The sequence below is a fragment of the Chitiniphilus shinanonensis DSM 23277 genome, from assembly GCF_000374805.1.
Classification (GTDB): Bacteria; Pseudomonadota; Gammaproteobacteria; order Burkholderiales; family Chitinibacteraceae; genus Chitiniphilus; species Chitiniphilus shinanonensis.
Map to the genome: position 1 here is coordinate 57,672 of NZ_KB895350.1, position 43,827 is coordinate 101,498.

Genomic DNA, 43,827 nt, shown 5'->3' on the forward strand with positions numbered 1-43,827 from the left:
CTGCCCGTCGCGCAACGCGATGCGGCCATCCAGGCTGGCGGCCAGCTTGAGCCGCGTCCATGGCCGGCCGCGCACCATGCGCGACAGGAAACCCTTGTGATGCGCCTGTGCCGCATCGCGCAGCACGCCGGCCGCGACGTCGATGCCCGCCGCACGCAGCCGCGCCAGCCCCTGCCCCGCCACCAGCGGGTTGGGATCGGTCAGCGCCACCACCACCCGCGCCACACCGGCGGCGACCAGCGCGTCGGCGCATGGCGGGGTGCGCCCGTGGTGGCTGCATGGTTCCAGCGTGACGTAGGCGGTGGCGCCACGCGCCGCGTCGCCGGCCTGGCGCAATGCCATCACCTCGGCGTGCGGACCGCCCGCCTGCTGGCTGTGGCCGGCGCCGACGATGACGCCGTCGCGCACCAGCACGCAGCCGACGCTGGGGTTGGGCGAGGTGATACAGGCGCCGCGCGCGGCCTGGGCCAGCGCGCGCTGCATCATCGCGGCATCGTTCACGGCCTGGGTCATTTGTCCTTGCTCACCTCGCGGATCACGTCGCGGAAATCCTCGACGTCCGAGAAACTGCGATAGACCGAGGCGAAGCGGATGTAGGCCACCTTGTCCAGCTTGGCCAGTTCGCTGATCACCATCTCGCCGATCTGGCGCGACATGATTTCGCGGTCGCCCACGGTCAGTACCTTCTGGATGATGCGGGCGATGGCCTCGTCCACCAACTGGGTGGGCACCGGCCGCTTGTGCAGCGCCCGATGAAAGGAGGTGCGGATCTTCTCGCGGTCGAAATCCACCCGCTGGCCGTTCTGCTTGACCACCTGCGGCAGCCGCACCTCGGCGGTCTCGTAGGTGGTGAAGCGCTTGTCGCACACCGCGCAGCGGCGGCGGCGGCGCACGGTGTCGCCTTCCTCGGAGACGCGCGAATCGACGACCTGGGTGTCGGGGGAACCGCAGAACGGACATTTCATGGGCAGGCAGCCTGGCTGGCGGAACGAACCACAACTTAGCAATCGCGCCCGACGAACACAATCGGGCGCACAAATGACGCGGGGCATGGCCAAGCGCCATGCCCCGTGTCGCAACCGGCACCGTCGGCGGCCGTCAGGCCACCGCGCGGCGCGCCCGGTGTCAGGCGCCGTAGACCGGGAAGCGCGCGGTCAGCGCCTTCACCTTCTCGGCCACCGCGGCCAGGTTGGCTTCGTCGGCCGGGTTGTCCAGCACGTCGGCGATCAGGTGCGCCACCTGGATGGCTTCTTCTTCCTTGAAGCCGCGGGTGGTGATGGCCGGCGCGCCGATGCGGATGCCCGAGGTGACGAAGGGGCTTTCCGGGTCGTTGGGGATGGCGTTCTTGTTGACGGTGATGTGCGCCTTGCCCAGCGCGGCGTCGGCCGCCTTGCCGGTCAGGCCCTTGGGACGCAGGTCCACCAGGAACACGTGGCTCTCGGTGCGGCCGGAGATGATGCGCAGGCCGCGCTCGGCCAGGGTCTTGGCCATGGCCTGGGCGTTCTTGATCACCTGTTCGGCGTAGACCTTGAACTCGGGGCTGGCCGCTTCCTTGAAGGCGATGGCCTTGGCGGCGATCACGTGCATCAGCGGGCCGCCTTGCAGCGTGGGGAACACGTTGGAGTTGAGGCTCTTCTCGAACTCGGCCTTGGCCAGGATCAGGCCGCCGCGCGGGCCGCGCAGGGTCTTGTGGGTGGTCGAGGTGACGAAGTGCGCGTGCGGCACCGGGTTCGGGTAGACGCCGGCGGCGATCAGGCCGGCGTAGTGGGCCATGTCCACCATGAAGTAGGCGCCGACCTTGTCGGCGATCTCGCGCATGCGCGCCCAGTCGAAGCGCAGCGCGAAGGCGGAGGCGCCGCCGATGATCAGCTTGGGCTTGGTCTCGACCGCGATGCGTTCCATCTCGTCGTAATCGATCTCTTCGTTCTCGTTCAGGCCGTAGGGCACGATGTTGAACAGCTTGCCCGACAGGTTGGCCGGCGAGCCGTGGGTCAGGTGGCCGCCGTGGCCCAGGTTCATGCCCATCACGGTGTCGCCCGGCTTGAGGATCGAGAAGTACACCGCCTGGTTGGCCTGGCTGCCCGAGTGCGGCTGCACGTTGGCGTATTCGGCGCCGAACAGCGCCTTCACGCGGTCGATGGCCAGCTGTTCCACCACGTCCACGTGCTCGCAACCGCCGTAGAAGCGCTTGCCGGGGTAACCCTCGGCGTACTTGTTGGTGAGCTGTGAACCCTGTGCTTCCATGACTGCGGGGCTGGTGTAGTTTTCCGACGCGATCAGCTCGAGGTGTTCGTGCTGGCGCACGACCTCGCCCTGGATGGCTTTGGCGAGATCAGGATCGAATTGGGAGATGGTGATGGACTTGGAGAACATGGGCCCGATTCCGTAGGCGATTGAAAAAACTGGCGCAATTCTAACACGAGGCACCGTGAGGCGCGGCGGTGGAATCCGGCACGCCATCATGAAAGCGGCTCATGTCCGGGGCGGCCGGGCGGCAACGAAAAAGGCGGCCGAAGCCGCCCTTTTGCCGTGCCCGGCCCCGGGTTACAGACCCTTGACCGCGTAGATCGCCAGCGTGTTGCGCCAGTAGCCCTGGTAATCCATGCCGCAGCCGAACAGGAAGCGATCCTGCACCTTGAGGCCGACGAAATCGGCGCTCACGCCCGGCGCCTTGCGGTCGTGGTCCTTGTCCACCAGCACCGCCACCAGCACTTCCTTGGCGCCCTGGCGCTTGCAGTATTCGATCACCGCCGCCAGCGTGTGGCCTTCGTCCAGGATGTCGTCGATGATCACCACGCTGCGGCCGCGCAGGTCCTCGGTGGGGGCGACCTTCCAGTTGAGCGCGCCGCCGCTGGTTTCCTGGCGATAGCGCGTGGCATGCAGGTAGGAGCACTCCAGCGGGAAGCGCAGCCGCGGCAGCAGGTGGCCGGCGACGATCAGGCCGCCGTTCATGATCGTGTAGACGATGGGGTTGGCGCTGGCCAGCCGTGCGGTCATCGCCTCGGCCATGGCATCCAGCGCGGCCACGACTTCGGCCTCGCTGTGCAGGCAATCGGCGTTGTCGATGATGGTATGGGCTTCTGGCAGTTCCAGCGTCATGCTCTTGTCCTGTTGAATGCAGCGGATAACGTCGGGCGCCCGGTCGTTGGATGCGATCCGGGCACCGATAAAGCGCCGGCCACCGGGTCAGTGGCCGGCAAAATCGCAAATGGTATACAGCTCGATGCCCTGCCCGGCGATCAGGCGCGAGCCGCCCAGTTCGGGCAGGTCAACGATGGCCGCGGCCTCCACCACCGTGGCGCCCAGCCGTTGCAGCAGGCGGGCGGCGGCGATCATGGTGCCGCCGGTGGCCACGAGGTCGTCCACCAGCAACACGCGATCACCCGGCTTGCAGGCATCGGCGTGGATTTCCACCGTGGCCGAGCCGTATTCCAGCTCGTATTCCTCGGCCTCGGTCAGATACGGCAACTTGCCCTTCTTGCGGATCGGCACGAAGCCCAGGTTCAGCTCGTAGGCGACCACCGAGCCCAGGATGAAACCGCGCGCGTCCACCCCGGCCACCAGGTCGATCTGCATGTCCATATAGCGGTGCACGAAGGTATCGACCAGCAGCCGGAAGGTCTTCGGGTCCTGCAACAGCGGCGTGATGTCGCGGAACTGCACCCCGGGCTGGGGCCAATCCGGCACGGTGCGGATGCGTTGCTGGATGTAGTCGGCGTACAGCGGCTTGGGTATGGACATGCGGATCTCAACGCCAGAGGTGCAAGACCCTCTCGCCGCGACCGCGACGAGAGGATTCGAAGCCAACCCGGCAGGCGCCGCGCCGGATTTCCACCTGCCGCAACGCTCCCGGCAAGGTCGGGATTGGGCGGCACGGCGATCCGGGAGCGGCAGCTTGCAGGGTCATGGTCGGGCTCAGTGGAAGAACGCGAACTTCATCAGCCACAGCGCGGCGATGATGACGACGGCCGGGCGCAGGTCGCTGAAACGGCCGGCCAGCAACTTGATCACCACGAAGCTGATGAAGCCGAAGGCGATGCCGTCGGCGATCGAGAAGGTGAACGGCATGGCGATGGCGGTGACCACGGCCGGCGCGGCCTCGGTCAGGTCGTCCCAGGCGATCTCGGCCAGGCCGCGCGCCATCAGCACCGCCACGTAGCACAGCGCCGGCGCGGTGGCATACGGCGGAATGCTGTTGGCCAGCGGCGCCAGGAACAACGCGACCAGGAACAGGATGGCTACCACGGTGGCGGTCAGGCCGGTACGGCCGCCGACGGCGGTGCCGGCGGCGGATTCGACATAGGCGGTGGTGGACGAGGTACCCATTGCAGCGCCGGCGACGATGGCCACCGAGTCGGCCATCAGCGCGCGCTTCAGGCGCGGCAGCTTGCCGTCCTTGTCCAGCAGGCCGGCGCGGTGCGACACGCCGACCAGGGTGCCGGTGGTGTCGAACAGGTCGACGAAGAAGAACACGAACACCACGCCCAGCAGGCCGACGTTGAGCGCGCCGCCCAGGTCCATCTGCATGAAGGTGGGCGCCAGCGACGGCGGCGCGGAGAACACGCCCTTGAACTCGGACAGGCCCAGCACCACCGACAGCACGGTCACCGCCAGGATGCCGATGATGATGGAGCCGTGCACGCGGCGGTATTCCAGCGCCACGATCAGGAAGAAGCCGAAGATCGCCAGCAGCGTGCTCGGCGCATGGATGTCGCCCAGGGTGACCAGGGTGGCCGGGCTGCCGGTGATCAAGCCGGCGCTCTTGAGCGAGATGATGCCGAGAAACAGGCCCACGCCCGCCGAGATGGCGAACTTGAGCGATTGCGGAATCGCGTTGACGATGGCTTCACGCACCTTGAACAGGCTGACCGCCAGGAAAATGATCCCCGAGAGGAACACCGCCCCCAGCGCCACCTGCCAAGTCACACCCGGGCTTCCCAGGACCACGCTATAAGTGAAATAGGCATTCAGGCCCATGCCCGGCGCCAGCGCCATCGGATAGTTGGCCACCAGCCCCATGATGGCGCAGCCCAGCGCGGCGGCCAGACAGGTGGCGACGAACACCGCGTTGAAGTCCATGCCTGTTTTGGACAGGATCAATGGGTTGACGAAAATGATGTAGGCCATCGTCAGGAAGGTGGTGAAGCCCGCGAGCACTTCGGTCCTGACGTCCGTCCCGTGCTCCTTCAGTTTGAAAAACGATTCCAGCATGATCAGCCCCTGATTCGAAAGTTGGATTATGTGTCTGAATTTATTGATTGTCTGGAACGCTAGACGCCCACCTTCAACAGCGCAAGAACGCCCAGCAGGGCGAATGCGGCAGCCGCGGCGAAACGCACGTAGCGCAACAGGTGCAGACGGTCGGACATCCACTTGCCCAGCCAGATGGCCGGCGCGTTGGCGATGAGCATGCCCACGGTGGTCCCCACCACCACCATCCACAGCGGCGAGTATTTCACAGCCAATGCCACCGTGGCGACTTGGGTCTTATCCCCTATTTCGGCCAGGAAAAACGCGATGGTGGTGGCGATGAAGGCGCCGTAGGGCTTCACCTCGGCCTCGCCTTCCTCCATCTGGTCAGGGATACAGGCCCAGGCCGCGATCGCCAGGAAACCCAGGCCCACCGTCCAGCGCAGCGCATCGGGCGTGAAGAAGCCCGCCAGCCATTGGCCGAGCCAGCCGGCGGCGAAGTGGTTCAGCAAGGTGGCGACGAAGACGCCGATCAGGATCGGCCAGGGACGACGGAAGCGCGCGGCGAGGATCAGCGACAGCAGCTGGGTCTTGTCGCCGATTTCGGCGACGGCAACGACTGCGGCGGAAACGAGGAAGGCATCCATGCGGGGGGAACTCCAGGGGCGGGCGACATGAGGCCATGCCACACGGCCCACCCCTGGGTGCGTGCGACATGAACCTCAGGTCTTGTCGGGCCTGCGGCAAGGCAGGCTGGCTACGCCATGGGCTGCGGCCCAAGTGTGTTGACGTATCCCCCGGCGGCAGGACCGCGCGGTCGACTACTCCCCTGAAGGGCAAAGCGGCAAGTTTAGCGATGGGTCCTTACAAGAGCAATCGCCGGTTGTCCGGGTTTACCTTGGGGGGAAATCGGGCATTGCGGAGCCCCCGGCGGAGCCGGGGGCGTGAATTGAGTGGGATGCGGGGAACCGGCGATCCCTGATTCATTCCGACTCCCCCCGCCCTCGCCGCCGCGAGGGAGCCTCGCTGCGCTCGAGGGTGGTTCGGGGATGCGTTGTTGTAGGCGCTTGCTTTGCTCGCGCTGTGCTGCCAAGGGGCTTTCGCCTAACCCAGCTCGGTGCGGATGTGGGTCAGCAGGCCTTCGCAGCCGTCTTCGACCAGGTCGAGCACGTGTTCGAAGCCTTGCGGGCCGCCGTAGTAGGGATCGGGCACTTCGCGTTCGTTGAAGTGGGTGGCGAAGTCGAGGAACAGTTTGAGGCGGTTCTGGTATGGCTCGGGGCAGCGGCGGCGCAGCAGAGCCAGGTGGCCTTCGTCCATCGCCAGGATCAGGTCGAAGCGGGCGAAATCGGCGGAGGTCACTTCGCGGGCGCGCAGTGACCGCAGGTCGTAGCCGCGCTTGGACGCATGCGCCTGGGCGCGGCGGTCGGGCGCTTCGCCGACGTGGTAGTCGTGGGTACCGGCCGAATCGACCTCCACCCGGTCGGCAAGGCCGGCCTCGCGCACCAGGTGGCGCATAACGCCGTCGGCGGTGGGGCTGCGGCAGATGTTGCCGGTACAGACGAACAAAACAGAAAATTTATCCATATTTATCATTCACTTAGGCGACGAACAAGCCGGGCCGGGCCGGTTAAAAAGCGTTAAATCACGCCCATACGAATCAATACGTTACAGGCTCGTGCGTGACATGGCCTGCGGAAACCAAAGCATAAGTATGCGGCCCTGATGGCGCATTGCTGAAGCGCAGGGACATCAGCCCCGCGCGCCAGCATTTGGCGGCGTCGTAGCGTGCGGTGGCCGCGACGTCCCCCAAGTTTGAGTAGCAATACGATTTAGACCTCCCAGGGTCTCGCACTAAGGTCACCGAGAGGTCATCGGCCGGAGCGGCGCGCAGTAGTGTAAGTGCGCTTTACGCTGGGAATGGCTTAACCCGGTGTCCCTTGAGGCAGGGCCAGACCACTGCGCTTCCATTGGTCCGCGTGTTCACCGATGGCTCGCCATAGCCGCTCCGCCACAGGCCCGTGTGGTCGATCGCGCCGGCGTGCCGCGACCAGCTCTACAACGCTCCCCGGCAAGTAGCGCCCTGCAATAGACCGCAGTTGCCCGTCGCGTAACTCCTGGTCGATCAAAAAGCCTGGCAGGTGGCCCCATCCCATTCCGTGGACAATGAGCTCTTTTTTCATCAACTGATCGGCGACCGTGCATTGGTGCGCCCCTTCGATGATGAAGTAGTTGCTGGGTGCCGAATGCCGGGCCGTATCGCGGATTACGCATTGGGTAAAGCCGCGCATCTGATCTGGCCTGATGTCGTCCGAAACAGGAAAGGGCAGAAAGCCGGCAGCAACCACCGGCACGAACGGCGTTGTGCCCAGCGCGATCCACTCCAGTCGCGGGTCGCTTTTGTCCACGTGATGCAGGATGAGATCGGCCTCATTGTCGAAAAGGCGTTCCTGCGGGCCGTCAATCGCTTCGAAATGCAGATCCAGCTGCGTTACCGGGCAATTCGAGAAAAAGCGGCTGAGCAATGCCAGTATCGGCGGCCTTGGGCACACGTCGCCGATCACCACGCGTAACGTACTTTCCTCGCCCATCGCCAATTGAACGGCATGCGCTTGCAGGTTTTCTGCTTCCCGCAGCAAAGTTTGTGCACGCTGCAGAAATGACAGACCCGCATCGGTCGCCTGCACCCGGTATCCACTGCGATCGAGCAAGCTCAGATTGAGCTGCCGCTCCAATTTGGCGACCGCCGCAAATACAGAGGGGTGAGATCGGTGCAGCGCTGCTGCCGCCGCCTGGAAACCGCCAGTTCTGACCACCGCATTGAAGCATTGAAGCTCGCGAAGCGTGAATTCACTCATGTCCGTTTTATCTACAAAGATATTCTGATCTTTGTAATATATCTCGGACGCCCCCGCCACTAAGCTTCGTTCGACTGAGTACGCCGAAACGCATTCCGCGGCATCGAGCGCTACCGGGCTCATAACCCCAAACGATGACTTGGAAAGGGTGTACTCACATGGAAAATCGTTCCTTCTTCACCACCGGCGATGGCTGCAAGATTGCTTACCGCTTCGACGGCCCCGCAGACAAACCAGTGCTGATGCTGGCGAACTCCATCGCGACGACATTGGAGATGTGGGATGCGCAAATCGCCAGCTTGACCCGGTATTTCCGGGTCCTGCGTTATGACATGCGCGGTCATGGGCAATCCGCGGCGCCGGCCGGTGCCTATTCGCTTGATCGCCTCGGCCGGGATGTCGTGGAGTTACTGGATGCGGTGGGTATCGAACAGGTGCATTTCTGCGGGCTATCCCTGGGCGGCATGGTTGGACAATGGCTCGGCATTTATGCTGCGGATCGGGTGGACCGCCTGATCCTGTGCAACACCTCGCCTTACCTCAGCCCGGCTGGTTATTTTGACGAAATGATTCGCGAGCTGGCACGCACCAAGGACATGGTGGGCATGGCGGATATGTTCATTGGCAACTGGTTCCCTGCGTCCATGCGTGAGAACAGGCGCGACGTGGTTGATGGCTTTCACAAGATGGTGCAAACCATCTCGCCGCAAGGGCTTGCCGGTAGCTTCGCCGCGGTACGTGACATGGATTTACGCCGCACTGGCGCCCTCATCGAGCGGCCGACGCTCATCATCGCCGGGCAATACGATACGGTTACGCTGGCCAGCCATAGCGACCAGATCGCGACCGCCATCCACGGTTCCAAGCTCGTGGTTCTGCCAGCGGTTCACTTGTCGAACGTCGAATTTCCCGAAGAGTTTGTGGGCGAGGTACTGACGTTTTTGCGATTCGCCGCCTGACTGGCCGGGGACCGTACGAATACGGATGCAACGGGTGCGGCAGCGCTCTTGTGGGGACGAAGTATCGATGCAAAGCCGGAGCGCCGGATCGGTGGCGCCGAGCCGCATCGCCTCAATCCATCTGCGGGGTGGCGTAGTAGACGCCGAAGGTGAAGCCGTCGATGCGCGCCAGCCGGCCGCGCCACAGCGTGCCGGAATCGGTGGGCACGCGGCTGCCGTCGCTGGCGAGGAAGTAGGCATCCTTCAGGTGGATGAAGCCCGGCGTCGGCTCGGGCGTGGCGCCGTGACGCACCAGCGCGTCCAGCCAGTTATCCAGCCGCTCGTGCTGTGGCCCGACCGTGCGCGGCAACCAGGCCGACAGCAGTCGCATGTATTCCTGGCGCGGAATCACCCGCCCGCAGACCAGCGCACCGCCGACGCTGAGCGTGACCGGCAACGAGGTGCCTTCGACGGCCAGTTTGACCAGTTCGCGCAGCAGCGGGTCACCCGCACCGTATTCGTCCCATTCGGTCGACATGACGTGCTCCAGAGAAAGCGGCACCGGCTGGCTGGCCGGCGCCGCTATTCGATATAGGCGATGGCGAAGGGGGGCGATGCCCAGCGCGCCAGCCGGCGCGTGGCGCTCAGGCGCGCGGATGCAGCAGCCCGCGCTCGAGGGCGGCCTGGTGCGCCACCGGCCGCTGGCCGGCGACCCGCGCGCGGCGCAGTCGGCGTGGATGCCACGCGGCGCTCAGTGGGGGACGAGGCCGCCCCGTACGCCGCCCGGTGTGCTTGGTATCGCCGGCCTGTAACAGCCGCCGCTTGTACCAGTAGATGCCCTGCCCCAGCAGCGCGGTGGTCAGCCCCATCACGTTGATGAAGATGAACACGGTATCGCCGATCAGCCAGCTGTAGCAGAGAAAGCCCGCCGAGGCGCACATCTGCCCGGCGAACAGCCAGCCGGACACGCCCTCCACGTCGCGACTGGTCCACTGCACCCGGATCTGCCGCAGCAGGGTGATCAGCAGCACCAACGCGCTGACGATGCCGATCCACTGCACCGCGTCGGGATCAGCCATTGATCACCTCGCCACCGTTGGGATGCAGCACCTGGCCGGACATGTAGCTCGAATCGTCGGACGCCAGGAACACGTAGCACGGTGCCACTTCATCGGGCTGGCCGGGGCGCTGCATCGGCACGCTGCTGCCGTGCTGGCTGGTGCGCTCGTCGTCGAACGAGGCGGGGATCAGCGGCGTCCAGATCGGGCCGGGGGCGACGGCGTTGACACGGATGCCGTCCTTGAGCGCGGCCTGCGACAGCGAGCGGGTGAAAGCGACGATGGCGCCCTTGGTGGCCGAGTAGTCCAGCAATTGCGGGCTGCCGCGATAGGCGGTGATCGAGGTGGTGTTGACGATGCGCCCGCCGTCCTTCAGGTGCGGATACGCCGCCTGCACCAGGTAGAACATCGCGAAGATGTTGGTGGCGAAGGTCTTTTCCAGCTGCTGGCGACTGATGTCGACGATGCTGGGCTGCGGGTATTGCTGCGCCGCGTTGTTCACCAGCACGTCCAGCCGGCCGAACGCGGCCACCGCGTGCTCCACCGCCTTGCGGCAGAAGGCGGGGTCGGCCACGTCGCCCGCCAGCGCCAGGCAACGCCGGCCCTCGGCCTCGACCAGCCGCTGTGTCTCCTGCGCATCCTGCGTTTCGTCGAGGTAGACGATGACCACGTCGGCGCCTTCCTTGGCGAACGCCACGGACACGGCACGGCCGATGCCGCTGTCGCCACCGGTGATCAGCGCCACCTGGTCGTGCAGCTTACCGGCGGCGCGGTAGTCGCGCATCGCCGATTCGGGCCTTGGATGCATGGTGGCTTCGCTGCCGGGCTGGTGGGTCTGGTGCTGCGGGGGCCGGGTCTGTTCGGGCATGGGGGCTCCTTGGCGACGCGAGGGCGAGACGGAAACCCCGGCCGCGGACGGCCGGGGCGCGGGATCAGAACCCGTCCTGCTCCCAGTACGGGCGCACGCGGTACGCGGCGTGCAGTTGGGCGGCCCACGACTGGTCGGCCATGCTGGGCCAGTGGTCCTTGTCGAAGCCGTCGCTTTCCTTGAATTGCTGGCGATCGGCTTCGAGGATCAGGCGCTCGTTGTCGGCGTCGAGGGTGAAAGCGCCCCACGGCACGGCGAACAACTTGTCGCCGAGGCCGAGGAGACCGCCCACCGACAACACGGCGTAGGCGATGCGGCCGCGCTGCACGTCGAGCATGATGCCCTTGATGTCGCCGAGCTTTTCGCCCTGGCTGTTGACCACGTCGTCGCCGCGCAGCGACTCGGCCAGCATCAGGAACGGCCCGGGGCCGTCGCCTTGCAGGTTCTCGGTGCGGCCGACCACGCGGGCGCCCTGGGTGGCGCCGACGGCGCGCGGTTCGGGCGTGGTCAGGCCGCCCTCGTCGTATTCGTCGGACACCCCGCCCGGCACGCCGCCATAACGGCGGCCGCCATCGGGTTGAACGGTTTGCGGGCCGGCAGCGTTGCGCGGAAGATCGTTGAAGGGTTGGCTCATGGCTTGCTCCTTGGTGTGGGAAAGCGCCGTGCGGCGTTATCCCGAGTGCAGCAAGCCGCGTGCCATCGCCGCGGGCGCCCGTTCGGCGCCATCCGCGCCCATGGCGGCGCAAATCCTGCGCCCCGCCGTGTAATTCGTGCAGCCGGCCACCCGAGCCCGACCGATGCCCCGGTCGCCATGCTCGGTATGCAATTTGCTCGCCGTGGGGAACCCATTTCCGGAGAACCGCCATGCCCCATCCGCTCCGCCCCCCTGCCTGGGCGCACTCGCGCAAGGACACCGATGTCGCGGTGGAAAAGCCCACCAATCCGGCTTCGATCAACGAGGCCATCATCGAGCAGTTCAACGAGGACGAAATGACCAACCCGGACGAGGAGCAGCCGACCACCTCGGTGCCGCCGCACCTGCCCGGCCATCATGGCCAGCGCGGCATCCATCGCTGGTCGCGGCCAACGCTTCACTAAGAGCGGCCAGCAAAACCCTTCTGGCGGCGGCGCGCGAGGGCGCCGGCCTCACTTGCCGTACTACACGTACTGCCTGCGTTTCGCGCTTCTTGCCGGAACCGCTTCGCGGGTTTTTGTCTGCCGCTCCAAAGCGGTGGCAGGAGATGAAAACGGCGGCCCGAAGGCCGCCGTTTTCGTGCCGTGGCGCCAGCGATCCGGTTCGCCGCGCCATCGGCTTCGTCGCCGGCCGGGTCCACGACGGCCGACGACGTTGCGAGCCGCTACTTCCGCCCCTGGCGGCTCTGGCTCTGGCTCTGCTGGTTGACGCTCTTGCCGCTGTCGGCGGCGCCGCGTTTGGATTGCTGAGTCTGTTGCTTGCTGGTTTGACGTTGGTTCGGCATCACGTTGCTCCTTGTGAAGTCAGACATGTGCGATCGAACGAGCCGACCACGCCCCACACATCGCAAGATGCGTGCCACGCTGGATGGGGGGCGGGGCGGAAACCCCCAAGTCTTGAACCACAGAGGACACGGAGAACACGGAGATTCACGGAGAAAACCACAGTCGAACGCAGGGCTTGATGCCTTCTCTGTCGTCCTCCGTGTGCTCACTGTTCCTTGTGGTTCAAGATTTGGGGTTTCCCTACCCGTGCAGCATTTCCAAACCTACAGGTAAAGCTGCGCATCGGGTCGTTCCGTGCATCGACAAAAAACCCGCCCAGGGGGCGGGTTTCGAGCGGGCGAGGCAGCGCTTATTCGACGTTGCGGCGCTGTTCGATGTTGGCGGTACCGCCGGCATCGGTATCGGCAGCCTTCTTGCTCACGTCGGTGGCGCCGGCCGCAGTGTTGCTGGAATCGGCGTCCGGCAGGTAGGCGCCGTCGCTGTTGGCCTGGCTTTGCGGCTGGTAGTTGGGATCGGTCTCGTCGACCGTGGCCGCCATGGTGGACACCGAGGCGACGAGCAGCAGGCCGGTCAACAGCTTGGAAGCGATATGGGTCTTCATGATGCGTCTCCAGAGGTTGAGTGCCGCGATGGCACGAGCAACCGCCACGCAGCAACTTGCGTGCCACCGCGCCGGCCCGACGGCGTCATGCGGGTTGGCGCGGCAGGACTGCAAATCTTTCATTCGTAAGGAAAAAATGCGCCGCTTCATCGATGCGGGCCCGGCGGCGCCCTCCCCTCGCGCCGGGCACGAAGCCTGCTACGGAAGACCGATCCATCCACCAGGGAGTGCATCCATGGCGACCCACCATCACGATGACCAGTACGGCGCCGCGCCGCCGCGCGACCAGATCCGCCCGCCCGGCCCCAAGCTGGATACCGCCGAAGTGCCCACCTCGGTGGCCGCTCGCCCCGAAGGGCAGGACTACGTGCGCTATCACAGCACCGACGCCAGCTACGCCAACTGGATGCGCCGGGCGCGCCACGAGCTGCCTTCGCCGGTGCCCGGCCTGGGCGATGAGCCCGACCCGCGCCACTGATCCATACCACCCAGCGCGCCGACCGGGGCCGGCTGAAGCGCGGCGGCTTGGCCGCCGATAGAAGCCCGGCGCGCGCGGCGCCATCAGGATTCCCCGCAGGTTCAAAAACCCCAATAGGTGCGTTGTGCCCGACGCGCTATGGTGAGCCCCCATATGCGGTCGCGATGGAACCGCGGGAGCAAGCGCGCGATGGACGAAGAGCTGAAACGGCAGGCGCTGGAGTATCACCGCCATCCCCACCCCGGCAAGATCCAGGTGTCCCCCACCAAGGGTTTGTCCAGCCAGCGCGATCTGGCGCTGGCGTATTCGCCGGGCGTCGCCGCCGCCTGCATGGCCATCGTCGAAGACCCGGCCGAGGCGCGCAACCTCACCGCGCGCGGCAACCTGGTCGCCGTGGTCTCCAACGGCACCGCCGTGCTCGGCCTGGGCGACATCGGTCCGCTCGCCGGCAAGCCGGTGATGGAAGGCAAGGGCGTGCTGTTCAAGAAGTTCGCCGGTATCGACGTGTTCGACCTGGAGATCGAACAGAAGGACCCGGCGATGCTGGTCGAGATCATCGCCAGCCTGGAACCGACCTTCGGCGGCATCAACCTGGAGGACATCAAGGCGCCCGAATGCTTCTACGTGGAGGAACAACTGCGGCAGCGCATGAAGATTCCGGTGTTCCACGACGACCAGCACGGCACCGCCATCATCGTCGCAGCGGCGATCAAGAACGGCCTGCGGCTGGTGGGCAAGGACATCGCCACGGTGAAGCTGGTGGCCAGCGGCGCCGGCGCCGCGGCGCTGGCCTGCCTGAACCTGCTGGTCGACCTGGGCCTGCCGCGCGAGCACATCTGGGTGACCGATCTGGCCGGTGTGGTCCACGAAGGCCGCACCGAACTGATGGACCCGCTGAAGGCGCGCTTCGCCCAGCCGACCGACGCCCGCACGCTGGCCGAGGTGATCGACGAGGCCGATGTGTTCCTCGGCCTGTCGGCCGGCAACGTGCTCAAGCCCGAGATGGTGGCGCGGATGGCGCGGCAGCCGCTGATCCTGGCGCTGGCCAACCCGGCGCCGGAAATCCTGCCCGAGGAGGCACTGGCGGTTCGGCCCGACGCGATCCTGGCCACCGGCCGCTCCGACTATCCCAACCAGGTGAACAACGTGCTGTGCTTCCCGTACATCTTCCGGGGAGCGCTGGACGTGGGGGCCACCACCATCACCGAGAGCATGAAACGCGCCGCCGTGGACGCCATCGCCGACCTGGCGATGGCCGAGCAGTCGGACGTGGTGGCCGACGCCTACCTCGGCCAGGACCTGAAGTTCGGCCGCGACTACCTGATCCCCAAGCCGTTCGATCCACGGCTGATCGTCAAGATCGCCCCCGCCGTGGCCCGCGCGGCGATGGACGCCGGCGTGGCGACGCGGCCGATCGAGGATTTCGACGGCTATATCGATCACCTGACCGAGTTCGTCTACAAATCCAACCTGTTCATGCGCCCGGTGTTCGTCGCCGCGCGCGCCACGCAGAAGCGCGTGGTGTTCTGCGAAGGCGAGGACCAGCGGGTGCTGCACGCGGTGCAGGAGGTGGTGGACCACAAGCTGGCCTACCCGATCCTGATCGGCCGGCCGCGGGTGATCGAGCTGCGCATCGAGCAATTGGGGCTGCGCATCCGCCCCGGCGTCGATTTCGAGCTGTGCAACCAGGAAGACGACCCGCGCTACCGCGAGTACTGGGTGCTCTACCACCAGTTGATGATGCGTCGCGGCGTGTCGGAGGAACTGGCGCAATCGGAGGTCCGCGCCAAGGCCACGCTGATCGGTGCGCTGATGGTGAAGCGCGGCGAAGCCAACGCGCTGATCTGCGGCACCCATGGCCAGTACCACCGCCATCACTGGTATCTGCACAACGTGCTGGGCCGCGAGCCCGGCCGCAGCGTCACGGCGGCGATGAATGCGCTGCTGCTGCCTGAAGGCAACATCTTCATCGCCGACACTTACGTCAACGCCGACCCCACGCCGCAACAACTGGCCGAGATCACGCTGATGGCCGCGGCGACGGTGCGCAAGTTCGGCATCCAGCCACGCGTGGCGCTGCTCAGCCATTCCAGCTTCGGCACGCTGGACTGCGTCTCGGGGCACAAGATGCAGGACACGCTGGCGCTGATCCGCGAGCAGGCGCCCGAGCTGGAGATCGACGGCGAGATGCACGGCGATGCCGCGCTCTCCCCCGACATCCGCCAGCGGGTGTTCCCGCAATCGACGCTGAAGGGGGCGGCCAATCTGCTGATCATGCCCAACCTGGACGCGGCCAATATCTCGTTCAACCTGCTCAAGACCAGCGCGGCCGGCGGCGTCACCATCGGCCCCATCCTGCTGGGCCTGGCCGCGCCGGCGCATGTGCTGACGCCGACGGCCACGGTGCGGCGCCTGATCAACATGGCGGCGCTGGCAGCGGCCAGTACGATGGAATAAAGGAACGGGATCGGGCGGCCAGCGCAACGGCCGCCCACTGGCCCCGGCGACGGGCAAAAGAAAATCGGCCGCATCAGCGGCCGATTGGTATTGGTGGAGCTAAGCGGGATCGAACCGCTGACCTCTTGCATGCCATGCAAGCGCTCTCCCAGCTGAGCTATAGCCCCGTATCGACGACCTGGGAATCGCGCGATCCGTTAAATCTGGAATCGACGCGCTGTCGTTGAAAGACCGGCATTCTATGCGAAGGCCCGCCACTTTGCCAGCCCGTCATTGAAGTTTTTTTGAAAAAAACCCAGCGCGGGAATCGGTACACGGAAACGGTACACGGAAATTGACCCAATAAAAAAGCCGACAATATGTCGGCTTCATTTTTATTGTTCGCGCAAGCTGTTTTTAGCTTTGAAACCTGGCGTCCCCACGGGGATTCGAACCCCGGTAGTCACCGTGAAAGGGTGGTGTCCTAGGCCTCTAGACGATGGGGACGAGGCGCGTTGTCCAACCAACGACAACGTGACTTGAAAGTGGCGCACCCGGAGCGATTCGAACGCCCGACCCTCTGGTTCGTAGCCAGATACTCTATCCAACTGAGCTACGGGTGCGCGGTGAAGCGGTTGATCCGATTCGGCAATGCCGATATCGAATCCGATACTGGCGTCCCCACGGGGATTCGAACCCCGGTAGTCACCGTGAAAGGGTGGTGTCCTAGGCCTCTAGACGATGGGGACATCTAAAACTGCTACTGCTGAAACTAAGATCGGCCGCCTAAGCGGCCGACTGGGATCTTGGTGGAGCTAAGCGGGATCGAACCGCTGACCTCTTGCATGCCATGCAAGCGCTCTCCCAGCTGAGCTATAGCCCCGAAAGAGAGACGCATTATAGGAAGCGACTTTTACCTTGTAAACCCCCGCCTCCAACTTTTTTTGCGTCCCTCGGATTGGCTCTACCAGGGTGCCCACCACGCGCGATCGTCGAGGAAGTTCTTGTCCAGCACCGTGGTCTGCGGATAGTTCTTCAACAGCACGCGCTTGGTGTCGTCGCGCAGCTCGTTCATCCCCAGCTTGTCGTAGGCCAGCACCATCATGCCCATCGCCGGCTCCACCTGCTTGGTGTTGCCGTAGACCTCGAGCAGGTACTTGCCGCGGTTGGCCGCCGCCAGGTAGGCGCCGCGCTTGTAGTAATAGCGGGCGACGTGCAGTTCGTAGTTGGACAGCGCGCCGATCAGGTAACCCATGCGGACCTGCGCGTCACCGGCGTAGCGGCTCTCGGGGAAGCGCGTCACCAATTGCTTGAAGCTGTCGAACGAATCGCGCGCGGCCTTGGGGTCGCGCTCGGACATGTCCTGCTTGGCCAGGAACGACATGAAGCCCTGCGATTCGTTGAAGAACACCAGCCCGCGCAGGTAGAGCGCGTAATCCATGCTCGGATGCGCCGGATACTGCTTGATGAAGCGGTCGATGGCCGACAGCGCCAGCAACGGCTCCTGATCCTTGTAGTGGTTGTACGCGGTTTCCAGGATGGCCTGCTGCGCATAGCGGCCATAGGGATAGCGGGCTTCCAGCTTTTCCAGCAGCTTGTTCGAGTTCTCGTAGTTCTTGCTGGACTGCTCGGCCTTGGCTTCGGAGTAGATCTTTTCGGCCGACCAGCCCCGGGTCTCATCCTGTTCCTGCGGGGTGGAGGAGCAGCCCGCGATCAAGGCTGCGGCAATCGAGGCCGCGAGGATTCGCGGTAGAATCTTGTTCATGATGCATCCCGAATTGGAATCCGACGATTATAGCGACTTCGCCGAGCGCCGTGTCCTGGCGGCACCGGTCGAGCTGGCGGGCGAACGGCTCGACGCCGCGCTGGCGAAATTGCTCCCTGAATACTCGCGCAGCAGGCTTGCCGGCTGGATCAAGGAAGGCAAGGTCAGCGTCGACGACGCGCCGGCCAGCCCCAAGACCCGGCTGTGGGGCGGCGAGCGCCTCGCCGTCGACATCCAGCCCGATCCGGCCGAAGTGGCGTTCGCCCCCGAGCCGGTGCCGCTGGAGGTCATCCACCAGGACGCCGCCATCCTGGTGCTGAACAAGCCGGCGGGCCTGGTGGTCCACCCCGGCAGCGGCAACTGGTCCGGCACCGTGCTCAACGGCCTGTTGCACCGCTTTCCCGAACTGAAGGGCGTGCCGCGCGCCGGCATCGTACACCGCCTGGACAAGGACACCAGCGGCCTGATGGTGGTGGCGCGCACGCTGGCGGCGCAGAACCACCTGGTGCAGCAGTTGCAGGCGCGCACCGTCAAGCGCCATTACCTCGCCATCGCGCAGGGACTGGTGCCGGGCGACGGCCGCGTCGACGCCCCCATCGGCCGCCACCCGCGCGACCGCATCCGCATGGCGGTCACCGGCACCGGCAAGCCGGCGGTCACCCACTACCGCGTGCTGGAACGCTTCACCGGCCACACCCTGGTCGAATGCCGCCTGGAAACCGGCCGTACCCATCAGATCCGCGTGCATATGGCGCACATCGGCTTTCCGCTCGCCGCCGACCCGGTCTACGGCGGTCGCCCCCGGCTGTTCTCGCCCGAGATCAACCTGGCGTTGCAGGATTTCGCGCGCCAGGCGCTGCACGCCAAGAAGCTGTCCCTGGTCCACCCGGAAACCGGCAAGACGATGACCTGGAAGGCGCCGTTGCCGGAGGACTTCGAACTGCTGCTGGCCGCGTTGCGCGCCGAGCACGGTCTGGACGCCGACTGGGACGACGACGATTGGGACGACGGCGACGACGACGGCGTGGAGGTGACGTATGTCCGCGACTGATCTGCCGCTGCTGCACCCCGACTGGCCTGTGCCGGAGCGAGTACGCGCCCTGGTCACCACCCGCATCGGCGGCGTCAGCGCCGCACCCTACGCCAGCCTCAACCTGGGCGACCACGTCGGCGACGCCCCCGACGCGGTGGCGGAGAACCGCCGTCGCGTGGGCGCGCTGCTGCCGGCCGAGCCGCTGTGGCTGCAACAGGTGCACGGCACGGTAGTGGCGCGGCTGGACGACGATCAGCCGCTGCGCATCGCCGATGCCGCCGTCGCCCGCGGCGCGGGCCGCGTCTGCGTGGTGATGACCGCCGACTGCCTGCCGGTGTTGTTCTGCGACCGCGCGGGCAGCGTGGTCGGCGCGGCGCACGCCGGCTGGCGCGGTCTGGCCGATGGCGTGCTCGAAGCCACGGTGGCCGCGATGGGCGTGGCGCCGCGCGACGTGCTGGCGTGGTTCGGCCCGGCCATCGGCCCCGATGCCTTCGAGGTCGGCGACGAGGTGCGCGCGGTGTTCGTCGCCCACGATGCAGCCGCGACCGCGGCCTTCCGCCCTGGGCGCGCGCCCGGCAAATGGTGGGCCGACCTGTACCTGCTGGCGCGACAGCGCCTCGTCGCGCTGGGCGTGACGGCGATCCACGGCGGCGAGCACTGCACCGTCGGCGACGCGGCGCGCTTCTTCTCCTATCGCCGCGACGGCGTCACCGGCCGCATGGCCTCGTTGATCTGGCTCGACGAAACGCCCGCCCGCCCCGGCCGATGACGCTATACTTGCCGGTTTTCCGCCCCGCCCCCTTCCCATGAGCACCCTGAGCTGGATCATCGCCGCAAGCCTGTTGGGCAGCCTGCTGAGCGTCGGCGCCGCCGGCCTCGTCGCCTACCTTGCCCGCCCGCACTGGGTGCCGCGGCTGGTGAGCTTCGCGGTGGGCGCGCTGCTGGCGGCGGTGTTCCTGGAGATCCTGCCGCACGCGCTGGGCGGGCATGAGCACGCCATCGCGGCCGGCGCCGCGCACGCGGCACACGCCGAGGTCGATGTGGCCACGGTGTCGCTGACGCTGCTAGCCGGCATCCTGCTGTTCTTCGTGCTGGAAAAGCTGGTGATCTGGCGGCATTGCCACCACGACGACTGCGAGGCGCACGACGCCCAGCCGCACGCCCACGAGCACCACGACGGGCACGGCCACCATCGCCACGGCCATGCGCACGATCACGGTCACGACCACGGCCGCGCCGGCGCGATGATCATGATCGGTGACACCTTCCACAACTTCCTCGACGGCGCGGTGATCGCCGCCGCCTTCATGGCCGACACCAGCGTCGGCATCGCCACCGCGCTGGCGATCATCGCCCACGAGATTCCGCAGGAGGTCGGCGATTTCATCGTCCTGCTGCACTCGGGCTACAGCAAGACCAGCGCGCTGGTGTTCAACCTGGTGTCGTCGCTGGCCGCGCTGGTGGGCGGGCTGGTGGCCTATTACTCGTTGCAGACGATCGAGTCGCTGCAACCGTACATCCTGGCGCTGGGCGCCTCCAGCCTGATCTACGTGGCCATCGCCGACCTGATTCCCGGCCTGCACCGCCGCACGCGCCTGTCCGACACGGTGCAGCAGGTGGCGCTGATCGGCGCCGGTGTATTGTTGATCGCCATGCCGCACGTGCTTTTCCCGCACTGATCTGGCCTGGCGCAAATGCGCCACGCCGGCTTTCGACTACCTTGGCGGGCTATCCGGGCGCTGTTAATCTGGCCCGCGTCGCTCCAGGACCCGCCCCATGTACGCCAAGCCACGCCGCCTGCTTCCCGCTACCCTGCGCGCCCTGCTGCTGCGCTTCAATCCGCCGCAAAGCTGGCCCTCGTCGGTGCCGACGCTGGTGTTCCTGCTGCTGCTGACGCTGGGGGTGGAAGTCCTGTTCAGCATGTGGTGGGACGGTTATCCCGGCCTGTTCGACTACTCCGCGCTGCCGGCCTGGCTGTGTCCGGTGATGATCCTGCTGCTGCTGGGCCAGGCGCTCGGCCCGCGCCAGCAGAGCTGGGCGGTGCGGCTGGCGATCATGTGGTACGCGCTGGGGCTGGCGCTGACGCCGCTGGTGATCGGCGCGCTGGCGCTGACCCGTGCGCCATGGTGGGAGGGCCCCATCGTGCGGCAATGGGGCGCCGCCTACGGCTGGGCGGTGTTCCTGGTGCCGTACGCGTGGTCCATGCTGGCGACGATCCGCCAGCTCTGGCCGATCGGCCGCCGCCGCGCAGTGGCGATGGGCCTGTGCAGCGCCGCGGCGCTGCTGGCCTACGAGTGGTATTTCCCTCGCGCCGAGCTGTGGCTACCGGCCCCCAAGGAGGTTGCCGCACCGGCGCAGCAGGCGCGCCGGCCGCTGCCGGAAACCGCTCTCTTCTTCCAGCAACCCGAGCTGCTGCGCCAGTCGCTGGAGCAGCTGGCGCCGGAGCGTCCCGGCGTGGCGGACACCTACCTGATCTCGATCGCCGGCTACGCCGGGCAGAGCGTGTTCCTGCGGGAAGCCGAAGCGGTGCAGCAGTTGTTCGACCGCCGCTACGGCACGCGCCATCGCTCGGTGCTGCTGGCCAATTCCAGCGAAGCGGCGCAGCGCATCCCGATGGCCAATCGCGACTCGGTGGGCGCAACCATCCGTGAAATGGCGTCGCTGATGAACCGCGACGAAGACCTGCTGGTGGTCTACCTCACCTCGCACGGCGGCCGGAACTTCGACCTCAGCCTCGACTTCCCCGACCTGTCGCTGCAACCGATCACGCCGCAATGGCTGGCGGCGCAGTTCAAGGCCGCCGGCATCCGCTGGAAGCTGGTGGCGGTGTCGGCCTGCTTCTCGGGCGGCTATGTCTCCGCGCTCGCCGATGCCGACAGCGCCGTGGTCACCGCCGCGGACAGCACGCATACCTCGTTCGGCTGCTCCGACGACGAGGAATACACCTACTTCGGCAAGGCGCTGTTCGTCGATGCGCTGGCGCACGACAACCGGCTGGCCCAGGCCTTCGCCACGGCGCGCACCGCCATCCGCCAGCGCGAGCAGAACGAAGGCTACGAGCACTCCAACCCGCAGCTGGCCATCGGCAAGGCGTTCGCCGCGCGCTTTGGCACGCTGCCGCTCACCCGGCCGGAGCCGGCGGCCAGCGCGGCTTCGGCGGCGGGTGGCTGAACTCCGCACCATGAAAAAAGCCGCCCTTGAGGGCGGCTTTTTTATTCCGAGGCGGCGGCTTCTGCTTCGGCGCGCTTGGCCGCGCGCTTGATCTGTCCCTGTCGTTTCAACCAGAACCACAGCCAGCTCGGCAGGAAGCCCAGGAACAGGAACAACAGCCCGCCCTTGACCACGTCGCCGGTACCGGCCGCCAGCATCACGATCACGTACAGGTAGCCGATCAGGACGATGTACATGCTCAGCCGCGCTTGTCGTGTTCGATCAGGGCGTAGGCCGAGTGGTTGTGGATCGACTCGAAGTTCTCGGATTCCACCACGTAGGCCACCACGCGCGGGTCGGCGTTCAGGCGGGCCGCCACGTCGCGCACCATGTCCTCGACGAACTTTGGGTTCTCGTACGCGCGCTCGGTCACGTACTTCTCGTCCGGGCGCTTGAGCAAGCCGTACAGCTCGCACGACGCTTCGGATTCAGCGATCTCCACCAGCTCTTCGATCCAGACGTGCTCGCCCAGCGTGGCGGTGATGGTGACGTGGCTGCGCTGGTTGTGCGCGCCGTACTGCGAGATCTTCTTCGAGCACGGGCACAGGCTGGTCACCGGCACCAGCACCTTCAGCTGCTGTACGAACTGGCCGTCCTTGATCTCGCCGATCAGGCTGACTTCGTAATCGAGCAGGCTGCGCACGCCGGAGACCGGCGCCGCCTTGTTGATGAAGTACGGGAAGCGCATCTCCACGTAGCCCGACTCGGCCTCCAGCCGCTCGCACATCTGGCGCAGGATGGTCTCGAACGACTCCACCGAGATTTCCTTCTGGTGGCTGTTCAGGATCTCCAGGAAGCGGCTCATGTGCGTTCCCTTGAAGTGCTGCGGCAGGAAGACGTACATGTCGAAGGTGGCGATGGTGTGCTGCTTGCCGTCGGCGCGGTCGGCGACGACCACAGGGTGGCGGATCGATTTGACGCCGACCTTGTTGATCGCGATGTTGCGGTGATCGGGGCTGCTTTGCACATCCGCCATGCTCGTCGGGGCTTGGGGTGCGTTCATATCGTGCTCCAGGGTCGCCGGCCTGGCGGCGGGCGATAATAAGACAGGCCCGGATTATAACCGCGACGAATACCCGAGTAAACTTCTCGGGAATTTCAGCGGGCGCCGCTCGTCGCGGGCTGCGAGAACAGCGTGAGCAGCGACTCGGCCAGCCGGGTCAGCCCCCCTACCAACACTTCGATGTGCGGCGCCACGAACGGCAGGCTGAAGTACAGCGCGGCAAAGCCCAGTGCCAGCATCAGCGGAAAGCCGATGGCGAACACGTTCAGCTGCGGCGCGGCACGGGTCATCACGCCGATGGCCAGGTTGGTCACCAGCAGCGCGCCCACCACCGGCAATGCCAGCAACAGCCCGACGCGGAAGATCTGCCCTCCCTGCTCTGCCACCATCCTGAAGCCCTCCGCCCCCAGCGGCTGCGCCAGCGGCGGCACCACGGTGAAGCTCTCGACCATCACCCGGATCATGATGAGGTGGCCGTTGAGCGCGAGGAACACCAGGATGTTCAAAAAGCTGAAGAACTGCGCCACCACCGGCGTGTTGGCGGCGTTCTGCGGGTCGAAGAACATGGCGAAGCCCATGCCCATCTGCAGGCCGGCGATGTTGCCCGCCATCTCCACCGAGGTGAAGAACAGCCGCACCACGAAGCCGATGGCGGCGCCGATCAGCAACTGGTTCAGGGCGATGAGGAAACCTTGCGGCGACACCACCGGATAAGGTGGCGGGGGCGGCAGCAGCGGCGCGATCAGCACCGCCAGCAGGATGCACAGCGAGATCCGCACCTGCGCGCTGATCGCCCGGCTGGAATAGAACGGATCGACCAGCATGAAGCCGAACAGGCGCAGGAAAGGCCACCAGAACAGGGCGAGGCCCAGGTCGATCTGCGCCTGCGTGATGGTCAGCATGGCAGGCGTCAGCCGATCATCTGCGGGATGCTCTGGTACAGCCGCACGGTGAAGTCGACCACGGTCTGCACCATCCAGGAGCCGGCGAAGACGAAAATGGCGAAGGCGATCAGCAGCTTGGGGATGAACGACAGCGTGGCTTCGTTGATCTGGGTGGCGGCCTGGAACACGCTCACCAGCAGGCCGGTGGCAAGGATCGCCAGCAGGATCGGCCCACCGACCAGCACCATGACCTCCATGCCCCGCTGCACCAGCGATACGACCGTTTCGGGCGTCATCGTCGTCTCCCGCTATCCGATGTAAAAGCTCTGCACCAACGATCCCATCAGCAGCGTCCAGCCATCCACCAGCACGAACAGCATCAGCTTGAACGGCAGCGAGATCATCACCGGGGACACCATCATCATCCCCATCGCCATCAGGATACTCGCCACCACGAAGTCGATGATGAGGAAGGGAATGAACACCATGAAGCCGATCTGGAACGCCGTCTTCAATTCGCTGGTGACGAAGGCCGGCACCAGCACCTTGAGGCTGACGTCCTCCGGACCGGCGGGCCGGGCGTCGCCGGACAGCTCGATGAAGAAGGCGAGCTCTTTCTCTCGCGTCTGCTTGATCATGAAGTCCTTCAACGGCACCGACCCGGCGTCCACCGCCTGCATGAAGGTCATGCGCGCTTCGCTGTAGGGCTTGTACGCCTCGTTGTAGATGCGGTCGAGCACCGGCGACATCACGAACAGGGTGAGGAACAGCGACAGGCCGATGATCACCTGGTTGGGCGGCGTCTGCATGGTGCCCATCGCCTGGCGCAGCAGCGACAGCACGATCACGATGCGGGTGAACGCCGTCATCATCAGCAGCATCGCCGGCAGGAAGGTGAGCGCCGTGAGGAACAGCAGCGTCTCGATGGTCAGGCTGTACGAGGTACCGCCCGCCGCCGGGGTGGCGGTCATGAACGGCACGCCCGGATCGGCGGCCAGCGCGGGCAGCGCCGTCAGCGCCAGCCCGGCGAGCAGGACAAACGATTTACGCACCGGGGCGCTCCCGTCGTTGCTTGAGGATCTGCGCCAGTTTCTCGGCGAAGGCCGGCACCGCGGGCACCGGCGGCGGCGGCGCGTCGGCCGGCCTGGGCAGCGTGTGCAGCAGGTTGACCGACTGCGACGTGACGCCCAGCACCAGCCAGGAATCCTCCACCTCGACGATCACCACCCGCTCCTTGCCGCCGACCAGCACGCCGGAGATGACGCGCAGGCGACCGCCCACCGCGTTGGGCAGCAGGGAGAACCGTCGCAGGAACAGCGCCGCGCAGACGATCAGGCCCAGCACCAGCAACAGCGCGAGCAGGGTCTGACCGAAATCGGCGAGGCCCGGCCCGGCCGGCGCGGCGGAGCCCGCGGCATGGACCAACACGGGCTGGAGCGCGGCGAGCGCGACCAGCCGGCATGACCACGACAGCATGATGGGGATTTACTTGTGCAGGCGGCGGATACGTTCCGCCGGGGTGATGATGTCGGTCAGGCGAATGCCGAACTTGTCGTTGACCACCACCACTTCGCCCTGGGCGATCAGGCAGCCGTTGACCAGTACGTCCATCGGCTCGCCGGCGAGGCCGTCCAGCTCCACCACGGAGCCCTGGGCCAGTTGCAGCAGGCTGCGGATGGCGATCTTGGTACGACCCAGTTCCACGGTCAGGGTGACCGGGATGTCCAGGATCATGTCGATGTTGTTGGGGGCGCCCGAACCGCCGGGGCTGGCGTCGAAGCGTTCGAAGATGTCCGCGGCCTGGACCTGCTGCGGCGGCGCGGACGAGGTCTGGGTGGCGGCTTCCTCCTGGGCCTGCTCGGCCATCGCGGCCGCCCAGTCGTCCATCACGTCGCCATCTTGCTGCGGCGTGTCATCCGCCATGTCGCTCTCCCTGTCCTTCGTCTTCAGCCACGTTGATGCCTTCAGAAGAACTGAGGACCTTGTTCACACGCAGCGCATATTGGCCGTTGAGAATACCATACTTGCATTCCAGCACCGGCACGCCATCGACCTCGGCCACGATGGCCTGCGGGATCTCCAGCGAGATCACGTCGCCCGTCTTGAGGTTGAGGATGTCGCCCAGGGTGACCCGGGTGTTTCCGAGCGTGGCCACGAGGTCTACCTCCGCGTTCTGCACCTGCTTTTGCAACAGCTTGAGCCAGCGATTGTCCGCCTCGATGCGGTCCGCCTGCATCGAGCTGTACAGCAGTTCGCGGATCGGTTCGATCATCGAGTACGGGAAGCAGACGTGGAAATCGCCGCCCCCGGCGCCCAACTCGATCTTGAAGGTGTACGACACCACCACTTCGGTGGGTGTGGCGATGTTGGCGAACTGGGTGTTCATTTCCGAGCGCACATAGCCGAACTCGCACTCGAACACCGGCGCCCACGCCTTCTGGTATTCCTCGAACACCACATCCAGCAGGCGCTGGATGATGCGCTGCTCGGTGGTGGTGAAGTCGCGCCCTTCCACCCGCACGTGGTAGCGACCGTCCGAGCCGAACAGGTTGTCCACCACCAGGAACACGAAATCCGGGTCGAAGATGAACAAGCCGGTGCCGCGCAGCGGCTTCATGTGGATCAGGTTGAGGTTGGTGGGCACCACCAGGTTGCGGATGAACTCGCTGTACTTCTGCACCTTGACCGGGCCGACGCTGATCTCGGCATTGCGGCGCATGAAGTTGAACAGGGCGATGCGCAGGTAGCGAGCAAAACGGTCGTTGATGATTTCCAGCGTGGGCATGCGCCCGCGCACGATCCGCTCCTGGCGACCGATGTCATAGGCGCGCACGGACGAGGCGTCGCGCTGCTCTTCGCCTTGGTCCTCCTCGCCGGTCACCCCGCGCAGAAGCGCGTCGACCTCTTCCTGGGAAAGGATATCGTCAGCCATGTGTGCCGCTCGTTGCCGTACTGCCTGTAGTTATCGGCCTACTGCATGATAAATGTAGTGAAATTCACGGACTGCACGCCCTCATCCTTGTCGCTGGCGCCAAGCAGCCGGTTCACGGTGCCCTGGATCTCGGTGGCCAGCTTGTCCGTACCGGCGACAGTGCGCAGGTCGGCAGGGGATTTGGAGCGGATCAACTTGATCACTTCAGCCTGCACGCGCGGCATGATGTTCTTCAGTTGGGTCTGGGTTTCCGCATCGGCCAGTTCCAGCACGACGTCGGTCTGCACCACCGCCTCTTCTTCTTCGCTGTTGACGTTGGCGGTGATGGTCTGCAATTTCTCGAAGACCGGCGGATGCTCGGCATCGGCCTTCTTCTTCTCTTTCTTCTTCGGTGCTTCCTCGACCTGGGCCGCGACATCGCCGCCACTGTCGGCCGGGGAGGAGCGCAACAACAGGTAGCCGACCACGCCGAGCGCCACCAGGACCAGCACCAGCACGATGCCGACTATCGCCACGATCAACAGCGTCTTCTTGCCCTTCGGTGCTGCTTCTACGGCTTTCGCCTCGGCCATGGTCCAACCCTCGTCTGGAATTGAAAACGCCCCGGCGCATCCGGGGCCGTCCTTCGCTTACCGCGCGACGTGGTTATAACCCAAAACTGTAAGCAAAACAATCGCTAAGCAAAACGATTTCAGGTAATTCCTTGAGGATATCGGCAACTTGCATCCCCGGGGGAAAAGCGCTCGGACGGCGACTTTCACCCCCGCCTCCCTGGCATTCGGGCCTCAGCCGGCTCGCAAGCCTGGCAGGGCTCAGGCATACGCACTCAGCCCGGAACGCGCCACCTGCAGCGCCACCCCGTTGAGCACCTGGGTTTCCACCTGGGCCTGGCCTTCGACGCCGTCGTAGCTCACCCGCTCGTCACCCGGAGCACGGCCGTTGCCCGACTGCTGTTGTTGAGCGAACGCCTGCTGCTGGGCCTGCTGGTTCAGCGAGTCGGACGCCACCTTCACATCGACCAGTTGGATACCCTGGTCGGCCAGCAGCGCGGTCAGACGCGGCGTGGCGGCGGCCAGCGCCTCACGCACGCCGGCATGCTGGCTGGCGAACACCACGCTGGCGTTCTCGGCGGATAGCGACAACCGCACTTCCATCGGCCCCAGGTGCGGCGGATTCAGCTGCATCTCGATCTGCTGCTCCTGGCGGCCCAGCATCATCGCCACGCGCTGCGCCACCGCATCGCCCCAGCGGTTGCTGCCGACCGGCTCGGGTACGTAGTGGCTGGGCTTCACCGCGTTCGCGGCCTGGGTCTCGCCATGGCGCTGCGTGGTGGGCGTCGGTGCCTCCAGCGGACGCGCCAGCGTTTCCGGCGCGGTGTCCTGCGGCGCCTCCTCGGCCTCCAGCCCTTCCACCTGCGGCAAGCCCTTGCCGGTCGCGGCAAGATCTGCCTGCGACGTCGCCGTGTCGGCCTTGGTCTCGGTCGCCTGCTGCGGATCGGTCGCCTCGCCCTTGGCGACGGCGCCGGCCAGCCAGGCCTTCATCGCGGTGACCGGATCGGTCTCGCCCTGTGCGGTGGCGACCACCGGCACCTGGATCTGCGCGGCCGCGGTCTGCTCCGGCCCGAATTGCAGCATGGCCAGCCAGGCCTCCGCCGCCTCGCGCCCCGCGCCGCCGCTGTCCTGCGGCATCTCGCCATCGTCCTGGCGCTGGCGACCTTCCACCTTGGCGATGGCCCGGGATACCTTGTCCTGGCCCATCTCCCGGGCCAGCGTATTACCGAAATCGACGTTATCGGCCTTGCCGGCGTTGTTGGCATTGCCGCTGGCGGCCTTGCCGGCATTGGCTTGCGAAAACATCAGTGGCGTGACACTGGACATGATCTGTTCCTCGTTCGGGTGCTGCACCCGCGACCAGGGATAAGCAAATCCAGTGCCAGCCCGCCCACGCCCCCTCCTGCGTACGCGATGATCGGCGGGGTTCGACGCTAGGGCGAATCGGCATTCGAACGTAAGATGCGCGAAGCCGGCCGCGCGCGCCGGCCCCCTGCCCCGAGGTGTCGTCGACGCCGGCGGGCATCGATCAATCCAGGAGACCGGCCGTGGCGGAAGATTCCGGCGAGGACAAAACAGAACCAGCGTCACCGCGAAAACTGGAAGAGGCCCGCAAGAAGGGCCAGATCCCGCGTTCGCACGAGCTGTCGACGTTCTCCATCCTGCTGACCGGCCTGGTGGCGCTGCTGATCATGGGGCCGGACGTATTCAAAGCGCTGGAACAGTTGTTCAACAAGGAACTGCGCTTCGATCACGCCACGGTCAGCAACCCCAAGCTGATGTTGGAGCACTTCATCGCGGCGGCCGGCATCGCGCTGCGCGCCTGCCTGCCGATCTTCGCCGCCTGCGCCGTCGCGGCGCTGGTCACGCCGGTGGCCATCGGCGGGCTGTTGTTCACCTTCGAGACCGTCACCCCCAACTTCACCCGCATGAACCCGATGAACGGGCTGAAGCGGATGTTCTCGATGCGCGCGGTGGTCGAGGCGATCAAGGCCATCCTCAAATCGGGCCTGATCGGCGGCGTGGCGGCCTACGCGCTGTGGAACGAAAAGGAACAGTTCATCCAACTGGTGGTGATGCCGCAGGACGTGGGCTTCAGCTACCTGTGGGGCATGGTCAAGCACACGCTGCTGATGGTGGTCGGCGCCATGGCGGCGATTCCGCTGCTCGACGTGCCCTATCAGCTGTGGGAGTACTACAAGGGCCTGCGCATGACCAAGGAAGAGGTCAAGCGCGAGTACAAGGAATCCGAAGGCGATCCGCACATCAAGGGGCGCATCCGCCAGCTCCAGCGCGAAGCGGCGCGCAAGCGGATGATGGCCAACATCCCCAAGGCCGACGTCATCGTCACCAACCCGACCCACTACGCGGTGGCGTTGCAATACACCGAGAAGATGCGCGCGCCGGTCGTGGTGGCCAAGGGCGCATTCCTGCTGGCCGAGCGCATCATCGAGCTGGGGCGCGAGCACAAGGTGGCGGTGATCCGCACCCCGCCGTTCGCGCGCGCGTTGTATCACCACGCCGAGCTGGGCGAGGAAATCCCCGCCGCGCTCTACACCGCGGCAGCCGAAGTGCTGGCCTACATCTACCAGTTGCAGCACTACCGCAAGCACGGCGGCCTGGAGCCCGCGTTGAGCGAGGAGCTGCCGGTGCCGCCGGAGCTGGACCCGGAAGCGCCCAGGCCTTAGGGTGATTCGACATTCAAACGCGGGATGCGTTGGTTCGTGGGCCGGATGGCTGAGCGACAAAGCAGACGCCGGCCCACGGACCAACCCGCGGGGAAGGACGAATGACGACGCGCCATGGCCGGCCGGCAACCCCGCCGCCCCGACGACGCCACGCCGGGGCATTCCGGTACAATCGCCCGCTACGCGGTGCGCACGGCCGCGCGGAACACCTGAAGAGATGAACGATGTGGCGTAATTTCAACTACACCAAGCTGGCCGGGCCGGTCTTGGTGCTGATGGTGCTCGGCATGATGATCCTGCCGCTGCCGCCGCTCGTGCTCGACCTGTTCTTCACCTTCAACATCGCGCTGTCGGTCGTGGTGCTGATGGTCAGTCTGTATACCCGCGAACCGCTGGAATTCTCCTCCTTCCCCACGGTACTGCTGTTCACCACGCTGCTGCGGCTGTCGCTGAACGTGGCCTCCACCAAGCTGGTGCTGACCAACGGCCACACGGGCGGCGACGCGGCCGGCAAGGTGATCGAGGCCTTCGGCCACGTGCTGATCGGCGCCAACCTCACCGTCGGCGTGGTGGCGTTCATCATCCTCACCATCATCAACTTCGTCGTCATCACCAAGGGCGCCGGCCGGATCGCCGAAGTAAGCGCGCGCTTCGCCCTGGACGCGATGCCCGGCAAGCAGATGGCCATCGACGCCGACCTGAACGCCGGCCTGATCGGCGAAGAGGACGCCCGCAAGCGGCGCGCCGTGGTAGCACAGGAGGCGGACTTCTTCGGCTCGATGGACGGTGCGTCCAAGTTCGTGCGCGGCGACGCGGTCGCCGGCATCCTGATCATGGTGATCAACATCGTCGGCGGCCTGATCGTCGGCATCGTGCAGCACGACCTGGCGTTCGGCGACGCGGCGCGCACCTATACCCTGCTGACCATCGGCGACGGTCTGGTGGCGCAGATCCCCGGCCTGGTGATCTCGGTGGCGGCCGGTATCGTGGTATCGCGCGTCGGCACCGACAACGACGTCTCCGAGCAGATTCTCGACCAGATGTTCTCGCGCCCGCAGGTGCTGTACATCTCGGCCTCGGTGATGGCGATCCTGGGCCTGATCCCGGGCATGCCGCACTTCGCCTTCCTGCTGATCGCCAGCATCGCCGCCGGGCTGGCGTGGTACCTGGAACGCCGGACCCGGACGCAACAACAGAAGCCGACGCCGGGCGCGCCCGGCATGCCGCCGGGGGCCATCCCGCCCGGTGGACTGCCGCCGGGCATGGCGCCACCACCGGGCGAGCAGCCGTTGCAGGAAGTCAGTTGGGCCGACGTGCAGCCGGTCGATCCGGTGGGCCTGGAGGTGGGCTACCGGCTGATCCCGCTGGTCGATCGCAACCAGGACGGCGAACTGCTGCGGCGCATCCGCGGCATCCGCAAGAAGCTGGCGCAGGAGTTGGGTTTCCTGATGCCGGCGGTGCATATCCGCGACAATCTCGAACTCAAGCCCAACCAGTACCGCATCCTGCTCAAGGGGGTGGACGTCGGCGTGGGCGAGGCCTACGCCGGGCAGTGGCTGGCGATCAACCCCGGCAACGCCGCCGGCTCGCTGGCCGGCACCCCGACCACCGATCCCACCTTCGGCCTGCCCGCCACCTGGATCGACGCCAGCCTGCGCGACCAGGCGCAGGCGATGGGCTACACCGTGGTCGACACCTCGACCGTGGTCGGCACCCATATCTCGAACACCCTACAAAGCCACGCCGCCGAACTGCTGGGCCGCGAAGAGGTGCAACAGTTGCTGGAGCACTTCGCCAAGGAATCGCCCAAGCTGGTCGAGGACCTGGTGCCCAAGGTGGTGCCGGTGGGCACCTTGCAGAAGGTGTTGCAGAACCTGCTCGACGAGGGCATGCACATCCGCGACCTGCGCACCATCCTGGAGACGCTGAGCGAGCACCACGGCCGCACCCAGGATGTCGACGAACTGACCGCCGCGGTGCGCGTGGCGCTGGGCCGCGCCATCATCCACCAGCTGTTCCCCGGCGAAAACGAACTGCCGGTGGTGGCGCTGGAGCCGCAGCTGGAACACATCCTGCTCAACGCCGCCAGCGGCAAGACCCCCGGCGGGCTGGAACCCGGCCTGGCCGAGCGCCTGCTGAAGCAGGCGTCGCAACTGACCGAGAACCTGGAATCGCAAGGGCTGAACACCGTGCTGATCACCCCGGCGCAGTTGCGCCCCATGCTCAGCCGCTTCCTGCGCCGCTCCATTCCCGGCCTGCGCGTGATCTCGCACACCGAGATTCCCGACAGCAAGACCATCCGCATCGTTGGCGTCCTCGGCGCCGCCTGAGTGCGGCCAGCCCCTTGGCTGTGGCGCGCGTGGGCGCCGAGCCTCATCGGCCGGACGTCTTGTACTCACCTCCGCGCTTGAAGGTCGATTTGCCCTAGAACGGCGCCGGGCAATGCCAGTGCAGGGCGCGGCCACCGGCCGGATGCGACAGCGCCAGGGTATCGGCGTGCAGCAGCAGGCGGGGCGCCTTGGCCAGCGCGGCCGGCGTAGCGTAGAACGGATCGCCGAGGATGGGGTGGCCGATGGCCTGCAAGTGCACACGCAACTGGTGCGAGCGCCCGGTCACCGGCACCAGGGCCACGCGGGTGGCGTCCAGCGCGGCATCGTAGTCCAGCGCGCAATAGCGGGTCAGCGACGGCTTGCCCAGTTCGACATCCACCTTCTGCCGCGGCCGGTTGGGCCAGTCGGCGATCAATGGCAGCGCCACCTCGCCCTCGCCATCCAGGCACCCGTCGACCAGCGCGACGTAGCGCTTGTCCACCCGCCGCGCCTCGAACGCCATGCTCAGCGCACGCTGCATCGCCGCGCCGCGACCGAACACCATCAGCCCGGAAGTGTCCATGTCCAGGCGGTGCACGATCAGCGCGTCGGGATAGCGCGCCTGCACCCGGGACGTCATCGAATCGGCGTGCGCCGCGCCGCGGCCGGGCACCGACAGCAGGCCGTGTGGTTTATCCACAACGAGCAGGCAATCGTCGACGAAAACCGGAATCAGCCCGAGATCGGGCGGCGGAAGGTATTGGAACACCGGAAAACCTGATGAATGCGGTCAACGAGCGGGCAAAACACCCGGTGCGAACACTTGGCTGCCCGGGCAGCCGTCCTGGCGTGCAACGCCAGAGTCATGGCCGGTTCGCGGCATGCGCACGATAGTTTGTGCAATGCTGACGAGCTGAGGATAATACGCGGGTTTACACGTCAGACTGGACCAATGGTCGTCAAGAAATTCTACGGAGCCACCACACGGGATGCGCTGCGCCAGGTTCGCGACGAACTCGGCCCGGACGCGCTGATCCTGTCCAACCGCCAGATTGCCGGTGGCGGCGTGGAAATCATGGCCGTCGCCGACGCCGACGTCGCCGCCCTCACCAGCATCCCCAGCTCGCCGATCACCGCCACCGTCGGCCCGCGCGCCGCCCAGAACGGCGCCCGGTTGATCCACAGCGCCCAGCAGCCGCGCGTGGAGCCGTCCGCCGCGCCGCTCAACCGCGCGCTGGCGCGCTCCTACGCCATCGCCGACGAAGACCAGGAACCGACGCTGGACGACGTGCCCGCCGAGGACACGCCGCAAGTGGTGCGCAGCAACCGCCCCGCGCGCCAGCCGGCCGCCGCCGCGCCGGCCCCGCAGGCGCCTGCTCCCGCGCCACGCGCCGTGCCGGAGGCCGCGCGCCGGCCGCTGCCCAATTTCAGCTTCGACGATGAAGAAGCCGAGCCGTCGCTGGCATCGGCCCCGGTCAGCGGCGAGGCGATGGAAGACATCGCGCGCGAGATCCGCCTGCTGCGCGGCCTGCTGGAAAGCCAGATCGCCGGCATGGCGTGGGGCGAGCTCTCCAAGCACGCGCCGGAGAAACTCGAAGCGCTGCGCCAGTTGCTGGCCGCCGGCTTCTGCCCGGCGCTGTCGCGCCAGTTGATCGACAAGATGCCCGGCGGGCTGACGCTGGATGCCGGCATGCGCTGGGTGAAGGCCGCGCTGGCGCACAACCTGCCCGCCGTGCGCCAGCAGGACGATCTGATCGAGCGCGGCGGCATCGTCGCCCTGATCGGCCCCACCGGCGTCGGCAAGACCACCACCGTGGCCAAGCTGGCGGCGCGTTGCGCGCTGACCCACGGCCCGCAATCGGTGGCGCTGCTGACCACCGACAGCTACCGGATCGGCGCGCAGGACCAACTGCGCATCTACGGCCGCATCATCGGCATCCCGGTCCACGACGTGAAGGACGACACCGACCTGGAACTGACGCTGGCCGACCTGGCCGACCGTCACCTGGTACTGATCGACACCGTCGGCATGGGCCAGCGCGACCAGCGCATCGTCGAGCAGTTGCGCCTGTTCGACGTGGACGCGGTGCAGACCGTGCTGCTGCTGGCCGCCAACGCCGCGCCCGCCACGCTGGACGACGTGGCGCGCCGCTACAAGAACACGCACCTGACCGGCTGCATCCTCACCAAGCTGGACGAGGCGATGAGCCTGGGCGGCTGCCTGGACGTCGCCATCCGCCACAAGCTGGCGCTGCATTTCGTCACCAACGGCCAGCGCGTGCCCGAGGACCTGCACGTCGCCCGCGTCGACTACCTGGTCGATCGCGCCTTCCGCCACCAGCACGACAGCGGCGTATTCCAGTTGCAGCGCGACGAGTACCCCGTCTACATGGGCAGCCAGGACGCGCCGCTCGACTTCACCCTCAACGTCGGGGGCGTGCGTGGATAGCGTGCGAGCCTTGGTCGCTTGCAATTCCCGGTTGCGCATCAACCGGCATCCCGCCCCCGACCAAGCCGGGCGCTCACCACTTCCTGTTTGCCAGGAGCGGCGCTCCCTGATCGACTCCACTCCCCCCGCGCGCGCCTTGATCACCTGCATATCCCGGTTGCCAATCAACCGGCACCGGGCACCCGGCCAAGCCGGGCGCGCACCGCTTCCTGTTTGCCAGGAGCGGCGCTCCCTGATCGACTCCACTCCCCCCGCGCGCGCCTTGATCACCTGCATATCCCGGCTGCCAATCAACCGGCACCGGACCCCCGGCGAAGCCGGGCGCTCACCACTTCCTGTTTGCCAGGAGCGGCGCTCCCTGATCGACTCCACTCCCCCCGCCCTCGCCGCCGCGAGGGAGCCTCGCTGTGTTCGGGAAGCGGTGTTTACCGATGCGTGCCGATCGCTTGGCTGAACCGCCTCGTCGCGGCGCGGCCCCGCGGTTGATCCGGGGCGGCGCGTGAGCCGAGGCCCCTGGTCCGACCAGGCCGCGGGGTTGCGCAAGCTGGTGGCGCGGCCGGGTTGCCGCAGCGTCGGCTTCAACGGCGGACGCGGCGGCTGCGGCAGCACCACGCTGGCGATCAACCTCGCCGCCGCCCTGGCCGAGCGCCAGCGCAGCGTGATCCTGCTCGACGAATTCGACGGCATGAGCAACGCCGCGCACCGCCTGCGACTGGCGCCGCGCTACCGGCTGGAGCACGCGCTGCGGCGCGAGGTCTCGCTGGCCGACACCCTGATCCCCGCTCCCGCCGGCTTCGGCATCCTGCCAGTGGCCGCGCGCCCGCAACAATTGGCCGCGTTGAACGAGCGCGAGCTGGAATGGCTGGCCGCCGAGTTCGACGCACTGACCGGCGACGCCGACTTCCTGCTGCTCGACACCCGCCCGGCGATGGGCGCCGCGGTGCCCAGCCTGTCGCTGGCCGCCGACGACGTGCTGGTGATCGTCACCAACCGCGCCGAATCGATCACCGACGCCTACGCCACCATCAAGCTGCTCTACACCGAATACGCCCGGCGCGAGTTCCGGGTGCTGGCTAACCGCGTCAAGACGCTGACGGAAGCGGAATTGTTGTACGGCCGGATCCGCGAAGTGGCCCGACAATACCTGGGCAGCGCCGTCAAGATGCGGCTGTGCGGCTACGTGCCCGAGGACGAAAAACTCAAGCGCGCCACCCGGCTGGGCCGGACCGTGCTCGACGCCTTCCCCGACACCGAGGCCAGCCACGCCTTCCGCCAGCTCGCCGACAGCATGCTGCGCTGGAAGCGCCCCAGCCAGGGCGGCGACAGCGCCGGAGGCTTCGTCTACCGCCTGGTGGAATCGAGCCGCATCTTCAGCGACCAACTGGGACAACCATGACCATCGACCGCCCCGCCGGCCTGGACATCGACAGCACCGCGACGCCCGCGCGACTGACCTTGTCGGGGCGGCTGGACGCCGAGCATTGCGCCGCGCTGTGGCCGCGCGCCCGCGCCGCGCTGGCGCAGGGCTCGGTGGTCGATGCCAGCGCCGTCGATTACTGCGACGGCACCGGCGCCGCGCTGCTGTTCGACCTGATCCAGCGCGGCGGCCAGGTGCAAGGGCTGCCCGAGCGCTTCGCGCCGCTGTTGGCGGAACTGGAACCCGAACGTCCGCTGACCGTGCCGCGCCGGCCGACGCCGCCCCGCCTGATCGCGCGGGTGGGCCTGTTCGCGGCCGAGGTCGGGCGCGAAGCGCACGCGGCGATCTCGTTCATCGGCGAAGCCACGGCGGCCGGCTTCGCCGTGTTGCGCCAGCCCGGCCAGCTGCGGCTGGGCGAGACACTGCGCGTCGCCACCAGCGCCGGCGCCGACGCGCTGCCCATCGTGGCGCTGATCGCCTTCCTGCTGGGGGTGATCCTGGCGTTCCAGTCGGCGGTGCCGATGCGCCAGTTCGGCGCCGAGCTGTTCGTCGCCAACCTGGTCGGACTGTCGCTGGTGCGCGAGCTGGCGCCGCTGATGACCGCGGTGCTGCTGGCCGGCCGCACCGGCGCCGCCTTCGCCGCCGAGATCGGCACCATGAAGGTCAACCAGGAGATCGACGCCCTGGTCACCATGGGGCTGGACCCGATGCGCTTCCTGGTGCTGCCGCGCCTGGTCGCGGTGGCGTGCACCGTGCCGCTGCTGACGCTGTTCGCCGAGCTGATCGGCATGTTCGGCGCCGCGCTGGTGCTGATCGGCTTCGGCATCCCGATGGCCACCTCGGCCTCGCAGATCATGGATTTCGTCGACATGAGCGACTACCTGACCGGCCTGTTCAAATCGTTCGTGTTCGGGCTGGGCATCGCCGGCATCGGCTGCATGCGTGGCTTGCAGACCGGCAGCGGCGCGCGCGCGGTCGGCGCCTCGGCCACCAGCGCCGACGTGCGCGCCATCGTGATGCTGGTGGTCGCCGACGGCCTGTTCGCCGTGGCCTTCTACTACCTGGATTGGTAAATGATGGACAGCGCGCCCCTTCCCGACGATCCGGCCGCCGCCGCCGACCCGCTGGTGCGGGTGGAGAACCTGACCTGCGCCTACGGCCGCAACGTGGTGCTGCGCAATGTCAGCTTCGAGGTGCCGCGCGGCGAAGTGCTCACCATCCTGGGCGGCTCGGGCTGCGGCAAATCCACGCTGCTCAAGCACATGATCGGGCTGGAGCAGCCCGCCAAGGGGCGGATCTGGCTGGGCGGGCAGGAACTGACCGCCGCCACCGGCTCGGCGCGGCGCCGCATCCTGGCGTCGTTCGGCGTGGCCTATCAGGCCGGCGCGTTGTTCGGCTCGATGAGCGTGCTGGAGAACGTGATGCTGCCGCTGGCCGAACACAGCGAGCTGGACCCGCCGGCGCGCGAGCTGGTGGCGCGGCTCAAGCTGCGCGAGGTGGGGCTGGAGCAATACGCCGACTACGCAACGGCCGAGTTGTCCGGCGGCATGCAGAAACGCGCCGCCATCGCCCGCGCGCTGGCGCTCGACCCGGCGATCCTGTTCCTGGACGAACCCTCGGCCGGCCTGGACCCGGTGACCTCGGCCGAGCTGGACGCGCTGATCCTGCGGCTGTCGCGTGCCCTGTCGCTGACCTTTATCGTGGTCACCCACGAGCTTGCCAGCATCTTCACCATTGCCGACCGCGCCCTGATGCTGGATAAACAGGAAAAAGGCATTATCGCCGTCGGCAGACCCCAGGATCTGCGCGATCATCACCCCGACCCCCGTGTAACCCGCTTCTTCCGCCGCGGCGAGGAGACCCCGGTTTGAATCGACAAAACGTCCTCTATTTCAGGCTCGGCCTGTTCGTCGTCGTCGGCCTCGTCATCGGCGCGGTGCTGTTCGTCGCCTTCGGCGCCGGCCGCTGGTTCGCCAGCACCGTCATCGTGGAAACCTATTTCGACGAATCGGTGCAGGGCCTGGACATCGGCTCGCCGGTGAAATACCGCGGCGTGGCGCTGGGCTCGGTCAGCCAGATCTCGTTCACGTCGAACAAGTACGACGTGGCGCACGGCGGGCCGCAGTACGTGCTGGTGGAGATGCAGCTCAAACCGCACCGCTTCGGTCGCAACGGCGGCACCACCATCACCCAGCACGAGCTGGACGAACAGATCGCGCGCGGGCTGCGGGTGCGCCTGGCGCCGCAGGGCCTGACCGGCACCAACTACCTGGAGATCGATTACGTCGACCCACGGCAGAATCCGCCGCTGCCGATCTCCTGGCACCCGGATTCGCCGTACATCCCGTCTGCGCACAGCGCGGTGGCCAAGATCATGGATGCGGCGCAGAACCTGATCACCAAGGCCCAGAACCTGGACATCGACGAAACCGTGGACCGGCTGAACCGGCTGCTCGACACCGCCGACAACAAGCTGAAGGGCGTGCCGTTCAAGGAGTTGTCCGAATCGCTGTTGCGCGTCAGCCAGCGCCTGGAAAAAGTGCAGACCGACCAGATCGGCCGCGATGCGCAGGCATTGCTGAGCGAACTGCGCGCCACCAATGCCTCGCTGCGCGACATCGTGTCGGACCCCGCCTGGCGCAGCGCGCCCGGCGACATCTCGGCGGCCGCGCAAAGCGCGCGCGACCTGATGGCCGATCCGGCGCTGCATCGCACGCTCACCCACCTGGAAAGCGTCGCCTCGCGCCTGGATGCCGTGGTCGGCAGCCGCGACACCGAATTGGCCGAAACGCTGGATAACCTGCACGCGATCAGTACCGAGCTGCGCGGGCTGGCGGAAGATGCACGCCGCAATCCGCCCGGACTGCTGTTCGGCTCCCATCCCACCCCTTATCCGCTGCCGCCACGATGACAAGACGCCTGCCCGCCCTGTTCGCCACGCTCTGCCTCGCGCTGTTCCTGGCCGGCTGCGCCAGCAAACCCGAGCCGCAGACGCACTACCGCTTCGACGCGGCCCGCGCCGGCGCCCCGGCGGCGCAGCGCCTGCCGGCCGTGCTGCGCATCGCGCCGTTGCAGGCGGCCGAAGGCTACCGCGACTGGCGCTTCGTCTACCGCGAAAGCGACTACCGCTACGCCGCCGATCCCTACCGCGGCTTCGTCGCGCCGCCCGCCGCGCTGATCGGCGAGCGCAGCGAAGCCTGGCTGGCCGCGAGCGGCCTGTTCCAGCGCGCCTATCTCGGCAATTCGCCCAATGTCGGCGAGTGGGTGCTGCGCGGCCGACTGGAGGCGCTCTACGCCGACCTGCGCCCCGGCGCGCCGCGCCAGGTGGTGCTGGCCCTGCACTACACCCTGCTGCGCGATGGCCAGCCCGCCATCAGCTGGACCAGCACCGGCAGCGCGGCGATCGGCACCGTGGATGGCGATGGCATCGCCGCCGCCGCCGACGCGGCGCTCGTCGCGGCACTCAAGCACCTGGAAAGCATGCTCGCGACGACAGACGTCGCCGTTGTCCGCTAAACTGGATTGCAGTTTTTTTCGGGCACCCCATGCTCTCACCTCGCGCGCTCAACCTTTACAAGCAGACCCAGGCTTCGACCGAAGAAGACCGCGTGGCCGCGCACGCGCCGCTGGTGAAGCGCATCGCCTACCACATGGTGTCGCGCCTGCCGGCCAGCGTGGAGGTCGAAGACCTGATCCAGGTCGGCCTGATGGGCCTGATGGAAGCCGCGCGCAACTTCGACCCCAATGCCGGCGTGCAATTCGAGACCTTCGCGACACAGCGCATCCGGGGGGCCATGCTGGACGAGCTGCGCCACGCCGACTGGATGCCGCGCCAGGTCCGCCGCAACATGCGCGGCATCGAGGCCGCCATCCACCAGCTGGAGCAAACCCTGGGACGCTCGCCGTCCGAAGGCGAAGTGGCCCAGGCGATGAACCTGCCGCTGGAGGAATACCAGCAGATGCTGGGCGACGCGCGCGGCCACCAGCTGCTTTATTACGAGGATTTCGAGGAGGAAGGCGAGAACAGCCGCCTCGATGTCTACGCCGCCGACCACAAGGCCAACCCGCTGGAACAGTTGTCCGACGTGGACTTCCGCAAGACGCTGATCGAGGGCATCGTCGACCTGCCGGAACGCGAACAACTGGTGATGTCGCTGTACTACGAAGAAGAGCTCAACCTGAAGGAAATCGGCGCGGTGCTCGGGGTGTCCGAATCCCGCGTCTGCCAGTTGCACAGCCAGGCCGTCGGCCGGCTGCGCGCACGCCTCCAGGATTGGTTGCCGTCCCGATAACCACAACAACGATCCCGCATGGACAAAATCAGTCTTTTCGGCCTGCTGCTCGGGCTTACCGCGATCGTGCTCGGCCAGGTGCTCGAAGGTGGCCACATCGCCTCGCTGGTGCAGTTCACCGCCTTCCTGATCGTCATCGGCGGCACCACCGGCGCGGTAATGCTGCAAAGCCGCAGCGAGGACTTCGTCGCCGGCATCAGGCTGGTGAAATGGGTATTCGTCCCGCCGCAGCACGACTTCCGCCGCGTGCTGGCCACCCTGGTCAACTGGAGCCAGCAGGCGCGCCGCGGCGGTCTGCTGGCGCTGGAGGCCTACGCCAACAGCGAGAAGGATCCCTTCATCCGGCGCGGGCTGCAGATGCTGGTGGACGGCGCCGAGCCCGACATGATCCGCCGCGCGCTGGAACTGGAAGTGGACGGCTACGAGGAGCGCGCCCGCGCCGCCGCCAGGATCTGGGAATCGGCCGGCGGCTACGCCCCCACCATCGGCATCATCGGTGCGGTGATGGGGCTGATCCACGTGATGGAAAACCTCACCGATCCTTCCAAGCTGGGCGCGGGCATCGCCGTGGCCTTCGTCGCCACCATCTATGGCGTCGGCTCGGCCAACCTGATCTTCCTGCCCATCGGCAACAAGCTGAAGCAGCACATCGGCATGGAAGTGCGCCGCCGGGAGATGCTGCTCGAGGGCCTGTACACCATCGCCAACGGCGAAAACCCGCGCATGCTGGAAAGCAAGCTGGCGGGTTTCCTGCACTGACGCGCCACGCCTGATCCGCCATGCTCTGGCTCGCCGCCCGCCTTCGCAACCTGTGCGCCTGGCTGGACCTCGCGGCCTTCACCGTGGCGATGGCGTTGCTGGCCCGCCTGCCGCTGGCCTGGCTGGCGGGCTGGTATCCCAAGCTGTTCCAGCGCTGGTGTCGCGCCTTCGTGCGGGCGCTGGGCGTCGAGCTGCGCCTTCACCAGCACTACACCGGGCACCTGCCCGAGCGCTACATCCTGATCGCCAACCACCCTTCCGCCTTCGAGGACATCGGCATTCCCGCGCTGTTTCCGGTCACCAACCTGGCCAAGGCCGAGGTGCGCCACTGGTGGATCGTCGGTCGCATTGCCGCCGCCGCCGGCACGCTGTTCGTGCAGCGCGAGGACAAGACCTCGCGCCAGGCCGCGCAGGCGGCGCTGATCGATGCGGTCCGCGCAGGCCACAACGTGGCGATCTACCCGGAGGGCGGCTGCAAGGGCCGTCTGATCTGGGAACGCTTCCTCTACGGCGCCTTCAGCGTCTCGCTGGAAACCGGCGTGCCGATCGTGCCGGTGTTCCTGCACTACGAGGCGCAGGCCGAATTCGCCTGGGGCGACGACGAAACGCTGCCGCAGAAGATCCTGCGCATCAGCCGCAGCCCCAACCGCCACGCGCATTACCACGTGTTCGAACCGCTGCGCCCCAGCGACTTCGCCGACCGCGACCACTACGCCGCGCACGCCCACGCCTGCTTCCTGGCGTGGCAACGACGCTTCCTCGAATAGCCGGCGTCGCGCGAAGCGGCATCGCAGCGTCTGCGGCCACTGCCAGTCGCGGGGTGTGGCTATAATCGGGCATCCCCGACCGCCGCCCCGCCTCGTCCTCATGCCTTTCTTTCGCAAGAAAAACGTCGCCAACGCCTCGGCCCGCGCCGCGCTGCCGCCGCAGATCGCCAATGCGCTGCGCGAATCCTGGTGGTTCCTGCTGGTGGCGGCCGTGCTCTACATGGTGCTGGCGCTGGCGTCCTACCAGCCGAGCGATCCGGGCTGGTCGCACAGCGCCAGCCAGGCCAACGTGCTCAACCGGGGCGGGCTGGTCGGCGCCTGGCTGGCCGACATCCTGCTGTCGCTGTTCGGCATGTCCGCCTGGTGGTGGGTGACGTTCTTCCTGGCCGCCATCTGGTGGGGCTACCGCCGCATCGACCGCGTTTTGGAACACACGCACAAGCCGGTGGTGCTGCTGGCCTGTACCGGCTTCCTGCTGGTAGTGCTGTCGTCGGCCAGCCTGGAGGCGTTGCGCCTGCATTCGCTGCCGATCGACCTGCCGCTGGCGCCGGGCGGCGTGCTCGGCCTGTGGCTGGGCGGCTGGCTGTACCACGCGCTCGGCTTCGCCGGCGCCACGCTGTCGCTGGTGGCGCTATGGGCGGTGGGCATCGCGCTGTTCACCGGCCTGTCGTGGCTCGACACCATGGAAAAGCTGGGCGCGGTGCTGGAATGGCTCTGCACCCGCGCCGTCTACGCCTGGCAGGCGGCGCAGGATCGCCGCATCGGCCGGCAGGCCGCGGTACGCCGCGAGGAAAAGGTCACCGAGGAAAAGAAGCGCCAGGAAGACAAGCCGCCGTTGAAGATCGAGGCCGCGCAACTGGAAGTACCGGTGGCGAGGCAGGCGGAAAAACGCATGGAGAAGGAAAAGAAGGAACAGGAAAAGCAGCAGGCCGCCGCCCAGCGCCAGGCCGCGCAGCCGATGCTGTTCGAGATGGAGGAACTGCCGCCGATCAAGCCGCCCGCCCCGCGTGCCGGCGGCAACGAGCAGTTGCCGGCGCTGTCGTTGCTGGCGCCGCCGCCGGTGGCGCAGGAGACCATCAGCCACGAAACGCTGGAGTTCACCTCGCGCCTGATCGAACGCAAGCTGGCCGACTTCAACGTCGAAGTGAAGGTGATCGCCGCCTATCCGGGCCCGGTGATCACCCGCTACGAGATCGAACCCGCCGTCGGGGTCAAGGGCGCGCAGATCGTCAACCTGATGAAGGACCTGGCGCGCGCCCTGGGGCTGGTGTCGATCCGCGTGGTCGAAACCATCCCCGGCAAGACCTGCATGGGGCTGGAGCTGCCCAACCCGACGCGCCAGACCATCCGCCTGTCGGAGATCCTGTCGTCCGAGCCGTACCACAACATGACGTCCAGGCTGACCATGGCGCTGGGCAAGGACATCACCGGCAAGCCCATCGTCACCGACCTCGCCAAGGCCCCTCACCTGCTGGTCGCCGGCACCACCGGCTCCGGCAAGTCGGTCGGCGTCAACGCCATGATCCTCAGCCTGCTCTACAAGGCCACCCCCGATGAAGTGCGCTTCATCATGGTCGACCCCAAGATGCTGGAACTGTCGGTCTACGACGGCATCCCCCACCTGCTCGCCCCCGTCGTCACCGACATGAAGCTCGCCGCCAACGCGCTCAACTGGTGCGTGGCCGAGATGGAAAAACGCTACCGCCTGATGAGCGCGCTCGGCGTACGCAACCTCGCCGGCTTCAACCAGAAGGTGAAGGAAGCCGAGAAGGCCGGGCAGAAGCTGACCAACCCGTTCACCCTGACCCCGGACGACCCGGAGCCGCTGAGCCACCTGCCCTTCATCGTGGTGGTGGTCGATGAATT

The 43,827-nt window shown here is 66.8% G+C and carries 46 protein-coding genes, 5 tRNA genes and 1 riboswitch (1 of these 52 cut by a window edge); of the genes, 20 read left to right on the plus strand and 31 right to left on the minus strand.

Annotated elements, in window-relative coordinates; genetic code table 11:
• The 9 genes from ribD to C556_RS0114970 form a co-directional block, all read right to left on the minus strand.
• On the minus strand, window positions 1–513 hold the 5' end (the start) of the coding sequence (gene ribD / locus C556_RS0114930; protein ID WP_018749060.1) for a bifunctional diaminohydroxyphosphoribosylaminopyrimidine deaminase/5-amino-6-(5-phosphoribosylamino)uracil reductase RibD. 600 nt of this gene lie to the left of the window's left edge; 513 of the gene's 1,113 nt are visible here — the first part of the coding sequence; it begins with the start codon at window positions 511–513; its stop codon lies beyond the left edge, outside the window.
• Window positions 510–965: a transcriptional regulator NrdR gene (nrdR, locus tag C556_RS0114935; protein ID WP_018749061.1), complete on the minus strand. Its 456-nt coding sequence runs from the start codon at window positions 963–965 to the stop codon at window positions 510–512. Before nrdR ends, ribD begins: the two co-directional genes overlap by 4 nt.
• 160 nt (window positions 966–1,125) lie before the next feature.
• Window positions 1,126–2,373 (minus strand): serine hydroxymethyltransferase, encoded by a 1,248-nt coding sequence (gene glyA, locus C556_RS0114940; RefSeq protein ID WP_018749062.1) that lies wholly within the window; start codon window positions 2,371–2,373, stop codon window positions 1,126–1,128.
• Window positions 2,374–2,544: 171 nt separating this feature from the next.
• Entirely contained in the window at window positions 2,545–3,099 is a 555-nt protein-coding gene (locus tag C556_RS0114945) for a hypoxanthine-guanine phosphoribosyltransferase (RefSeq protein WP_018749063.1), read from the minus strand.
• Window positions 3,100–3,186: 87 nt separating this feature from the next.
• Window positions 3,187–3,741 carry an adenine phosphoribosyltransferase gene (locus C556_RS0114950; protein ID WP_018749064.1) on the minus strand — a complete coding sequence of 185 codons (555 nt, stop codon included), beginning with the start codon at window positions 3,739–3,741 and terminating at the stop codon, window positions 3,187–3,189.
• Between the two features lie 174 nt (window positions 3,742–3,915).
• Window positions 3,916–5,211: an NCS2 family permease gene (locus C556_RS0114955; protein ID WP_018749065.1), complete on the minus strand. Its 1,296-nt coding sequence runs from the start codon at window positions 5,209–5,211 to the stop codon at window positions 3,916–3,918.
• 59 nt (window positions 5,212–5,270) lie between these two features.
• Window positions 5,271–5,837: a TMEM165/GDT1 family protein gene (locus tag C556_RS0114960; protein ID WP_018749066.1), complete on the minus strand. Its 567-nt coding sequence runs from the start codon at window positions 5,835–5,837 to the stop codon at window positions 5,271–5,273.
• Window positions 5,838–5,924: 87 nt separating this feature from the next.
• A riboswitch (yybP-ykoY riboswitch) is annotated at window positions 5,925–6,026 on the minus strand.
• A 268-nt stretch (window positions 6,027–6,294) separates the two neighbouring features.
• On the minus strand, window positions 6,295–6,774 hold the full coding sequence (locus C556_RS0114965) for a low molecular weight protein-tyrosine-phosphatase (RefSeq protein ID WP_026263127.1): 480 nt from the start codon (window positions 6,772–6,774) through the stop codon (window positions 6,295–6,297).
• A 338-nt stretch (window positions 6,775–7,112) separates the two neighbouring features.
• Window positions 7,113–8,045 carry a LysR family transcriptional regulator gene (locus C556_RS0114970; RefSeq protein ID WP_026263128.1) on the minus strand — a complete coding sequence of 311 codons (933 nt, stop codon included), beginning with the start codon at window positions 8,043–8,045 and terminating at the stop codon, window positions 7,113–7,115.
• A 158-nt stretch (window positions 8,046–8,203) separates the two neighbouring features.
• On the opposite strand from C556_RS0114970, the gene C556_RS0114975 reads away from it, so the two are divergent.
• Window positions 8,204–9,004 (plus strand): alpha/beta fold hydrolase, encoded by an 801-nt coding sequence (locus C556_RS0114975; protein WP_018749069.1) that lies wholly within the window; start codon window positions 8,204–8,206, stop codon window positions 9,002–9,004.
• A 112-nt stretch (window positions 9,005–9,116) separates the two neighbouring features.
• Here the strand turns inward: C556_RS0114975 and C556_RS0114980 are convergent, their stop codons facing one another.
• The 4 genes from C556_RS0114980 to C556_RS0114995 all read right to left on the minus strand — a co-directional run bounded on the left by C556_RS0114980 (window position 9,117) and on the right by C556_RS0114995 (window position 11,543).
• A complete protein-coding gene (locus C556_RS0114980; protein ID WP_018749070.1) occupies window positions 9,117–9,521 on the minus strand; it encodes a GvpU-like protein in 405 nt (134 codons plus the stop codon).
• Window positions 9,522–9,627: 106 nt separating this feature from the next.
• A complete protein-coding gene (locus C556_RS21805) occupies window positions 9,628–10,062 on the minus strand; it encodes a SemiSWEET family transporter (protein ID WP_018749071.1) in 435 nt (144 codons plus the stop codon).
• Window positions 10,055–10,909, minus strand: coding sequence for an SDR family oxidoreductase (locus C556_RS0114990; RefSeq protein WP_018749072.1), 855 nt, complete (start codon window positions 10,907–10,909; stop codon window positions 10,055–10,057). Before C556_RS0114990 ends, C556_RS21805 begins: the two co-directional genes overlap by 8 nt.
• Before the next feature lie 64 nt (window positions 10,910–10,973).
• Window positions 10,974–11,543 (minus strand): PRC-barrel domain-containing protein, encoded by a 570-nt coding sequence (locus C556_RS0114995; protein WP_018749073.1) that lies wholly within the window; start codon window positions 11,541–11,543, stop codon window positions 10,974–10,976.
• A gap of 230 nt (window positions 11,544–11,773) precedes the next feature.
• On the opposite strand from C556_RS0114995, the gene C556_RS0115005 reads away from it, so the two are divergent.
• The gene (locus tag C556_RS0115005) at window positions 11,774–12,007 is read left to right on the plus strand and encodes a hypothetical protein (RefSeq protein ID WP_018749075.1); all 234 of its coding nucleotides are present in this window, start codon (window positions 11,774–11,776) and stop codon (window positions 12,005–12,007) included.
• Window positions 12,008–12,737: 730 nt separating this feature from the next.
• Here C556_RS0115005 and C556_RS0115015 read toward each other — a convergent pair.
• Complete coding sequence (locus C556_RS0115015) at window positions 12,738–12,989, minus strand: hypothetical protein (RefSeq protein ID WP_018749077.1); 252 nt, start codon at window positions 12,987–12,989, stop codon at window positions 12,738–12,740.
• Between the two features lie 235 nt (window positions 12,990–13,224).
• Here C556_RS0115015 and C556_RS0115020 point away from each other — a divergent pair, with 235 nt between their 5' ends.
• Complete coding sequence (locus C556_RS0115020; RefSeq protein ID WP_018749078.1) at window positions 13,225–13,467, plus strand: hypothetical protein; 243 nt, start codon at window positions 13,225–13,227, stop codon at window positions 13,465–13,467.
• 189 nt (window positions 13,468–13,656) lie between these two features.
• Window positions 13,657–15,924 carry an NADP-dependent malic enzyme gene (locus tag C556_RS0115025; protein ID WP_018749079.1) on the plus strand — a complete coding sequence of 756 codons (2,268 nt, stop codon included), beginning with the start codon at window positions 13,657–13,659 and terminating at the stop codon, window positions 15,922–15,924.
• 91 nt (window positions 15,925–16,015) lie between these two features.
• On the opposite strand, the gene C556_RS0115030 is transcribed toward C556_RS0115025, so the two are convergent.
• From C556_RS0115030 to C556_RS0115055, 6 genes are all read right to left on the minus strand, one after another.
• A tRNA-Ala gene (locus C556_RS0115030) sits at window positions 16,016–16,091 on the minus strand.
• A gap of 243 nt (window positions 16,092–16,334) precedes the next feature.
• A tRNA-Glu gene (locus C556_RS0115035) sits at window positions 16,335–16,410 on the minus strand.
• Between the two features lie 39 nt (window positions 16,411–16,449).
• Window positions 16,450–16,526, minus strand: a tRNA-Arg gene (locus C556_RS0115040).
• Between the two features lie 50 nt (window positions 16,527–16,576).
• A tRNA-Glu gene (locus C556_RS0115045) sits at window positions 16,577–16,652 on the minus strand.
• A 58-nt stretch (window positions 16,653–16,710) separates the two neighbouring features.
• Window positions 16,711–16,786 (minus strand) — tRNA-Ala (locus tag C556_RS0115050).
• An 81-nt stretch (window positions 16,787–16,867) separates the two neighbouring features.
• A complete protein-coding gene (locus C556_RS0115055) occupies window positions 16,868–17,668 on the minus strand; it encodes an outer membrane protein assembly factor BamD (protein ID WP_051083248.1) in 801 nt (266 codons plus the stop codon).
• Here C556_RS0115055 and rluD point away from each other — a divergent pair.
• The 4 genes from rluD (at window position 17,667) to C556_RS0115075 (ending at window position 21,872) form a co-directional block, all read left to right on the plus strand.
• Window positions 17,667–18,719, plus strand: a complete 1,053-nt coding sequence (rluD, locus tag C556_RS0115060; RefSeq protein WP_018749081.1) for a 23S rRNA pseudouridine(1911/1915/1917) synthase RluD — start codon at window positions 17,667–17,669, stop codon at window positions 18,717–18,719. The two genes, C556_RS0115055 and rluD, sit on opposite strands and share 2 nt — an antisense overlap.
• A complete protein-coding gene (gene pgeF, locus C556_RS0115065) occupies window positions 18,706–19,470 on the plus strand; it encodes a peptidoglycan editing factor PgeF (protein WP_018749082.1) in 765 nt (254 codons plus the stop codon). Before rluD ends, pgeF begins: the two co-directional genes overlap by 14 nt.
• A gap of 37 nt (window positions 19,471–19,507) precedes the next feature.
• Window positions 19,508–20,380 carry a ZIP family metal transporter gene (locus C556_RS0115070; RefSeq protein WP_018749083.1) on the plus strand — a complete coding sequence of 291 codons (873 nt, stop codon included), beginning with the start codon at window positions 19,508–19,510 and terminating at the stop codon, window positions 20,378–20,380.
• Between the two features lie 97 nt (window positions 20,381–20,477).
• Window positions 20,478–21,872, plus strand: coding sequence for a C13 family peptidase (locus tag C556_RS0115075; RefSeq protein ID WP_018749084.1), 1,395 nt, complete (start codon window positions 20,478–20,480; stop codon window positions 21,870–21,872).
• Window positions 21,873–21,913: 41 nt separating this feature from the next.
• On the opposite strand, the gene C556_RS0115080 is transcribed toward C556_RS0115075, so the two are convergent.
• The 10 genes from C556_RS0115080 to C556_RS0115125 all read right to left on the minus strand — a co-directional run bounded on the left by C556_RS0115080 (window position 21,914) and on the right by C556_RS0115125 (window position 28,607).
• Window positions 21,914–22,108, minus strand: coding sequence for a hypothetical protein (locus C556_RS0115080; RefSeq protein ID WP_018749085.1), 195 nt, complete (start codon window positions 22,106–22,108; stop codon window positions 21,914–21,916).
• Window positions 22,109–22,110: 2 nt separating this feature from the next.
• Window positions 22,111–22,914, minus strand: coding sequence for a GTP cyclohydrolase FolE2 (gene folE2, locus C556_RS0115085; RefSeq protein WP_026263130.1), 804 nt, complete (start codon window positions 22,912–22,914; stop codon window positions 22,111–22,113).
• A 95-nt stretch (window positions 22,915–23,009) separates the two neighbouring features.
• Window positions 23,010–23,816 (minus strand): flagellar biosynthetic protein FliR, encoded by an 807-nt coding sequence (fliR, locus tag C556_RS0115090; protein WP_018749087.1) that lies wholly within the window; start codon window positions 23,814–23,816, stop codon window positions 23,010–23,012.
• A gap of 8 nt (window positions 23,817–23,824) precedes the next feature.
• Entirely contained in the window at window positions 23,825–24,094 is a 270-nt protein-coding gene (fliQ, locus tag C556_RS0115095) for a flagellar biosynthesis protein FliQ (protein WP_018749088.1), read from the minus strand.
• A gap of 12 nt (window positions 24,095–24,106) precedes the next feature.
• On the minus strand, window positions 24,107–24,850 hold the full coding sequence (gene fliP / locus C556_RS0115100; RefSeq protein ID WP_018749089.1) for a flagellar type III secretion system pore protein FliP: 744 nt from the start codon (window positions 24,848–24,850) through the stop codon (window positions 24,107–24,109).
• Window positions 24,843–25,274, minus strand: coding sequence for a flagellar biosynthetic protein FliO (fliO, locus tag C556_RS0115105; RefSeq protein WP_018749090.1), 432 nt, complete (start codon window positions 25,272–25,274; stop codon window positions 24,843–24,845). The genes fliP and fliO overlap by 8 nt, the downstream gene beginning before the upstream one ends.
• Before the next feature lie 9 nt (window positions 25,275–25,283).
• Window positions 25,284–25,721, minus strand: coding sequence for a flagellar motor switch protein FliN (fliN, locus tag C556_RS0115110; protein WP_018749091.1), 438 nt, complete (start codon window positions 25,719–25,721; stop codon window positions 25,284–25,286).
• Window positions 25,711–26,730, minus strand: coding sequence for a flagellar motor switch protein FliM (gene fliM / locus C556_RS0115115; RefSeq protein WP_018749092.1), 1,020 nt, complete (start codon window positions 26,728–26,730; stop codon window positions 25,711–25,713). The genes fliN and fliM overlap by 11 nt, the downstream gene beginning before the upstream one ends.
• Before the next feature lie 38 nt (window positions 26,731–26,768).
• Complete coding sequence (locus C556_RS0115120) at window positions 26,769–27,302, minus strand: flagellar basal body-associated FliL family protein (protein WP_018749093.1); 534 nt, start codon at window positions 27,300–27,302, stop codon at window positions 26,769–26,771.
• 240 nt (window positions 27,303–27,542) lie between these two features.
• Window positions 27,543–28,607 (minus strand): flagellar hook-length control protein FliK, encoded by a 1,065-nt coding sequence (locus C556_RS0115125; protein WP_157236204.1) that lies wholly within the window; start codon window positions 28,605–28,607, stop codon window positions 27,543–27,545.
• A gap of 221 nt (window positions 28,608–28,828) precedes the next feature.
• Between C556_RS0115125 and flhB the strand changes: the two genes are divergently transcribed.
• Both flhB and flhA read left to right on the plus strand, forming a co-directional pair.
• Window positions 28,829–29,968: a flagellar biosynthesis protein FlhB gene (flhB, locus tag C556_RS0115130; protein WP_018749095.1), complete on the plus strand. Its 1,140-nt coding sequence runs from the start codon at window positions 28,829–28,831 to the stop codon at window positions 29,966–29,968.
• Between the two features lie 224 nt (window positions 29,969–30,192).
• Window positions 30,193–32,298, plus strand: coding sequence for a flagellar biosynthesis protein FlhA (gene flhA / locus C556_RS0115135; RefSeq protein ID WP_018749096.1), 2,106 nt, complete (start codon window positions 30,193–30,195; stop codon window positions 32,296–32,298).
• Between the two features lie 94 nt (window positions 32,299–32,392).
• Here flhA and C556_RS0115140 read toward each other — a convergent pair whose 3' ends face one another.
• Window positions 32,393–33,046 carry a pseudouridine synthase gene (locus C556_RS0115140; RefSeq protein ID WP_018749097.1) on the minus strand — a complete coding sequence of 218 codons (654 nt, stop codon included), beginning with the start codon at window positions 33,044–33,046 and terminating at the stop codon, window positions 32,393–32,395.
• 183 nt (window positions 33,047–33,229) lie between these two features.
• Here C556_RS0115140 and flhF point away from each other — a divergent pair, with 183 nt between their 5' ends.
• The 10 genes from flhF to C556_RS24120 form a co-directional block, all read left to right on the plus strand.
• Window positions 33,230–34,726: a flagellar biosynthesis GTPase FlhF gene (gene flhF, locus C556_RS0115145; RefSeq protein ID WP_018749098.1), complete on the plus strand. Its 1,497-nt coding sequence runs from the start codon at window positions 33,230–33,232 to the stop codon at window positions 34,724–34,726.
• Window positions 34,727–35,225: 499 nt separating this feature from the next.
• Window positions 35,226–36,122 carry a MinD/ParA family ATP-binding protein gene (locus C556_RS20605; protein ID WP_083930619.1) on the plus strand — a complete coding sequence of 299 codons (897 nt, stop codon included), beginning with the start codon at window positions 35,226–35,228 and terminating at the stop codon, window positions 36,120–36,122.
• Window positions 36,119–37,216 (plus strand): ABC transporter permease, encoded by a 1,098-nt coding sequence (locus tag C556_RS0115155; protein ID WP_018749100.1) that lies wholly within the window; start codon window positions 36,119–36,121, stop codon window positions 37,214–37,216. The genes C556_RS20605 and C556_RS0115155 overlap by 4 nt, the downstream gene beginning before the upstream one ends.
• Window positions 37,217–38,014 carry an ABC transporter ATP-binding protein gene (locus C556_RS0115160; RefSeq protein ID WP_018749101.1) on the plus strand — a complete coding sequence of 266 codons (798 nt, stop codon included), beginning with the start codon at window positions 37,217–37,219 and terminating at the stop codon, window positions 38,012–38,014.
• Window positions 38,011–39,054, plus strand: coding sequence for an MlaD family protein (locus C556_RS20610; protein ID WP_018749102.1), 1,044 nt, complete (start codon window positions 38,011–38,013; stop codon window positions 39,052–39,054). The genes C556_RS0115160 and C556_RS20610 overlap by 4 nt, the downstream gene beginning before the upstream one ends.
• Window positions 39,051–39,659, plus strand: a complete 609-nt coding sequence (locus tag C556_RS0115170) for an ABC-type transport auxiliary lipoprotein family protein (protein ID WP_018749103.1) — start codon at window positions 39,051–39,053, stop codon at window positions 39,657–39,659. Before C556_RS20610 ends, C556_RS0115170 begins: the two co-directional genes overlap by 4 nt.
• A gap of 29 nt (window positions 39,660–39,688) precedes the next feature.
• Window positions 39,689–40,435: an RNA polymerase sigma factor FliA gene (locus C556_RS0115175; RefSeq protein WP_018749104.1), complete on the plus strand. Its 747-nt coding sequence runs from the start codon at window positions 39,689–39,691 to the stop codon at window positions 40,433–40,435.
• A gap of 18 nt (window positions 40,436–40,453) precedes the next feature.
• Window positions 40,454–41,194 carry a flagellar motor protein gene (locus C556_RS0115180; protein WP_018749105.1) on the plus strand — a complete coding sequence of 247 codons (741 nt, stop codon included), beginning with the start codon at window positions 40,454–40,456 and terminating at the stop codon, window positions 41,192–41,194.
• A gap of 20 nt (window positions 41,195–41,214) precedes the next feature.
• The gene (locus tag C556_RS21810; RefSeq protein ID WP_018749106.1) at window positions 41,215–41,961 is read left to right on the plus strand and encodes a lysophospholipid acyltransferase family protein; all 747 of its coding nucleotides are present in this window, start codon (window positions 41,215–41,217) and stop codon (window positions 41,959–41,961) included.
• Window positions 41,962–42,061: 100 nt separating this feature from the next.
• Window positions 42,062–43,827: DNA translocase FtsK (locus C556_RS24120; RefSeq protein ID WP_018749107.1), on the plus strand; the 1,766-nt coding region annotated here is incomplete at its 3' end.

Bases quoted from the DNA above. Each gene is read 5' to 3' on its own strand.
- nrdR (WP_018749061.1), bottom strand. From the start codon at position 965: ATGAAATGTCCGTTCTGCGGTTCCCCCGACACCCAGGTCGTCGATTCG.
- glyA (WP_018749062.1), bottom strand. From the start codon at position 2,373: ATGTTCTCCAAGTCCATCACCATCTCCCAATTCGATCCTGATCTCGCC.
- C556_RS0114945 (WP_018749063.1), bottom strand. From the start codon at position 3,099: ATGACGCTGGAACTGCCAGAAGCCCATACCATCATCGACAACGCCGAT.
- C556_RS0114950 (WP_018749064.1), bottom strand. From the start codon at position 3,741: ATGTCCATACCCAAGCCGCTGTACGCCGACTACATCCAGCAACGCATC.
- C556_RS0114955 (WP_018749065.1), bottom strand. From the start codon at position 5,211: ATGCTGGAATCGTTTTTCAAACTGAAGGAGCACGGGACGGACGTCAGG.
- C556_RS0114960 (WP_018749066.1), bottom strand. From the start codon at position 5,837: ATGGATGCCTTCCTCGTTTCCGCCGCAGTCGTTGCCGTCGCCGAAATC.
- C556_RS0114965 (WP_026263127.1), bottom strand. From the start codon at position 6,774: ATGGATAAATTTTCTGTTTTGTTCGTCTGTACCGGCAACATCTGCCGC.
- C556_RS0114970 (WP_026263128.1), bottom strand. From the start codon at position 8,045: ATGAGTGAATTCACGCTTCGCGAGCTTCAATGCTTCAATGCGGTGGTC.
- C556_RS0114975 (WP_018749069.1), top strand. From the start codon at position 8,204: ATGGAAAATCGTTCCTTCTTCACCACCGGCGATGGCTGCAAGATTGCT.
- C556_RS0114980 (WP_018749070.1), bottom strand. From the start codon at position 9,521: ATGTCGACCGAATGGGACGAATACGGTGCGGGTGACCCGCTGCTGCGC.
- C556_RS21805 (WP_018749071.1), bottom strand. From the start codon at position 10,062: ATGGCTGATCCCGACGCGGTGCAGTGGATCGGCATCGTCAGCGCGTTG.
- C556_RS0114990 (WP_018749072.1), bottom strand. From the start codon at position 10,909: ATGCCCGAACAGACCCGGCCCCCGCAGCACCAGACCCACCAGCCCGGC.
- C556_RS0114995 (WP_018749073.1), bottom strand. From the start codon at position 11,543: ATGAGCCAACCCTTCAACGATCTTCCGCGCAACGCTGCCGGCCCGCAA.
- C556_RS0115005 (WP_018749075.1), top strand. From the start codon at position 11,774: ATGCCCCATCCGCTCCGCCCCCCTGCCTGGGCGCACTCGCGCAAGGAC.
- C556_RS0115015 (WP_018749077.1), bottom strand. From the start codon at position 12,989: ATGAAGACCCATATCGCTTCCAAGCTGTTGACCGGCCTGCTGCTCGTC.
- C556_RS0115020 (WP_018749078.1), top strand. From the start codon at position 13,225: ATGGCGACCCACCATCACGATGACCAGTACGGCGCCGCGCCGCCGCGC.
- C556_RS0115025 (WP_018749079.1), top strand. From the start codon at position 13,657: ATGGACGAAGAGCTGAAACGGCAGGCGCTGGAGTATCACCGCCATCCC.
- rluD (WP_018749081.1), top strand. From the start codon at position 17,667: ATGATGCATCCCGAATTGGAATCCGACGATTATAGCGACTTCGCCGAG.
- C556_RS0115055 (WP_051083248.1), bottom strand. From the start codon at position 17,668: ATGAACAAGATTCTACCGCGAATCCTCGCGGCCTCGATTGCCGCAGCC.
- pgeF (WP_018749082.1), top strand. From the start codon at position 18,706: ATGTCCGCGACTGATCTGCCGCTGCTGCACCCCGACTGGCCTGTGCCG.
- C556_RS0115070 (WP_018749083.1), top strand. From the start codon at position 19,508: ATGAGCACCCTGAGCTGGATCATCGCCGCAAGCCTGTTGGGCAGCCTG.
- C556_RS0115075 (WP_018749084.1), top strand. From the start codon at position 20,478: ATGTACGCCAAGCCACGCCGCCTGCTTCCCGCTACCCTGCGCGCCCTG.
- C556_RS0115080 (WP_018749085.1), bottom strand. From the start codon at position 22,108: ATGTACATCGTCCTGATCGGCTACCTGTACGTGATCGTGATGCTGGCG.
- folE2 (WP_026263130.1), bottom strand. From the start codon at position 22,914: ATGAACGCACCCCAAGCCCCGACGAGCATGGCGGATGTGCAAAGCAGC.
- fliR (WP_018749087.1), bottom strand. From the start codon at position 23,816: ATGCTGACCATCACGCAGGCGCAGATCGACCTGGGCCTCGCCCTGTTC.
- fliQ (WP_018749088.1), bottom strand. From the start codon at position 24,094: ATGACGCCCGAAACGGTCGTATCGCTGGTGCAGCGGGGCATGGAGGTC.
- fliO (WP_018749090.1), bottom strand. From the start codon at position 25,274: ATGCTGTCGTGGTCATGCCGGCTGGTCGCGCTCGCCGCGCTCCAGCCC.
- fliN (WP_018749091.1), bottom strand. From the start codon at position 25,721: ATGGCGGATGACACGCCGCAGCAAGATGGCGACGTGATGGACGACTGG.
- fliM (WP_018749092.1), bottom strand. From the start codon at position 26,730: ATGGCTGACGATATCCTTTCCCAGGAAGAGGTCGACGCGCTTCTGCGC.
- C556_RS0115120 (WP_018749093.1), bottom strand. From the start codon at position 27,302: ATGGCCGAGGCGAAAGCCGTAGAAGCAGCACCGAAGGGCAAGAAGACG.
- C556_RS0115125 (WP_157236204.1), bottom strand. From the start codon at position 28,607: ATGTCCAGTGTCACGCCACTGATGTTTTCGCAAGCCAATGCCGGCAAG.
- flhA (WP_018749096.1), top strand. From the start codon at position 30,193: ATGTGGCGTAATTTCAACTACACCAAGCTGGCCGGGCCGGTCTTGGTG.
- flhF (WP_018749098.1), top strand. From the start codon at position 33,230: ATGGTCGTCAAGAAATTCTACGGAGCCACCACACGGGATGCGCTGCGC.
- C556_RS0115155 (WP_018749100.1), top strand. From the start codon at position 36,119: ATGACCATCGACCGCCCCGCCGGCCTGGACATCGACAGCACCGCGACG.
- C556_RS0115160 (WP_018749101.1), top strand. From the start codon at position 37,217: ATGATGGACAGCGCGCCCCTTCCCGACGATCCGGCCGCCGCCGCCGAC.
- C556_RS0115170 (WP_018749103.1), top strand. From the start codon at position 39,051: ATGACAAGACGCCTGCCCGCCCTGTTCGCCACGCTCTGCCTCGCGCTG.
- C556_RS0115175 (WP_018749104.1), top strand. From the start codon at position 39,689: ATGCTCTCACCTCGCGCGCTCAACCTTTACAAGCAGACCCAGGCTTCG.
- C556_RS0115180 (WP_018749105.1), top strand. From the start codon at position 40,454: ATGGACAAAATCAGTCTTTTCGGCCTGCTGCTCGGGCTTACCGCGATC.
- C556_RS21810 (WP_018749106.1), top strand. From the start codon at position 41,215: ATGCTCTGGCTCGCCGCCCGCCTTCGCAACCTGTGCGCCTGGCTGGAC.